We start from the raw sequence: 55,644 nt of genomic DNA, 5'->3' as shown, positions 1-55,644 counted from the left end.
GGTCGAATGGGCCGCGAACATCCATCTCGCCGCCTCGATCCCGAACCTGCTGATGGCCGAGACCATCGAGACGCCGTTCCACGACCGGCTGATCAAGGGAGCGATCCGGGTCGACGAGGGCTTCGTGTCGGCGCCGCAGGCGCCCGGCCTAGGCATCGAGATCGACGAGGATCTGGCGCGGGCGCATCCCTACGAGGGAGAGGGGCTGCACCTGGAGATGAGCGAGGCGCCTTGCGACTACGCCCGCGGCAACATCTTCGAGGGCGGCGCCCCGGCGCCGAAGGCATGACCGCGCTGCCGCCCGGCCCGGGCGAGGGCGGCGGCCCCTCGGCCGCCGCGATCCGCGCCGAGCGGCCGGGCGACGCGGCGGCGATCGGCGAGGTGACGCGCGCGGCCTTCTCGGAGGTGCCCTACGCCTCGGGCACCGAGGCCGCGATCGTCGCGGCGCTGCGCGAGGCCGGGGCGCTGACGCTGTCGCTGGTGGCCGAGGAGGCGGGCCGGGTGGTCGGCCATGTCGCGGTCTCGCCGGTCGAGGGGATCGGGCCGGGCTGGTTCGGCCTCGGGCCGGTCTCGGTGCGGCCGGGGCGGCAGAAGGCCGGGATCGGCGCGCGGCTGGTGCGCGCCGCGCTCGAGCGGCTGCGCGCCGCGGGCGCGAGCGGCTGCGTGGTGCTGGGCGATCCGGGCTATTACGGGCGCTTCGGCTTCGCGGCGCGGCCCGGGGTCGGCTTCGAGGGCGCGCCGCCGGAATACTTCCAGCAGATCCGTTTCGCGGGGCCCGCGCCCGAAGGCCGGGTGCGCTACCACCCGGCCTTCGGCGGCTGAGCGGCGCGCTCAGGCGGCGGTTTCGGCCGACCGCGCCTCGGCCGCGTCGCGCCGGGCGCGGTCGAGCCAGCCCGCATCCATCTGCGGCACCGAGGCCAGCAGCCGCCTCGTGTAGGCCTGCTGCGGCGCCTCGAAGATCTGCCCGCGCGGGCCGGCCTCGACGATCCGGCCTTCCTTCATCACCACCACCTCGTCGGCGATCGCCTCGACCGTGGCGAGGTCGTGGGTGATGAACATGTAGGTGAGCCCCAGCTCCTTCTGCAGCCGGATCAGCAGCTTGAGGATGCCCTCGGCGACCAGCTGGTCGAGCGCCGAGGTGATCTCGTCGCAGATGATGAAGCGCGGCTTGGCGGCCAGCGCCCGGGCGATGCCGACGCGCTGCTTCTGGCCGCCCGACAGTTCGGGGATGCGGCGGTCGAGGAAGGTGTCGGGGTCGAGCTCGATCAGCTCCATCAGCTCGCGCACCCGCGCGCGGCGCGCCTTGCCCCTCAGCCCGGTGAAGAAGGCCACCGGCCGGTCGAGCGTCTCGCGCACGGTGTGGCGCGGGTTCAGCGCGGTGTCGGCCATTTGGTAGATCATCTGGATCTCGCGCAGCTGCGCGCGCGAACGCTTGGCGTGATCCCCGGCCAGCGGCGCGCCGTCCCACAGCACGCGGCCCTCGCTTGGCGCCATCAGCCCGGCGATCACCTTGGCGAGCGTCGACTTGCCCGATCCGCTCTCGCCCACCACGGCGGTGGTGCGGCCGCGCGCGAGGGCGAAGTCGATCCCGTCGAGCGCCTTGAAGCTGCGGTAATGCGCGCCCACCCCGTCGAGCGTCAGCAGCGGCTCGGCCGGGCCGGTCTCGGCCGGTTTCCGGATCGAGCGCACCGCCCAGAGCGAGCGGGTGTAGTCCTGCTCGGGGCTTTCCAGCATCCGCTGCGTGGCCGCGGTCTCGACCTCGCGGCCGTGGCGCATCACGGTGATGCGGTCGGCCATCTGGCTGACCACGGCGAGGTCGTGGGTGATGTAGATCGCCGCGGTGCCGTAGCGCTCGGTGATGTCGCGCATCGCGCCCAGCACCTCGATCTGGGTGGTCACGTCGAGCGCGGTGGTCGGCTCGTCGAAGATGATGAGATCGGGGCGGCAGGCCATGGCCATCGCCGTCATCGCCCGCTGCAACTGCCCGCCCGAGACCTCGTGCGGGTAGCGGAAGCCGATCTCGTCGGGGTTCGGCAGCCGCATCTGGCGGTAGAGCGCGCGGGCGTCGTCATGCGCGGCCGCGGCATCGGCCGTGCCGTGCAGCAGCGGCCCTTCGGCGAACTGGTCGATCAGCCGGTGCGCGGGGTTGAAGCTCGCCGCCGCGGATTGCGCGACATAGGCGATGCGGCGGCCATGCAGCCGGCGCAGCGTGGCATGCGAGGCGCGCGCGAGGTCGGTGCCGTCGAAGTCGATCCGCCCGCCGGCGATGCGCACGCCGTCGCGCACGAAGCCCATGGCGGCGAGCCCGGCCGAGCTCTTGCCGGCGCCGCTCTCGCCGACGAGGCCCAGCACCTCGCCGCGGTCGAGATCGAGGTCGAGCCCCTCGAGGATCACCGTGGGGTCGGTCTTCGACCCGGCCTCGAGCCGCAGGTCGCGAATGGTCAGCAGGTTGCCCATGTTCTCCTCCTCAGCTCTTCAGCCCGCTGGCGCGGTGCAGCATCCAGTCGACGATGAAGTTGATCGAGACGGTCAGCAGCGCGATGGCGCCGGCGGGGATCAGCGGCGTGACGTCGCCGAAGGTGATCAGCGTCGCGTTCTCCTTGACCATCGAGCCCCAGTCGGCGGTCGGCGGCTGGATGCCGATGCCGAGGAAGGACAGCGCCGCGATGAACAGGAACACGAAGCAGAAGCGCAGCCCGGCCTCGGCCACCAGAGTGGACGAGATGTTGGGCAGGATCTCGCGGCGCAGGAGCCAGACCGTGCCCTCGCCGCGCAGCCGCGCCGCGCCGATGAAGTCGAGCGCGACCACGTTCATCGCGGCGGCGCGCGACAGGCGGAACACCGGCGCGAGGTAGATCACCGCGATCACGCCGACCATGTTGGGTATCGACGGGCCGATGATGGCCAGCAGCATCAGCGCGAGGATCAGCGGCGGCACCGCCATCAGCACGTCGACGGCGCGCGACATCAGCTGGTCGACCCAGCCGCCCTTGAGCGCCGCGAACATGCCGAGCGCGGCGCCGACCGAGAAGGCGATGCCGGTGGTCAAGAGCGCGAGGCCCACGGTGTTGCGCGCGCCGAAGATCATCCGCGAGAGCATGTCGCGCCCGAGATTGTCGGTGCCGAGCGGGTGCTCGGCGCTCCAGGGCAGGTATTCGGCGCCGACGATCTCGGTCTCGCCATAGGGCGCGACCAGCGGCGCGAAGAGGCCGATCAGCAGCGTCGCGGCCAGCACCAGCAGGCCGAAGATCGCGGTGGGCGGGGCGGTTCTGAGAAGCGTCATGGTCCTCTCCTCTCAGCGGCCGTGCCGCAGGCGCGGGTTCGACAGGATCGACAGGATGTCGGCGGCGACGTTCAGCAGGATGTAGGTCCCGGCGAAGAACAGCCCGACCGCCTGCACCACCGGGAAGTCGCGGCTCGCGACCGCGTCGACCAGCAGTTGGCCGAGGCCCGGATAGGAGAACACCACCTCGACCACCACCACGCCGACGATCAGGTAGGCGAGGTTGAGCGCGATGACGTTGATGATCGGCGCCAGCGCGTTGGGCAGGGCGTGGCGCAGCACCACCCGCCAGCGCGGCACACCCTTGAGGCGGGCCATCTCAATATAGGGGGCGGCGAGCACGTTGATGATCGCGGCGCGGGTCATCCGCATCATGTGCGCGATCACCACGAGGATCAGCGTCAGCGCCGGCAGGAAGGTGGCGTGCAGCGCGCCGCCCAGCGTGTCGACCGAGTCGATCCGCGCCAGCGTCGGGAACCAGCCCAGCTTGATCGAGAAGACGAGGATCAGCAGGTAGGCCACGAAGAACTCGGGCATCGAGATCGCGCTCAGCGCGCCGATGTTGGCCGAGCGGTCGAACAGAGTGTTGCGCCACAGCGCCGCCAGCAGGCCGAGCACGACGGCGATCGGCACCGCGATCACGGCGGCGTAGGCGGCGAGGAACATGGTGTTGGCGAGCCGGGTCGAGAGCAGCTCGGCCACGTCGCGGCGCGAGGCGAGCGACTGGCCGAAATCGCCCTGCACCACGCCCGAGAGCCAGTCGAGGTAGCGCAGGTGCGGCGGCTGGTCGAGGCCGAGCTCGGCGCGGAAGGCGGCGAGGGTCTCGGCGGTGGCGGACTGGCCGAGGATCTGCTGGGCGAGGTCGCCCGGCAGCAGCTCGATGCCGACGAACATCAGCGCCGAGACGGCGAACAGGGTCACGACCCCCAGCGCCAGGCGGCTGAGGATCAGCTTTTGCAGGCGGGTCATGTGTGGGTCTCCGCGGCCCGGAGGGGCAGGCCGGTCAGGGAAGCGGCGGCCCGGAAACGGGCCGCCGCGGGGAAGGGCACGGGATCGATCAGGCGAGCCACCAGCGTTCGATGAAGCGCTGGCTGTCGAGATCCCACATCTCCGAGACCTTCTCGGGCGTCTGCACCTTCTGGTTCATCGCCGAGACGTACTGGCCGAAGGCCGGGATCAGCGCGCCGCCATCGGTCTGGCACAGCTTCTGCATCTCGCCGTACATCTCGGCGCGGCGGCCCTGGTCGAGCTCGGCGCGGGCCGCGACCAGAAGCTCGTTGAAGCGCTCGTTCTGCCAGTTGGTGTCGTTCCAGTCGGCGCCGGCGGCGTAGCCGGCCGAGAACATCAGGTCCGGGGTCGGGCGGCCGCCCCAGTAGCTGGTGCAGAAGGGCTTCTGCAGCCAGACGTTGGACCAGTAGCCGTCATCGGGCTCGCGCGAGACGCCGACATTGATGCCGGCGGCCTTGGCGGCCTCGGAGAACAGCACCGAGGCGTCGACCGCGCCGTTGAGGGCGGCGTCGGCGGTGTGCAGCGTCACGTCGAGGCTGTCGAGGCCGGCCTTGCCGAGATAGTGCCTGGCCTTCTCGGGGTCGTAGGCGTGCTGCTCGAGATCGGCGTTGTAGAACGGCATCGAGCTGGCGATCGGGTGGTCGTTGCCGACCGTGCCGTAGCCCTTGAGCACCTTCTGCACGATCGCCTCGCGGTCGATCGCGTGCTTGAGCGCCATGCGCACGTTCACGTCGTCGAAGGGCGCGGTGTTCACATGCATCGGCATGGTGTAGTGCAGCGTGCCGTCCTGGGTGTGGATCCGCACGTTGGGGTTGCGCTCGAGCATGTGGATGGTCTTGAGGTCCGGGCGGTCGATCAGGTCGACCTCGCCGGTCATCAGCGCGTTCATCCGGGCCGCCGCGTCGCCGACCTTGAGGATCACCACCTTGTCGAAATGCGCCGCGCCCTGCTTCCAGTAGTCGTCGCGGCGCACCAGCTCGATCCGCACGCCCGGCTCGAAGGCCTCGATCACGTAGCCGCCGGTGCCGATCCGGCTGTCGGGATCGATCGTGCCGTCGCCGCGGTCCTGCCGGATCGTCAGGTGGTAGTCGTTGAAGATGAAGGGGAAGTCGGCATTGCCGGACTTCAGCGTGAAGACCACCACATTGTCGCCGTCGGCCTTGATGTCGGCGATCTGCTCGAGCAGCGGCTTCACGCCGGATTTCGACTGCTCGCCCATGTGGTGGCGGATCGAGGCGACCACGTCCTTGGCCGCGACGGTCTTGCCGTCCGAGAAGGTGGCGTCGTCGCGCAGCCGGAAGGTCCAGGTCGCGGCGTCGGGGGTGGCCTCGTAGCTTTCGGCGAGGTCGGGCTTGGCGCTGCCGTCGGGGGCGATCTCGACCAGGGTCGAGAAGACGGCGTAGCTCGTGGCGAACATGAAGTCGTTCGAATAGGTCGCCGGGTCGAGCGAGTCCGAGGTGCTGCCCTGGGTGAAGCCGACGCGCAGCGTGCCGCCCTTCTGCGGCTCGGCGGCGCGGGCCGGGGTGAGCCCCATGCCGAGCGCGAGGCCGGCGGCGGCGGACCCGGCAAGGAAGCCGCGGCGGCTCGGGGCGGCGAAGCTGGTGAACTGGGTCAAGTGGTATCCTCCTCTGTTTCAGTGCCTGCCCCGGCGGCCCGCGGCTGCCGGGGGATCGTGTCGGGCGCGCGCCTCGTGCGTGTGCACGCTCACGCGCGCCCCGGGCGGCCGCGCCGCCCCGTCATCTCAGCCCGCGAGCGTGATCGCCTTGGCGCGGGTGTAGGCGTCGAGACCCTCGAGACCCTTTTCGCGGCCGAAGCCCGACTTGCGGTTGCCGCCGAAGGGCAGCTCGATGCCGCCGGCCCAGTAGTCGTTGACCGTGACCTGGCCGGCATCGATGGCGCGCGCGACGCGCAATGCGCGGCCGGTATCGCGCGTGTAGATGCCTGCGTTCAAGGCGAATTCCGTGCCGTTGGCCAGCACGATCGCCTGCTCCTCGCTGTCGAAGCCCTGCACCGCGAGCACCGGGCCGAAGATCTCCTGCGTCACCGCCTCGTCGGCCGCGTCGGGCGTGTCGAGGATGGTCGGCTCGAAGAACCAGCCTTCGCCGGTCTCGGGGTCGGTGGCCGGGTTGCCGCCGGCGAGCACCTCGACGCCGCGCTCGCGGGCGCGGGCGACGAAGCCCGCCACCTTGTCGAGATGCGCGGCCGAGTTGATCGCGCCCATGTCGGGGTTGCGCAGCCCGTGGCCGAACTTCAGCGCGCGGGCCTTCTCCACGAGCTTCGGCAGTACCGCGTCGCGCAGCGCGTTGTGGATCAGCAGCCGCGAGCCGGCCGAGCAGATCTGCCCGGAATTCGAGAAGATCGCCCAGAGCGCGCCATCGGCCACGGCCTCGGGGTCGGCATCCTCGAAGGCGACGAGCGGCGACTTGCCGCCCAGCTCCAGCGTCAGGCCGGTGACGTTCGGGGCGACCGCGCGCATCACGTTCACGCCGGTCGCGACCGAGCCGGTGAAGGTGACATGGGCCACGCGGGCATCGGCAACGAGCGGCGCGCCGGCGGCCGTGCCGGTGCCGGTGACGACGTTCACGACGCCCGCGGGCAGGCCGGCCTCGACCAGCAGCTCGGCGATCAGCAGCGCGGTGAAGGGCGTGGTCTCGGCCGGCTTGACCACGGCCGAGCAACCGGCGGCCAGCGCCGGCGCGATGCCGCGCACCAGCGTCGAGGTCGGGTAGTTCCACGGCACGATATGCGCGGTCACGCCGACCGGCTCGCGCAGGGTGAAGGCGGCGGCGTCGGAGCCGAGATTGACCGAGCGGCCGTCGAGCTTGTCGGCGGCGCCGGCGTAGTACTCGAACAGCCGGGCCGAGCCCGCGACGTCGCCGCGCGCCTCGGCCAGGGTCTTGCCGCTGTCGAGCGCCTCGACCACGGCCAGCCGCTCGGCATTGGCGCGCAGGGTGCGGGCGATCTCGTTGAGCACGCGGCAGCGTTCGGCCGGGGCGCGGCGGCGCCAGGTCTCGAAGCCCTTGCGGGCCGAGACCAGCGCCCGGTCCACGTCCTCGGCATCGCCCGCCGCGAAGCGGGCGAAGGCGCGGCCGGTGCCGGGGTCGAGGCTCTCCATCGTGCCGCCCGCGGCGGGGGCCACGAAGGCGCCGTCGATGAAGTGGCCCTGCGGCAGGTCGGGCAGGGTGCCGGTTTCGAAATAGGTGGCGATCAGGGCATCGGCGATCATGCGTCGGCCTCGCTTTTCTGGTAGGTGGATTTCGACAGCCATTCCGGGGCGATCTCGACGCCCCAGCCGGGCGCGTCGGTGACGCGGGCGCGGCCGTCGGTGATGTCGTAGGGGCTCTCGACGAAGAGCTCGTCCTGCCAGGGGTAGTAGTCCGGACCCTCGATCGAGAATTCCAGGTAGCGCCCCGGCAGCGGCAGGGCGCGCATCAGGTGCATGGTGAACAGCGTCACCAGCGACAGGTTGGCGGCGTGGGGCGTGCAGGGCAGACCGGCCTCGGCGCCCATCCGGGCGACCTGCATCGAGCGGGTCATGCCGCCGAGATAGAGGATGTCGGGCTGCACGATGTCGACCGCGCGCATCTCGATCATCCGGCGCCAGTTCTCGAGATCCCAGTCCTGCTCGCCGCCGGCCACGTCTATGTCGAGCGCGCGGGCGACCTCGGCGGTCTCCTCGAGTTTCCAGTAGCGGCAGGGCTCCTCGAAATGCTCGTAGCCCTCGGCCTCGAGCATCCGCCCGACCTCGATCGCGCGGGCGGGCGAGAAGCCGGAATTGCCGTCGACCAGCAGCGCCGCCCCGGCCCCCATCGCGCGGCGCATCGCCGGCACGATCGCCTCGGTGCGGCCGGGCCACTCGTCGACGTCATGGCCGCATTCCGCGCCGACCCGGACCTTGAAGGCGTCGAAGCCATGCGCGTCGCGCAGCCGCAGCATCCGCTCGGCCTCGGCCTCGGGGGTGATGTCGCGCCGCATCGAGGAGGCATAGGCGCGGATCTCGCCGGCCGAGCCGCCCAGCAGCTCGGCCACCGGCTTGCCCAGCGCCTTGCCGCGCCAGTCCCAGGCGGCGGTGTCGAGCCCGGCCAGCGCCCGCATCAGGTAGGTGCCGGGGTACTTGTGCTCGCGCTCGGGGATCTCGGCGACGATCTCCTCGAGCGCGTCGATGCCGCGCCCCAGCGCCCATGGCGCGACCTGGCGGTGGAACACCTGCGCGGTGATGTCGGCGTTGTAGGTCGAGACCTGGCCCCAGCCCTGCGCGCCGTCCTCGGTGGTCAGCCGCACGAAGCCCACCAGCGGCGTGGCGAAGGTCTCGAACGCGGTGATGCGCGGCCCGGTGTCGGCCGCGCCTCGCCCGGCTTTCGGCATCGCGCCGGAGGCGGAGTAGGGGGTGGCGGTCATGCGGACTCCAGGATCAGATCGGCGGCGCGGTGCGCGGCCATCATGGTGGGGGCGTTGGTGTTGCCCGAGGTGATGTTCGGGAAGATCGAGGCGTCGACCACGCGCAGCCCGGCGAAGCCGTGCAGCCTGAGATAGGGATCGACCACAGACTGCGCCGGGTCGTCGCCCATCCGGCAGGTGCCGACCGGGTGGAACACCGTGCCGCAGCGGGCGCGGAAATCCTCGAGGATCGCCTCGCCGTCGAGCTGGCGCAGGTCGGGGTCGAGCGCGCTCTCGACCAGCCCCTGCAGCGCAGGGGTCTGCATGATCCGGCGGCACAGCGCGCCGCCGGCGATCACCGCCTGCCGGTCCTCTTCGGTCGCAAGCGAGTTCGGCCGGATCCGCGGCGCGGCGCCGGGATCGGCCGAGGAGATGTCGATCCGGCCGCGGCTGGTCGGGCGCGCCGGCTGGTAGCCGATGATGAAGCCGGGGAAGGGGTCGGGGTTGACCACGTTGCGGGTGCCCGAGGGCGTCGTGGTGTAGCTTACCGGGTTGAAGTAGATCTGCTGGTCGGGATGCGCCTGATCGGGCCTCGAGCGGAAGAAGCCGCCGCATTGGTTGACCGAAAGCGCCAGCGGCCCGCGCCGCGTCAGCGCGTAGCGGATCGCCGCCATCGCCTTGCCCCAGAGCGGGCGCAGCTGGTTGTTCAGCGTCGGCTCGTTGGCCTTGAAGTAGTAGTTCAGCCCGAGATGGTCCTGCAGGTTGCCGCCGACATGCGGCGCGTCGGCCCGCACCTCGATGCCGTGCGCGCGCAAGAGGTCGGCCGGGCCGATGCCCGAAAGCTGCAGGAGCCGCGGCGAGGTGACGGCCCCGGCCGAGAGGATGATCTCGCGCCCGGCGCGCAGCACCTCGGCGCCGCTTTTCGTGCACAGGTGCACCTCGCTGGCGCGGCGGCCCTCGAAGCCGATCCGCTCGACCGTGACGCCGGTGCGCAGCGTGACGTTGGGCCGCTTCAGCGCGGGGGCGAGATAGGCGCGCGCCGCCGAATGGCGCAGCCCGTCGCGGGTGGTGATGCGATAGGCGGTGGCGCCCTCGGCCTCGGCGCCGTTGCAATCGGCGGTGCGCGGCAGCCCGGCCTCGTCGATGCCGGCGAAGAAGTGGCGGTTCACCTTGTGGATCTGGTCCGAGACGTCCTGCACGTGCAGCGGCCCATGGCCCTCGCGCCGGCCGTCGGCGGCGACGCGGGTCTCCATCGCCTCGTAGGTGCGGCGCGCGACGTCCCAGTTCCAGCCGGTGGCGCCGGCCTCGGCCCAGTCGTCGAAGTCGTGCGGCAGGCCGCGGGCCCAGACCAGCGCGTTGATCGAGCTCGATCCGCCGACCACCTTGCCGCGCGGCCAGTAGTCGCTGCGCCCGCCGAGCCCGGCATCGGGCTCGCTCTGGTAGCGCCAGTTCATCTGCGGATGGAAGAAGGTCTTGCCGTAGCCCAGCGGCAGCCGCACCCAGGGCGAGCGGTCGCGCGAACCGGCCTCGAGCACCAGCACGCTGTGCCGGCCCGAGGCGCTCAGCCGATCGGCCAGAACGCAGCCGGCCGAGCCGGCGCCGATGATGATGTAGTCGTAGCTTGCCAATCCGGGCCTGCCTTGCATTCGATGTCGCGCGCAGCCTGTCAGATCGCGCCCGCAACCTCCTAACGAAAAAAAATTCGCAGCAACCTTAAAAAATTTCGTCACAGGCGCTATCCTGCCGGCATGTTCGACGAGCTTCCCCCGCTAAGCTGGCTGCGGGCCTTCGAGGCGACCGCCCGGCTCGGCAACTTCACCCGCGCCGCCGAGGAGCTGAACCTGACGCCCTCGGCGGTCAGCTACCAGATCCGGGCCTTGGAGGCGCGGCTCGGCCACAAGCTGTTCGAGCGCCGCCGCCGGACGCTGGTGATGACCCGGCTGGCGCAGTCCTACCTGCCGGTGGTCAGCAAGGCCTTCGCCGACATCGATGCCAGCACGGCGGGGGTGTTCGGGCGCATGGGCGGCGAGCGGGTGACGCTGCGCTGCATGAACTCGCTCAACATGCTGTGGCTGGTGCCGCGGATCGAGGCGTTCCGCGCCCGCCATCCCGACATCGCGCTCAGCCTGCTCTCGGCCTCATGGGCCGAGGGCGGCGACAGCGCGCTGATCGATCTCGACATCCGCTACGGCGAGGGGCTGTGGTCCGACGGCGAGGTGATCCCGCTGATGCGCCACGGCGTGCAGCCGGTCTGCGCGCCGGATCTGGCGGGCGGGATGCCGGCGCTCGAGCGCGGGCCGCTGATCGAGATGGCCGGTGTCGTGGACACCTGGCGCCATTTCTTCCGGCTGCACCTGCCCGAGACCCGGCCGCCATCGCCCGACTACGTCGTCGACACCTCGCTGATGGCGCTGGAGCTGGCGGAGCGCGGCCTCGGCCATGCGCTGGTCGCCGACATCTTCGCCGCGCCCTATCTCGAGTCGGGGCGGCTGGTGCGGTCCTGCGACCGCAACCTCGAGGCGCGGCACGGGCATTTCATCGTCGTGCCGGCGCATTCCGACCGCAACCGGCACGGCGTGCGCGCGATGATCGACTGGCTCGGCGAGATCGCCACCGACGCGTGACGGCGGCCGTCCGGACCCGGCGGGCCTGAGGCGGCGCAGGGGGTCAGGCCGGGGTCGCGGGTTCGCGTTGCGGCGCCGCCAGCCCGCCCATGCGCCGCAGCTGGCCCAGCACCTCGGCCACGCCCTCGCCATGGCGCAGGGCGCAGAACGCGACGGGACGCTCGCCCCGCATCCGCGCCGCGTCGCGCGCCATCACCTCGAGCGAAGCGCCGACATGCGGCGCGAGGTCGGTCTTGTTGATCACCAGCAGGTCCGAGCGGGTGATCGCCGGGCCGCCCTTGCGCGGGATCTCCTCGCCGGCCGCGACGTCGATGACGTAGACGGTGAGGTCGGCGAGCTCCGGGCTGAAGGTGGCGGAGAGGTTGTCGCCGCCGCTCTCGATCAGCACCACCTCGATGCCGGGATGACGGCGCTCAAGCTCGGCGACGGCGGCGAGGTTGAGGCTGGCATCCTCGCGGATCGCGGTGTGCGGGCAGCCGCCCGTCTCGACACCGATCACCCGGTCGCCGGGCAGGATCTGCATCCGCATCAGCGCCTCGGCGTCCTCCTGCGTGTAGATGTCGTTGGTGATGACGCCGATGGAATGGTCGGGGGCGAGCGCGCGGGCCAGCGCGGCGGTGAGCGTGGTCTTGCCGGCGCCGACCGGGCCGCCGATGCCGATGCGCAGGGGTCCGTTCATGGAGGTCATGTCGCGAAGATCCTCGGTTGCTGGGTTTCGTGGCGCATCGCGGTGACGTCGCCGAGAAAGGATGTGGAGGAGAGGTCGTCGAGCGTGCCGGTCTTGGCCTCGGCGGCGAGGCGTTCGCAGAGGGGCGCGAGCGCGATCTGCACGCGCTGGCCGCCGGTCTGGCCCAAGGGCATCAGCCGCAGCGCCGCCGAGACGAGGTTGGCCATGAAGCCGTGCAGGTAGAGCGCGACGGTGGGCCGGAGCGGCAGGCCGTGGCGCGCGGCGCGGGCGCCGATGGCGACGGGGTGCAGCAGCGGCGTGTCGGGGCCGCCCGAGACGGCGGCCTCTGTGCGGACGAAGGCCGCGCCCTGCCGCTCGGCCTCGATGACGCGTTCGCGGGCGGCGGCGAAGGCGCGGGCGGTGGCGTCTATCCGGGCAAGCTCGGCGTCGTCCGTGGCGCGGAAGGCGGCGGCGAGGAACAGCGCGTCGTTGCGGCCCGCGCCGTGCTCCAGCAGGTCGGAGAGCCAATCCTGCAGACTGGCCTCGTCCGTCACGTGGCCGTCGGCGATGGCGGTCTCCAGCCCGTGCGAATAGGCGAAGCCCCCGACCGGGTAGGCGGGCGAGAGCCAGCGCGCGAGGGTGAGCGCCTGCGTCTCAGTGAGCATGGGCGGAGTGACCGTGCTCATGGGCGTGGGTGCGACCATGGCCGTAGGCGCCGCCCTCGGGGGAAAACGGCCCGGTGACGTCGCGCAGCTCGGCGCCGAGATGGTCGAGCATGTGGGCGATCACCTTGTCGCGGCGGATCACCAGCCGGTCGGCGTGAATCTCGCAAGGCGTGTGGCGATTGCCGACATGCCAGGCGAGGCGGGCGAGATCGCCGCGCACCTCGGTCAGCGCCTCGGGCGCGGCGAGGATGGCGACGCGGCGGCCGTCGCCCAGCTCCAGCGCGTCGCCCGCCTCGAGCGAGACGGTCTGCGGCAGGTCGACGAGCACCGACAGGCCCGAGGTCGTGACCAGCACGCGGCGGCGCAGGAAGCGGCCCTCGTAGTCGAGCGCGCAGGTCTCGGCCTGGCCGGTCCAGTGGCCCTTGCGGTGCAGGGTGCGGGCGGTGGGGAGGTCGGTCATCGGGTCACCTCAGAACAGGAAGTAGCGCTGCGCCATCGGCAGCGTCTCGGCGGGTTCGCAGGTCAGCAGCTCGCCATCGGCGCGGACCTCGTAGGTCTCTGGGTCGACCTCGATCGCGGGCAGCGCGTCGTTGAGGCGCATGTCGCGTTTCGTGAGCCCGCGCGTGTCGCCGATGGCGACGGTCTCCTTGGCAAGGCCGAGCCGCTCGCGCAGCCCGTCCTGCTGCGCCGCCGCGCTGACGAAGGTGACGCTGGCATGCTCGACCGCGCGGCCATAGGCGCCGAACATCGGCCGCAGATGCACCGGCTGCGGGGTGGGGATCGAGGCGTTCGGGTCGCCCATCTGCGCCATGACGATCTGGCCGCCCAAGAGCACCATTTCGGGCTTCACGCCGAAGAAGGCCGGGTGCCAGAGCACGAGGTCGGCGCGCTTGCCGGGCTCGATCGAGCCGATCTCGGCGGCCAGCCCATGCGCGATGGCGGGGTTGATGGTGTATTTCGCGACGTAGCGCCGGGCGCGGAGGTTGTCGTTCTCGCCGGTCTCTTCCGAAAGCCGCCCGCGCTGGCGCTTCATCTTGTCGGCGGTCTGCCAGGTGCGGATCAGCACCTCGCCCACGCGCCCCATCGCCTGGCTGTCCGACGCGATGATCGAGAAGGCGCCGATGTCGTGCAGGATGTCCTCGGCGGCGATGGTCTCGCGCCGGATCCGGCTCTCGGCGAAGGCGATGTCCTCTGGCACGCGCTTGTCGAGGTGATGGCAGACCATCAGCATGTCGAGATGCTCCTCGACCGTGTTGACGGTGTAGGGCCGGGTCGGGTTGGTCGAGGCCGGGAGCACGTTCATCTCGCCGCAGATCTTGATGATGTCGGGCGCGTGGCCGCCGCCCGCGCCCTCGGTGTGGAAGGCGTGGATGGTGCGGCCGGCGATGGCGGCGACGGTGCGCTCGACGAAGCCGCTCTCGTTGAGCGTGTCGGTGTGGATCATCACCTGCACGCCGGTCTCGTCGGCGACGCGCAGGCAGCAGTCGATGGAGGCCGGGGTGGTGCCCCAGTCCTCGTGCAGCTTCAGCGCGCAGGCCCCGGCGCGCACCTGCTCGTGCAGCGCGCCCGGGAGCGAGGCGTTGCCCTTGCCGGCGAAGGCGAGGTTCATCGGGAAGGCATCGGCCGATTGCAGCATCCGCGAAAGGTGCCACGGCCCGGGCGTGCAGGTGGTGGCGAGCGTGCCATGCGCCGGGCCGGTGCCGCCGCCGAGCATGGTGGTGACGCCGGAGGCCAGCGCCTCCTCGATCTGTTGGGGGCAGATGTAGTGGATGTGGCTATCCATGCCGCCGGCGGTGAGGATGCGGCCCTCGCCGGCGATCACCTCCGTGCCGGGGCCGATCACGATGTCGACGCCGGGCTGGGTGTCGGGGTTGCCGGCCTTGCCGATGGCATGGATGCGGCCGTCCTTCAGGCCGACATCGGCCTTGAAGATGCCGGTGTGGTCGAGGATCAGCGCGTTGGTGACCAGCGTGTCGACCGCGCCCTCGGCGCGGGTGCGCTGGCTCTGGCCCATGCCGTCGCGGATGGTCTTGCCGCCGCCGAACTTCACCTCCTCGCCGTAGCGGGTGAGGTCGCGCTCGACCTCGATCACCAGCTCGGTGTCGGCGAGGCGGACGCGGTCGCCGGTGGTCGGGCCGTACATCGCGGCGTAGTCGGCGCGGGGGATGTTCACCGGCATCGGGTGGCCTCCATGAAAACGGTCGGTCGGGGTTTCATGGAGGGCCGGGGCGTCAGCGCATCGCGCGCAGCTCCGCGTTGCGGCGCAGGGTCAGCTCTTCCATGCAGTTCCAGTAGAACATCGGCGCGGCGCTGCCGCCCGATCTCTGCTCGGGTTCGCAGGTCGCATCGCGCCGCGCGAGCCAGGCGCGCTGCTCGTTCAGCAGCGCCTGTCCGGATCCCCGCGCATCCGCGCGCGGCTTCACCACGCGCCACAGGCGGTTCAGCTCGGCGTCGGCGGCCATCCATTCCTCGTAGGCGCAGAAGTTGATGCCCATCTGGTGCGAGGGGTCGCAGCGGGGCCCGTCCTCCTGCGCCGAGGCGGGCAGGGGTGGCAGGAGAAGGAGCGGGAACAGGAAAACGTAACGCATGGCAAACCTCCGGGGGTGTCTCGCGGAAGGTTAGCATGGCTCGTCGATTCTCCCGATGCGGGCGCATCACAGATCCCCCATCACGTCGCCCTGGAAGCCGAAGACCTTTCGGTCTCCGTGTATCTCGATCAGCCGCACCTCGCGGCGCTGGCCGGGTTCGAAGCGCACGGCGGTGCCGGACGCGATGTCGAGCCGGCGGCCGCGCGCGGCGGCGCGGTCGAAGTCGAGCGCGGCGTTGGCCTCGGCGAAGTGGTAGTGGCTGCCGACCTGAACGGGGCGGTCGCCGGTGTTGGCGACCATCAGGGTGATCGCGGCGCGGCCCGGGTTCAACTCGATCTCGCCCGGGGCGGGGAAGGTCTCGCCGGGGATCACGACCGCGCCCTCCGCCATGCCGCGAGACCGGCGAGGCCGATCAGCGCGAAGGCCGCGAGCGGGCCGGTCCAGCCGGGCTGGCCGTGCGGGTGGCCGGCATGGGCCAGCGCCGGGGCGGGCAGCAGGGCCGGGGCGGCGAGCAGGATGCGGGTCATCATGGCGGGCTCCTTTCAGCGGATCGGGTCGTGGACGGTGACGAGCTTGGTGCCGTCGGGGAAGGTGGCCTCGACCTGCACCTCCGCGATCATCTCGGGCACGCCCTCCATGCACTGGTCGCGGGTGACGACCTCGGCCCCGGCCTGCATCATCTCGGCCACCGAGCGGCCGTCGCGCGCGCCCTCGACCACGGCGTCGGTGATCAGCGCGATCGCCTCGGGGTGGTTGAGCTTGACGCCGCGCGCCAGCCGGCGGCGCGCCACCTCGGCGGCCATGGCGACGAGAAGCTTGTCCTTCTCTCGGGGGGTGAGGTTCATCTCAGAGTCTCCATGAGGCGGGGAGCGTGTCGCCGGTGAGCCGGTCGAGCACGGGCAGAAGCGTGGCGCGCAGCGCATGGCCGTCGCGGGCCAGCAGGCGCAGCACCAGAAGGTCGGGGGCCATCAGCGAGGCCCCGGCACTGGCGGGCAGCAGAGCGCGGATCGGCGCGAGATGCGCTTCGGCCGAGGGGTCGGCGAGGATCACGCTGGCCATGGCTCCGGCGCCGTTCGCCACGGCGGGGCGGGCGAGATGGGCGGCGATGTCGCCCTCGAGGCGCAGCGCGTCGAGATAGAGCGGCGCGCCGTCGCGGCGGATCTCGATCCGGTCGCGGAAGCGCGCGGCGCGGAGCCGCTCGCCCATGGCGGTACGGCCGAAAATGATCGGCTCGACCACCAGCGCGCGGGCGCCGGGGTCGAGGTCGAGCGTCAGGCGGCGGTCGAGATCGCAGCCCTCGTAGAGGATGGTCTCCTGCGGCAGCCAGTCGATCCGGGCGCCGTGCCGCGCCACCAGCCGGTTGCGGATGCGCGCGGGCGCGGGGCCGGTGGCGCGGTAGGCGCGCTCGGCGGCCTGGGTGGTGAGGCGCAGATGCGCGCCCTCGCGGGCCTCGGCCGCGATCGAGAAGGCGTCGCCGCCGGTCGCGCCGCCGGCGGTGTTGAGCACGATCGCCTCGACCCGGCCGGGGCGGCGGGCGAAGAGCGCGCGCAACGACCCCTCGGCGCGCAAGAGCGCCACGCGGCTGTCGCCCGCGGCGTGATGCGCGGCGATGCGCAGGCTGCCCCTGGCGCGTTGCGGCGCGTGCGGGGTCGCGGCGGCGGTCGATGCGGTCTCGTGCAGGATGGTGCGTCCTCCCTTGTCGACACCGGGCTACAGGCGGCGGGGCGCGAAACGCCACGAGTCGCGCCGGGCGGCCGCCCGTTCCGGCGGCGACTGGCGCGAAATTCGGCAGGGGCGGGGCGAAGCGCCCAAAGATCGGGCAATGCGCGACGGGGCGCCCCGCGCTGCGGCGTGGCGGTTGCCGTCGGGTGCGGCATTCCGGATGCAGGAGGCGTCCCCGGCGAACGCGGCGCAGACCCGGTGCGGGGGAGAGGGTGGTGACGGCCGCGAAAGTTGGCGCTGACGACGGCCGCCACCGGGTGCAACAGAAGTTGCGGGACATGAGTTAGTTGCGGCGGCCCTGCGTGGCAATGCCGACGGCGCGTCCCGCGGGAGACAGTGACATGAAGACGCGCATTTCCAGCCTCGCCCTCGCGGCGGGCCTCGGCCTTTCGGCCGCCCCGGCCCTGGCGCAGGACGCCGCTTGCCCGATCAAGGTCGGCGTGCTGCATTCGCTCTCGGGCACGATGGCGATCTCGGAGACCACGCTGAAGGACACGGTGCTGATGCTGGTCGAGGACCAGAACGCCGCCGGCGGCCTTCTGGGCTGCGAGCTCGAGGCGGTGGTGGTCGACCCGGCCTCGGACTGGCCGCTCTTCGCCGAGAAGGCGCGCGAGCTGCTGACCGTGCACGAGGTCGACGTGATCTTCGGCAACTGGACCAGCGTCAGCCGCAAGTCGGTGCTGCCGGTGATCGAGGAGCTGAACGGTCTGCTGTTCTACCCCGTCCAGTACGAGGGCGAGGAAAGCTCGCGCAACGTGTTCTACACCGGCGCCGCGCCGAACCAGCAGGCGATCCCGGCGACCGACTACTTCCTCGAGGAGCTGGGCGTCGAGAAGTTCGCGCTTCTGGGCACCGACTACGTCTACCCGCGCACCACCAACAACATCCTCGAGAGCTACCTCAAGGATCAGGGCGTGGCCGAGGGCGACATCTTCGTCAACTACACCCCCTTCGGCCATTCCGACTGGTCGAAGATCGTCGCCGACGTGAAGGCGCTCGGCGCCGACGGCAAGAAGGTCGGCGTGATCTCGACCATCAACGGCGACGCCAATATCGGCTTCTACAAGGAACTCGCCGCGCAGGGCATCTCGGCCGAGGACATCCCCGTCGTCGCCTTCTCGGTCGGCGAGGAGGAGCTGTCGGGCCTCGACACCTCGAACCTCGAAGGCCACCTCGCGGCCTGGAACTACTTCCAGTCGGCCGAGGGCGAGGCCAATGCCGAGTTCGTCGCCAAGTGGAAGGCGAAGATGGGCGAGGAGCGGGTGACCAACGACCCGATGGAGGCGCATTACATCGGCTTCAACATGTGGGCGCAGGCGGTCGAACAGGCCGGCACCACCGAAGTGGATGCCGTGCGCGCCGCGATGTACGGCCAGACCTTCCCGAACCTGACCGGCGGCACCGCCGAGATGCTGCCGAACCACCACCTGACCAAGCCGGTGCTGATCGGCGAGATCACCGGCGAGGGGCAGTTCGACATCCTGAGCCAGACCGACCCGGTGCCGGGCGACGCCTGGACCGACTACCTGCCCGAAAGCGCCGTGCTCGAGGCCGATTGGCAGGCGCTGGAATGCGGGATGTACAACACCCAAACCGAGACCTGCGTGCAGATCAAGTCGAACTACTGACGCGCGACCGGCCGGGGGCGCGTCGCGTCCCCGGCCCCAGAACGGGCGGGACATGCCATGAGACGGATGACGAGGCGCGCGCTCGGCGTGCTGGCGCTGGCGCTCTGCGCCGGAACGGCGGCGGCCGGGCCGATGCAGGACCTGCTGCAGCGGAACCGGGCGCTGATCGAGGAAAGCTCGCGCCGCACCATCGCCCCGGCGATCGAGGCGGTGGCGACGAGCGGGCTGCCGCAGGCGCAGCAGGTGCTGCGGGCCTGGCAGGACAAGGCGCTGGCGATCGACGCGGCCGGGCGGTTCTGGATCGCGGGCGAAGGCGCGCCGCTCGACCCCGAGGGCGAGCTAGCCGCGCCCGAGGGCGATCTCGACCGCATCAAGCCCAACAGCGGCATCCGGGCGCTTCTGGGCACGGCGCTGGTCAGCTTCCAGCTCACCGACCCGGACCCGGCCAGGCGGATGGCCGGGCTCGACTCGATCCTGCGCGATCCCGAACCTGAATTGCTGGCGCCGCTGCGCGCCTCGATGGCGGGCGAGACCGACCCGGCCATCGCCGCCCGCAAGGAACGGCTGGAGCGGCTGCTGACCATGCGCTTCGGCGAAGACGAGGCGGCGCGGGTCGCGGCGATCGAGGCGCTCTCGGGCGACATCTCGGTCGAGGCGCGCGGCGCGCTGAACCCGCTTCTGGCAACGCGGCGCGTGGCGGGCCCGGCGGGCGAGACGCCCGAGGGCAATCTCGCCGCAAGGCTGGTGCCCGGCGCGGACGGCTTCGGCCATGCCGCGGCCTACGCGATGCTGGTCGATGCCGGGCTGGCGCCGCCGCGCCCGACCGACGCGCAGATCCGCGACGCGCTTGCCGCGAATATCGAGGCGGGCAGGGTGGCGGGCGTGCCGGTGGCGCAGCTCGGCGATCCGGGCAGGCGGGCCGCGGCCTATGACGCGCTGGCCGGGCAGGGCCTCGTGCCGCCGCGGGTGGACGAGGCGCAGGTCGAGGCAGCGCTCGCCGCGCACGGCTTCCACGAGATCTACCTCGAGCCCTCCGCCGCCGTCACCGACGCGGCGCGCCGGGCGCTGGCGGCGATCGACACCAAGGTGACGGCGATGAAGGGCGTCGATCTCGGGCTCGACGCGCTGTCGCTCGCATCGATCTACTTTCTTGCCGCGATCGGGCTGGCCGTCACCTTCGGGGTGATGGGCGTGATCAACATGGCGCATGGCGAGTTCATCATGATGGGCGCCTACACCGCCTATCTGGTGCAGCAGCTCGTGCCCGACCGGACGCTGTCGCTGATCGCGGCGCTGCCGGCGGCCTTCGTGGTGACATTCGCCGCCGGCGTTGCGATGGAGCGGCTGGTGATCCGGCATCTCTACCACCGGCCGCTGGAGACGCTGCTCGCCACCTTCGGCATCTCGATCGCGCTGCAGCAGCTCGCCAAGATCGCCTTCGGCACGCAGGCCCGGCCGCTGACTGCGCCGGACTGGCTCGGCGGCGCGTGGATCATGAACGACGTGGTCGGCATCAGCCATATCCGCATCGCGATCTTCGTGCTGGCGCTGATGTTCCTCGGCTTCTTCCTGTTCCTGATGAAGCGCACCCGGCTCGGGCTCGAGACCCGCGCGGTGACGCAGAACCCGGGCATGGCGGCCTCGGCCGGGATCGATCCGGGCCGGGTCAACATGCTGACCTTCGGGCTCGGCTCGGGCATCGCCGGGATCGCCGGCGTCGCCATCGGGCTCTACGCCAAGGTCACCTCCGAGATGGGCGCCGACTACATCGTGCAGAGCTTCATGACCGTGGTCGTGGGCGGCGTCGGCAACATCTGGGGCACGCTGGCTGGCGCGGCGATGATCGGCGGGCTGCAGAAGGCGATCGAGACCGCCAACCCGTCGAACACGCTGGCGGCGCAGACCTACATGATCCTCGTCGTGATCCTCTTCATCCAGTTCCGGCCGCGCGGCATCGTCGCGCTCAGGGGCCGGGCGGCGGGGGACTGAGCATGTCCCCCCTCAACCAAGCGGAGGCCGCATGACCGGCTCGTTCCTCTCCCGCAACCCCTCCGTCCCGGTGATGCTGGGCGCGATCCTCGCGCTGGTCTTCGCCGTCACGGTCTTCTCCGAGGCGATGGGCGGCGGGCTCTCGACCAGCTTCGTCAAGACGCTGGGCATGACGCTCTGCCTCGCGCTGGCCGCGCTCGCCATGGACCTCGTCTGGGGCTACGCGGGCATCCTGTCGCTCGGCAACATCGCCTTCTTCGGCCTGGGCGGCTACATGATCGGCATGTGGCTGATGGCGGCGCGGACCCGCGACGTGGTGACCGCGAACCTCGCCGCGCAGCCGATCCCGCCGACGCCTTCGGAGATCGACGCCGCCGTGGCCGGGCAGATCTTCGGCGTGGTGGGCTCTGACAGCTTCCCGCTGGTCTGGGCCTTCTCGGGCAGCCTGGCCGCGCAGCTCGCGCTGGTGGTGCTGGTGCCGGCGGCGTTGGCGGCGGTCTTCGGCTGGCTCGCCTTCCGGGCGCGCGTGACCGGGGTCTACCTGTCGATCCTGACGCAGGCGATGACGCTGGCGCTGGCGCTGTGGCTGTTTCAGAACGACAGCGGGCTCAGGGGCAACAACGGGCTCTCGGGGCTGCAGAACATCCCCGGCGCGGAGGGCGTGCCGCAGGCCGAGGTGGCGCTGTGGTTCCTCTGGGGTTCGGCCGCGGCGCTGGCGCTCGGCTATCTGCTGTCCGCGTGGCTGGTCTCGGGCAAGTTCGGCGCGGTGCTGCGCGGCATCCGCGACAACGAGAGCCGGGTGCGCTTCCTCGGCTACCCGGTCGAGGGCTACAAGCTCGCGATCTTCACGCTCTCGGCCGCGATCACCGGCGTGGCGGGCGCGCTCTACTACCCGCAGGCCGGGATCGTGAACCCGGCCGAGATGATGCCGATCGCGTCGATCTACCTCGCGGTCTGGGTGGCGATCGGCGGGCGCGGGCGGCTCTACGGCGCGGTGATCGGCGCGGTGGCGGTGAGCCTCGTGTCGTCCTTCTTCACCTCCGGGCGGCTGCCCGACCTCGATCTCGGCCCCGTCCGGCTGGTCTGGGTCGACTGGTGGCTGGTGATGCTCGGCGCGGGCTTCGTCGCGGTGACGCTCCTGGCGCCGAAGGGGCTGGGCGGTCTGGTGGACTTGTGGTCGCGCCGCCGCGGCGCCGACCGGCACGGCGCGGATCTGGGCCCCGATGCGGGCGCGCTGCGCGAACAGGAGGCCGAGGCATGACGTCGCTTCTGGAAGTGTCCGGCGTGTCGGTGAGCTTCGACGGCTTCCGCGCCATCAACAACCTCTCCTTCCGCATCGGCCCGGCCGAGCTGCGCGCGGTGATCGGGCCGAACGGCGCGGGCAAGACCACCTTCATGGACATCGTCACCGGCAAGACCCGGGCCGACAGCGGCACGGTGCGCTGGGGCGAGAAGGGGCTGTCGCTCACGGGGCTCTCCGAGGCGCGGATCGCCCGCGAGGGGGTGGGGCGCAAGTTCCAGAAGCCCACCGTGTTCGAGGACCAGAGCGTCGAGACCAACCTGCTGATGGCGCTGAAGAACCGGCGCGGGCCCTTCGCGGCGCTGATCTGGCGGCCGAAGCCTGCCGAGATGGAGCGGATGCGCGAGCTGGCGGGCACGATCGGGCTGTCGGCGCATCTGGCGCGCAAGGCCGGCGAGCTGAGCCACGGCCAGAAGCAGTGGCTGGAGATCGGCATGCTCTTGGCGCAGGAGCCGAAGCTCCTGCTGGTCGACGAGCCTGCGGCCGGCATGACGCCCGCCGAGCGCGAGAAGACCACCGAGATCCTTGTCGAGGCGGCGAAGACCCGCGCGGTGGTGGTGGTCGAGCACGACATGGAGTTCGTGCGGCGGCTGAACTGCCGCGTGACGGTGCTGCACGAGGGCTCGGTGCTGGCCGAGGGCAGCCTCGATCACGTGACGTCGAACAAGGACGTCATCGACGTCTATCTGGGGAGGTGAGCATGCTGGACGTGGACGGGCTCGACCTGCATTACGGGCACAGCCGGATCCTGCACGGGGTCGGCCTTTCGGCGCGGCCGGGCGAGGTGACCTGCGTGATGGGCACCAACGGCGTCGGCAAGACCAGCCTGCTGCGGGCGCTGTCGGGCCGGCACCGGCCCAGCGCCGGGACGATCCGGCTGGGCGGCGAGGACATCACCGCGCTTTCGGCGCATGGCAAGGCGCGGCGCGGCCTGGGCTACGTGCCGCAGGGGCGCGAGATCTTCCCGCTGCTGACGGTGCGCGAGAACCTCGAGACCGCCTATGCCGGCCTGCCGCGGGCCGAGCGCAGCGTGCCCGACGAGATCTACGAGCTGTTCCCGGTGCTGCACGAGATGCGCCACCGGCGCGGCGGCGACCTCTCGGGCGGGCAGCAGCAGCAGCTCGCCATCGGCCGGGCGCTGGTGCTGCGCCCGAAGCTCCTGCTGCTCGACGAGCCGACCGAGGGCATCCAGCCCAACATCATCCAGCAGATCGGCCGGGTGATCGGCCGCCTGCGCGAGCGCGGCGACATGGCGATCGTGCTGGTCGAGCAGTATTTCGACTTCGCGGTCGAGCTGGCGGACCGGGTGGTGGTGATGCGGCGCGGCGCGGTGACGCTGTCGGGGGCGCGCGCGGCACTTCCGCGCGAGCGGCTGCTGGCCGAGGTCTCGGTCTGAACAGGGGGCGGGCCGGCGTCAGCCGGCCGTCCGCAGGCCCGCGACCAGCAGCCGGAACTTCTCGCCCTGGATCGCCACGTGGTCGCGTAGCAGCGATGCCGCGCGCTCGGCATCGCCCTCGCGCAGCGCCGCCATGATCGCCTCGTGCTCGTTCATCGATTGCGGGATCCGGCCGCGCAGCTGCAGCTGCATCCGGCGGAACGGCCGGAGCCGGCGATGCAGGCGCCGCGCCTCGCCGCACAGGAAGGCATTGCCCGACTCCGCATAGAGCCGGTGATGGAAGCGCTCGTTCTCGAGGTAATAGCCGTCGATGTCGCCCGCTTCCATCGCCGCGCGGCAACCGGCATTGGCGGCCTCCAGCTCGTCCAGCGCCGCGTCCGCGATGCGCCGCGCGGCAAGGCGGCCGCAGGCGGCCTCGAGCTCCGCCATGACCTCGAACATCTCGAGCAGTTCGACCGTGCCGATCTCGCGCACGAAGACGCCGCGGCGCGGCACCTGCTCGACCAGCCCGGCGGCCGACAGCCTCTGGAACGCCTCGCGGATCGGCGTGCGCGACACGCCGTGCTCCTTGGCCAGCCGGGTCTCGTCGAGACGGGTGCCGGGCGCGAAGCGGCCGCGCAGGATGTCCTGCTCGAGCGTTTCGGCGATCAGGTCGCTGCGGCTGCCGCTCATCGCGCCCCCTCGCATATGCAGTTGATGCCAAATTGTATACGAAAACTTGACACTGCATGCAATCCCGCGCAGCGTGGCGGCGCGCGAGGAGGAGGATCGAGAATGGCCAACCCGCTCTACGACACGATCTTCGGACGCCATGCCGGGCAGGGCAGGACGTTCCTGCACCTGCAGGACGGGCGCGAGATCGGCTATGACGGCTTTCTCGCCATGGCGGCGAAGATCGCGCATGCCCTCTCCGCCGCCGGGCTGCGACCGGGCGACCGGCTGGCCGCGCAGGTTGCCAAGTCGCCCGAGGCGCTGGCGCTCTATGCCGCCTGCGTGCAGGGCGGTTTCGTCTTCCTGCCGCTCAACACCGCCTACACCACCGAAGAGCTGAGCTATTTCGTCGAGGACAGCGGCGCGCGGATCCTCGTTTGCGACCCCGGCGCGCAGGGCGCGCTGGCCCCGCTCTGCGACCGGCTCGGCGCGGCGCTGCTGACGCTCGGCCCCGACGGGTCGGGCACGCTGATGCAGCGCGCGGGCGCGATGCCCGAGAACTACGACACCGCCGCGCGGAGCGCCGACGATCTTGCCGCCTTTCTCTACACCTCGGGTACGACGGGGCGCTCCAAGGGAGCGATGCTGACGCAGGACAACCTGCTGTCCAACGCCGGGGTTCTGGTCGATCACTGGCGCTTCACCGAGGACGACGTGCTGCTGCACGCGCTGCCGATCTTCCACACCCACGGGCTCTTCGTGGCGACCAACACGCTGGCGCTGGCGGGCGGGTCGATGATCTTCCTGCCGAAGTTCGACCTCGACCGGGTGATCGAGCTGATGCCGCGGGCCACGACGATGATGGGCGTGCCGACCTTCTACACGCGGCTTCTGGGCGACGAGCGCTTCACCGCCGAGACCGCGCGCAACATGCGGCTCTTCATCTCCGGCTCGGCGCCGCTCCTGGCCGAGACGCATCTCGAGTTCGAGGCGCGCACCGGCCACCGAATCCTCGAGCGCTACGGCATGACCGAGACCAACATGTCGACCTCGAACCCGCATGACGGCGAGCGCCGCGCCGGCACGGTCGGCTTCCCGCTGCCCGGGGTCGAGCTGAAGATCACCGGCCGCGAGACCGGCGAGCCGCTGCCGCAGGGCGAGGTCGGGATCATCGAGGTGCGCGGGCGCAACGTCTTCAAGGGCTACTGGCAGATGCCCGAGAAGACCGCGGCCGAGCTGCGCGCGGACGGCTTCTTCATCACCGGCGATCTCGGCCGGATCGACGCGGACGGCTACGTCACCATCGTCGGTCGCGACAAGGACCTGATCATCTCGGGCGGCTACAACATCTACCCCAAGGAGATCGAGCTGCTGCTCGACGCGCAGCCCGGCGTGCTGGAAAGCGCGGTGATCGGTGTGAAGGACGCTGATTTCGGCGAGGCGGTGCTGGGCGTGCTGGTGCCGAAGCCGGGCGCGCGCATCGACACGGACGCGGTGATGGCGGCGATGCAAGGCAGCCTCGCGCGCTTCAAGCAGCCCAGGCGGCTGGAGATCGTAGGCGAGCTGCCGCGCAACGCCATGGGCAAGGTGCAGAAGAACCAGCTGCGCGACCGCTTCGGCGGCTGAGCGCGGCTCAGCCCGCCGCGCCGCTGCGCCGCGCCTCGAGGATCGCGGTGAGCTTGGCCATCATGTGGTCGTGAAGCAGCGTCCCCAGCGCCGCGCCGTCGCGCGCCGCCAGCGCCTCGGCGATGCGCTCGTGCTCGGCCAGCGCCTTTTCCCAGCGGCTGCGGGTCAGGTTGGCCTGGTAGCGGGCGCGGTGGATCTGCCCGGCGACGGTGGCGTGGGTCCGGGCCAGCATCTCGTTGCGGCTGGCGGCGAGGATGGCGGCGTGGATCTTCTGGTTGATCTCGAAGTAGAGCGGCCGGTCGCCGGCGCCGACCGCGTCGCGCAGCGCCCCGGTCAGCCGCGCGATCTCGGCGATCTCGGCGTCGCTCGCGCGCTCGGCCGCCTGCCGCCCGGCGATGCCCTCAAGCGCTGCGAGCACCGGGAAGGCGTCGGCCAGCTCGGCGTCGCTGCGCCGCGCCACCACCGCGCCGCGGTTCGGGATCAGGTCGATCAGACCCTCCGAGGCGAGGATCTTCATCGCCTCGCGCAGCGGCGTGCGCGAGACGCCGAAGCGCTCGGTCAGCTCGCGCTCGCGGATCTTCTCGCCGCCCTTCAGCTCGCCCTCGAGGATCAGCCCGCGCAGCACGTCGGCCACCTGCACCGCGAGGGCAGGGCGGGCCAGCAGCCCGGCCGGGTCAGGGATCTGCGGATTGGCCGTCATGCCGGTCTCCTTTCGCGTCCGAGGTCATGCGGTCGAAGACCTCGGCGATGTGCAGCGCCCGCCGCCTCGTGCCGTCGGCGATCTGATGCCTGCAGGACGTGCCGTTGGCAATGATCAGCGCATCGGGCGCGGCGCGGCGCACCGCGGGCAGCAGCTCGGCCTCGCCCATGGCGAGCGACACGTCGATCGTGTCGGCGCCGTAGCCGAAGGCGCCGGCCATGCCGCAGCAGGACGATTGTATCACGCTGGCGTCGAGCCCGGGAATCGCCGCCAGCGCGCGTTCCATATCGCCCATCGCGCCGGCGGCCTTCTGGTGACAATGGCCGTGCACATGCGCCGTCGCGGCCCCGGAGGAGAAGGGCAGTTGCATCCGCCCGGCCGCCGTCTCGCGGGCGACGAACTCCTCGAAGAGCAGGGCATGCCTGGCCAGCCGCTCGGCTTCCTCGCCCGGCAGCAGCGCCTTGAACTCGTCGCGCAGGGTGAGCAGGCAGGACGGCTCCAGCCCGATCACCGGGCGGCCCGCCTCGACATGCGGCAAGAGCGCCTCGAGCGTGCGCCGCGCCTCGGCGCGCGCGCGGCCGAGCATCCCGGCGGCGAGGTAGGTGCGCCCGCAGCAGAGCGGCCGCTCGCCACCGGGCATCGCCGAATGCACGGTGTAGCCGGCGCGGGTCAGCACCCTGAGCGCGGCGCGGGGAATTTCCGGCTCCATCCAGCGGTTGAAGCTGTCGGCGAAGAGCACGACCTCGCCCGCACTACCCGCCGGCGCGGCGGTGATCTCGGCCTCGCGGAAGGCGTCGCGGCGGAAGCGGGGCAGGGTCCGGCGGGCCGATATGCCGGTGATCCGCTCGGCCAGCTTCGCCACCGCCGGCACGCGCTCGCGCAGCGCGAAGAGCGGGCCGGCCCGCGCGGCGAGGCGGGCGTAGCGCGGCATCTCGGCGATCAGCCGGTCCTTCAGCGAGAAGCCCAGCTTCTTGCCGCGCTGGTGCAGCACTTCGGTCTTCATCTTCGCCATGTCGACGCCGGTCGGGCATTCGCGCTGGCAGGCCTTGCAGCCGACGCAGAGCTTCAAGGTCTCGGCCATCTCGTCGGAGAAGAGCGCGTCGCGCCCGAGCCTGCCCGACAGCGCCAGCCGCAGCGCGTTGGCGCGGCCGCGGGTGACGTCCCGTTCGTTGCGGGTCACCCGGTAGCTCGGGCACATCACCCCGCCCGAGAGCTTGCGGCAGGCGCCGTTGTTGTTGCACATCTCGATCGCGCCCTGGAAGCCGCCCGAGGCGCCGGACCAGGCCGACCAGTCGAGACCGGTCTGCAGATCGTCGAAGCGGTAGCCCTCGGGGTAGCGCAGGAGCGACCGGTCATCCATGCGCGGCGGCTCGACGATCTTGTTGGGGTTGAAGCGCCGCTCCGGGTCGAAGGCGTCCTTCACCTCCTCGAAGGCGCGCACGAGGCGCGGCCCGAACATCTTCACGTGAAACTCCGAGCGCACGATGCCGTCGCCATGCTCGCCCGAATGCGAGCCCTTGTAGTCGCGCACCATGTCGAAGGCTTCCTCGGCGATGGCGCGCATCGCCTTCACGTCCTTCTCGAGCCGCAGGTTCAGGACCGGGCGGACATGCAGGCAGCCTTCGGAGGCATGGGCGTACCACGTGCCCTCGGTGCCGTGTTTGCGGAACACGTCCGTCAGCCGGTCGGTGTAGTCGGCGAGGTGCTCGAGCGGCACCGCCGCGTCCTCGACGAATGAGACGGGCTTCCCGGCCTCCTTCATCGACATCATGATGTTGAGGCCCGACTTCCTGAGCTCGCCGATATCGGCCATGAGCTTCGCGTCCCAGACCTCGACCACGCCGCCCTCCTGCGCGCCGCCCCGGCCGAAGCCGTAGCCGAGATCGGACATGGTGTCGTGCAGCTCGGCGATCCGCTCGGCATTGGTGTCGGGGTCGTCGAACTCGACGAACAGCAGCGCCGCAGGGTCGCCTTTCACAAAGGCATCGAGGGTCGGCACGAAGACCGGGATCTCGCGGGCGAGGTTCAGCATGGTGCGGTCGACCAGCTCGACCTGCGTGGGGTCGAGCTTCACGAGGTGCTGCGCCGCCTCCATCGCCGCGCGGAAGGTCGGGAAGTGGCACACCCCTTGCGCCTTCTGCTGCGCGGGCAGGGGGGAGAGTTTGATCTCGATCGCGGTCGAGACGGCGAGCGTGCCCTCGGAGCCCACCAGCAGATGCGCGAGGTTGACCGGCTGGCCGTTCGGCACCAGCGCGTCGATGTTGTAGCCGCCGACCCGGCGCTGCACCTGCGGGAAGCGGCGGGCGATCTCGCGAGCCTCGCGTTCGCCGATGCCGAGCAGCCGGTGCAGCAGCGGCTCGGGCACGCTATTGCCCGAGCCGGGACCGAAGTCGAACTCGCTGCCGTCGGCGAGCAGCCCCTGGATCGAGATCACGTTGTCGCGCGTGGTGCCGTAGCGCAGCGAGCGCGCGCCGCAGGAATTGTTGCCGACCATGCCGCCGATGGTGGCGCGCGAGGCGGTCGAGACATCAACCGGAAACCACAGCCCGTGCGGCCTGAGCTGGCGGTTCAGCTCGTCGAGCACGATGCCCGGCTGCACCAGCGCGCGGCGCCCCGCCACGTCGAGGTCGAGGATCCGGTTGAGATGGCGCGAGCCGTCGAGGATCAGCCCGGTGTTGATGGTCTGGCCGCATTGCGAGGTGCCGCCGCCGCGCATGGTGACGGGCACGCCGTCCTCGCGGGCCGCGGCCAGCGCGCGGGCCACGTCGGCCGCGCTTTTCGGCACCGCCACCCCGGCGGGCATGATCTGGTAATGCGACGCATCCGTCGCGTAGCGCCCGCGGGAGAAGGCATCGAACAGCACCTCGCCCTCGAACTCGTCGGCCAGCCGACGCCTCAGCCCCTCGCGCAGCATCCTGTCGCTCTCCCCGCCCCGTCCGACATATTGTTCCTTGACAGGAATTATGAATTCAGAATTCAATTCAGGTCAACCGAAAGGCCCGAGGCCCCCGCCGGAAGGGGGCGCCCGACGCGGCGGCCAATGATCAAGGGAGCGTCCCAGATGCCTGCTGGCCGTCATTTTCTGCAGATCCCCGGCCCGTCCAACGTGCCAGACCGCATCCTGCGGGCGATGGACTACCCGACCATGGATCATCGCGGCCCGGCCTTCGCCGAGGTCGGCCGCGCCGCGCTGGAGGGCGCGAAATGGGTGTTCGGCACCGAGAACCGGGTGATCATCTACCCGTCCTCCGGCACCGGCGCCTGGGAGGCGGCGTTGGTCAACACGCTGTCGCCCGGCGACACCGTGCTGATGTACGAGACCGGCCATTTCGCGACGCTGTGGAAGAAGCTGGCCGAGCGGCTGGGGCTGAAGCCGGTCTTCATCGAGGGCGACTGGCGCCGCGGCGCCGACCCCGACGCGATCGCGGCCCGGCTGAAGGAGGACGAGGCCCACGAGATCAAGGCGGTCTGCGTGGTCCACAACGAGACCTCGACCGGCGCCGTCTCGCCCATCGCCGCGATCCGCCGCGCCATCGACGCCGCCGGCCACCCGGCGCTGTTCATGGTCGACACGATCTCGGGGCTGGCCTCGATCGACTACCGCCATGACGAATGGGGCGTCGACGTCACGGTCTCGGGCTCGCAGAAGGGGCTGATGCTGCCGCCGGGCCTGTCCTTCAACGCGGTCAGCGAGAAGGCCGTGGCCGCATCGAAGACCGCAGGCCTGCCGAAGGCCTACTGGGCCTGGGACGACATGATGGGGCCGAACGACACCGGCTACTTCCCCTACACGCCCGCGACCAACCTGCTCTACGGGCTGAACGAGGCGATCGCGATGCTGCGCGAGGAGGGGCTCGAGAACGTCTTCGCCCGCCACACCCGGCATGGCGAGGCCGCCCGCGCGGCGGTCGAGGCCTGGGGGCTCGAGGTGCTCTGCGCCCGGCCCGAGGACCGCTCGGGCGTGCTGACCGCGGTGATGATGCCCGAGGGGCATTCGGCCGACCGGTTCCGGGCGATCGCGCTCGAGAATTACGACATCTCCTTCGGCAACGGGCTGAGCAAGGTGGCCGACCGGGTGTTCCGGATCGGGCATCTGGGCGATTTCAACGACCTCATGCTCTGCGGCACGCTGGCGGGGGTGGAGATGGCGCTCTCGGATGCGGGCGTGCCGCATCGCAAGGGCGGCGTGCAGGCGGCGATGCAGGTGCTCGGGGGCGGCCAGTCCGCGCTCAGGGCCGCCGCCGAGTGAGTCGGCGCGCCCGCCGCGCGCCCCCGAGGGGCAGGGCGGCGGCGGGTGCGCGACGCGGGCGAGGGGAGCGGCGGACAGAGCCGGAACGGCCGGCCGCCGCCCCCCTCCGGGACGACGGGTCCATAGGGAGGAGGAACCCATGAACACCAAGATTCTCGCCGGTGCGGCGCTGTCCGCGCTGATCGCCGGCCAGGCCATGGCCGCCGACATGACGCTGCGCTTCGGCCATGTCGGAAATCCCGGCTCGCTGTTCGAGGCGACCGCGAACCACTTCGCCGAATGCGCCAATGCCGAGCTGGGCGACGCGGCCGAGGTCCAGGCCTTCGGCTCGTCGCAGCTCGGCAAGGACCAGGAGCTGCTGCAGAAGCTGAAGCTCGGGCAGGTGCATTTCGCGCTGCCCTCGTCGGTGATGTCCTCGGTCGACGACCGCTTCGGGGTGTTCGAGATGCCCTACATCATCCAGGACCGCGACCACATGCGCCGGGTCCAGGGCGAGATGATGGATGTGTTCGAGGGCGCGGCCAACGAGAACGGCTACACCATCGTCGGCCTGGCCGAGAACGGCTTTCGCCACATCACCAACAACGTCCGGCCGGTCAACGTGCCCGCCGATCTCGACGGGGTGAAGCTGCGCACGCCGAACGGCGCCTGGCGGGTGAAGATGTTCCAGCATTACGGCGCCAACCCGACGCCGATGTCCTTCTCGGATGTGTTCACCGCGCTGCAGACCGGGGTGATCGACGGCCAGGAGAACCCCTACGCCCAGATCGCCTCGGCCAAGTTCCAGGAGGTGCAGGACTACCTGTCGATCACCGGCCACGTCTACACGCCGGCCTACATCCTCGCCTCGAAGAAGCATTTCGACGACCTGCCCGAGGAGGTGCGCGCGGTGCTGAGCGACTGCGCGGCGCAGACGCAGGACTTCACCTACGAGACCGCCGCGCAGATGGAGGTGGACCTGCTCGAGGAGATCAAGGCCGCCGGGGTCGAGGTCAACGAGGCCGACAAGGCCGCCTTCATAGAGGCGTCGCGGCCGATCTACGACGCCTTCGCCGCCGAGGTCGAGGGCGGCGGCGATCTGATCGACAAGGTGCTCGCGCTCGGCGGCGGGTCGAGCTGAACGGGGCCGGGGCGTCGTCCAAAAGGGCGGCGCCCCGGTCGCATCCGATCCCCCCCTTGCCCCGCGCCCGCGGGGCGCGGGGCCAGCCCTCCAGCGAGTGAACGATGACACAGCCAGCCGCGATCGGCGCCGGGCGCGCGGCCCGCCGCCCCACACAGGCCGCAGGGACCAAGGGGCCCATGGACATCTTGAACCGAATATCCGCCGTGATGGCGCTGCTGCTCGAATGGATCACCGTGGCGCTGATGGTGGCGCTGACCGGGGTGGTCATCGTCGCCGTGCTGGCCCGGCTCCTGGGCGAGAGCTTCTCGTGGTACGACGAGGTCGCCGCGATCATGCTGGCCTGGATCACCTATTACGGCTCGGCGCTGGCGGCGCTGAAGCGGCGGCATATCGGCTTCGACACGGTGCTGCTGGCGCTGCCGCCGCGCTGGCGCATGGCGGCGCTCGCCTTCGGCGAGGCGGTGGTGCTGACCTTCTTCGTGCTGATGGCGCAGGCCGGCTTCCAGGTGCTGGCGATCCTCGAGGGCTCCTACCTCGTCTCGCTCACATGGGTGCCGGTGCAGCTGACCCAGTCGGTGATCCCGGTCGGCGCGATCCTGTTCATCGCGGGGCAGCTTCTGAGCCTGCCGGACTACTGGTCGAAGACCGCGCGCGGCATCTCGCTCGAACATGCCGAGATTGAGGAGGAGGTCGACACCGAGATGCACAAGAACGCCGGCCACGTGGTCGGGGAGGTCCGCTGATGCTGATGCTGTTCATCTTCGTGGCGCTGGTGGCGCTGATCTGCATCAACGTGCCGATCGCCGTGGCGCTGGCCATGGCCGGCGTGATCGGCCTCTTGGCGACGGAAGGGGTCAACTCGCTCGCGACCATCGCGCTCGACATGTATGGCGGCGCGACCAAGTTCTCGCTGATCGCGATCCCGATGTTCGTGCTGGCCGGCGCGATCATGAACGCCGGCGGCATCACCGACCGGCTGATCAACTTCGTCTCGGCGCTGATCGGCTTCATCCGCGGCGGCCTCGCCATGGTGAACATCGGCGTGTCGCTGTTCTTCGCCGAGATCTCCGGCTCGGCGGTGGCCGACGTCGCGGCGATGGGCTCGATCTTGATCCCGCAGATGAAGAAGCGCGGCTATTCCGGCGCGCTCTCGGCGGCGGTGACCTCGTCCTCGGCCTCGCTCGCGATCATCATCCCGCCCTCGATCCCGATGATCCTCTACGCCGCCTCGGCCAACACCTCGGTGGAGCAGCTCTTCGTCGCGGGCCTCGTGCCCGGCCTGCTCGGTGCGGGCGGTTTGATGGGCGTCGCCTACTGGTTCGCGCGGCGCTACAACCTGCCGACCGAGGAGGCGTTCAACGTGCCGCGCCTCAAGGCCACCTTCATCGAGGCGCTGCCGGCCTTCGTGCTGCCGGTGATCATCCTCGGCGGCATCTTCGGCGGCTTCGTCACCGCCACCGAGGCCGCGGGCCTCGCGGTGATCGCGGCGCTCGTCGTCTCGGCCTGGTATCGCAACGTCGATCTCAAGCACCTGCGCCGGGCGATGCTCGACGGCGGCATGCAGACGGCGGTGGTGATGCTGCTGGTCGCGGCCTCTGTGCTGATGGGCGGCTTCCTGACCCGGGCGCAGATCCCGCAGCAGCTGGCCCAGGGCATCCTCGCCATCACCTCCGAGCAATGGGCGATCCTGCTGATCCTCAACGTCTTCTTCCTGGTGATCGGCTTCTTCCTGCACTCGGCGGCGGCGATCATCCTTGTGGTGCCGATCGTCATCCCGCTGATCCAGCAGGCCGGCATCGACCCGGTGCATTTCGGCCTCGTGGTGACGCTGAACCTTGCGATCGGGCAGCAGACCCCGCCGGTGGCCTCGGTGCTGATCACCAGCTGCGCGGTGGCGCGGGCCAATATCTGGGAGGTATCGAAGGTCAATGTCGGCTTCGTCGGCGTGCTGCTCGCGGTGCTGATGCTGTGCACCTACGTGCCGGCCGTGCCGCTCTTCCTGGTGGAGTACTTCTACAGATGACATCGACCGATGAGCTGATCGTGGAGCGTCGCGGTGCGACGCTCCACCTCGTCTTCAACCGCCCCGAGGCGCGCAACGCGCTGAGCTTTTCCATGTACGAGGCGCTGGCCGAGGCCTGCCGCACGGTGCCGACCGACGGCTCGGTCCGCGCGGTGGTGATCTCTGGCGCCGGCGGCCGGGCCTTCGCGGCCGGCACCGACATGACCCAGTTCCGCGGCTTCGAGACGGCGCGCGACGCGCATGACTACGAGGCGCGGATCGCCTCGGTGCTGCGCGACCTCGAGACCTGCCCGCTGCCGACGCTGGCGGCGATCCACGGCGCCTGCACCGGCGGCGGCGCGGCGATCGCCGCGGCCTGCGACATCCGCATCGCCTCCGAGACCCTGCGCTTCGGCTTCCCGATCGCGCGGACGCTGGGCAACTGCCTCGCCGCCGGCAACCTCGCGCGGCTGACCGAGCTGGTCGGCGCCGGGCGGCTGCGCGAGATCATCTTCACCGCCCGGCTGATCGAGGCCGGCGAGGCGCACGCCATCGGCCTCGTCTCGGAGGTGCTGCCCGACGAGGCGGCGCTGATGGCGCGGGCGGACGGGATCGCCGAGACGCTCGCGGGCATGGCGCCGTTGACGCTGCGCGCCACCAAGGAGGCGATGCGCCGTAACCGCGAGGCGCGCGCGGTCGAAGACGCGGACCTGATCGAGTTGTGCTACATGAGCGAGGATTTCCGCCACGGGATGGAGGCCTTCCTCGCCAAGCGAAAGCCGGAATGGAGGGGCAGATGAGCGGACCGCTGGCGGGCATGAAGGTGGTGGAGCTCGCGCATATCATGGCCGGGCCCGCCTGCGGGCTGATGCTGGCGGACATGGGCGCCGACGTGATCAAGGTCGAGAAGCCCGCGGGCGACGACAGCCGCCGCTTCGTGCCGCCCGAGATCGAGGGCGAGAGCGCCGCCTACCTGATGATGAACCGCAACAAGCGCGGCATCGCGCTCGACCTCAAGCGGCCCGAGGCGGTGCAGGCGCTGCGCGACCTGCTGGCCGGGGCCGACTTGGTGATCGAGAACTACCGCATGGGCACGATGGAGAAGCTCGGCCTCAGCTACGAGAGCCTGCGCGAGATCAACCCGCGGCTGGTCTATTGCGAGATCTCCGGCTTCGGCCGCACCGGGCCCTATGCCAGCCGCGGCGGCTTCGACCTGATCGCGCAGGGCATGTCGGGGCTGATGTCGATCACCGGCGAGGGGCCGGGCCGGCCGCCGGTCAAGCCCGGCGCGCCGATCACCGACATCACCGCCGGCATCCTCGCCGCGATGGGCTGCGTCGCGGCCTATGCCCGCGCCCGCGAGACCGGGCAGGGGCAGAAGGTCGACACCTCGCTGTTCGAGGCCGGGATCACGCTCACCTACTGGCAGAGCGCCATCGCCTTCGCCACCGGCGAGACGCCGGGGCCGGTCGGCTCGGCGCATCCGCTCAACGCGCCCTACCAGGCCTTCGAGACCCGCGACGGCTGGATCAATGTCGGCGCCGCCAACCAGCAGAACTGGCTGCGGCTGCTGCAGGTGATCGGCGCGCCCGAGCTCGACGCCGACCCGCGCTTCGGCTCGAACCGCGACCGGATGCTGAACCTGCCGGCGCTGGTCGAGATCCTGAACGGCCACCTGCGGGCGCGCGACACCGCCGACTGGCTCACGCGCATGGAGGCGGCCGGCCTGCCGGCCGGGCCGGTGCTGAGCATCCCCGAGATGCAGGCCGACCCGCAGGCGCGGGCGCGCGGCATGATCGTCGAGACCGATCACCCGCAGGCCGGGCCGGTGCAGGGGATCGGCCACCCGGTCAAGTACTCGGCCGGCATGGCGCCGAACGCGCGCCCCGCGCCGCTTCTGGGCCAGCACGGGCGGGAGGTGCTCGAAGAGATCGGCTACCCGTCCGAGCGGATCGCGGCGCTCCTCGCATCCGGCGCGCTGGTCGACCCAAACGGCGCAAGGCAACCCGAGGCGGCTCTCGGGGCGCGATAGGGCACCGCTCCCTTCCGAGGCGCGCGACGGCCCGCGACTTGCGTTGGCGCGGGGCGTTGCCTGTGCCGGCCCGTGCGGCTAGCGTCGGGCGGCCTATCGGAGGGAAGAGGACATCATGACCGACCAGCGCACGCTCGGCTTCGACACGTTGCAGATTCATGCCGGGGCGTCGCCCGATCCGGCGACCGGCGCGCGACAGGTGCCGATCTACCAGTCGACCTCCTACGTCTTCAAGGATGCCGACCACGCCGCGCGGCTGTTCGGGCTGCAGGAGGTGGGCTACATCTATTCGCGCCTGACCAACCCGACCGTCACCGCGCTGGCCGACCGCGTCGCCGCGCTCGAGGGCGGGGCGGGGGCGGTCTGCTGCTCTTCGGGCCACGCGGCGCAGATCATGGCGCTGTTCCCGCTGATGGGGCCGGGCTGCAACGTGGTGGTCTCGACCCGGCTCTATGGCGGCTCCGTCACCCAGTTCAGCCAGACCATCAAGCGCTTCGGCTGGTCGGCGCGCTTCGTCGACTTCGACGATCTCGCCGCGATCGAGGCGGCGGTGGACGACGACACCCGCGCCATCTTCTGCGAGTCGATCTCGAACCCGGGCGGCTACATCACCGACCTGCCCGAGGTGGCCGCGCTCGCCGACCGGGTCGGGCTGCCGCTGATCGTCGACAACACGCTGGCCACGCCATATCTCTGCAACCCGATCGCGCAGGGCGCGACGCTGGTCGTGCATTCGGCCACGAAATACCTGACCGGCAATGGCACGATCACCGCGGGCGTGGTGGTTGACAGCGGCAAGTTCGACTGGTCCGCCTCGGGCAAGTTCCCCTCGCTCGCCGCACCGGAGCCCGCCTATCACGGGCTCAACTTCCACGAGGCGCTGGGGCCGATGGCCTTCACCTTCCACTCGATCGCGGTGGGGCTGCGCGACCTCGGCATGACGCTGAACCCGCAGGCCGCGCATTACGCGCTGATGGGGATCGAGACGCTGAGCCTGCGCATGGCGCGGCACGTCGCCAACACCGAGCGCGTGGCGAACTGGCTCGAGAAGGATCCGCGCATCGACCGCGTGACCTGGGCCGGCCTGCCGTCCTCGCCCTGGCACGGACGCGTGGCGAAGGTCACGCCGAAGGGGGCGGGCGCGCTGTTCACGGTCGGCGTGAAGGGCGGCTACGAGGCCTGCGTGAAGCTCGTCGACAGCCTGAAGCTCTTCAGCCACGTCGCCAATCTCGGCGACACCCGGTCGCTGATCATCCACCCCGCCTCGACCACGCACCGGCAGCTGACCGTCGACCAGCAGATGGCGGCGGGCGCCGAGCCGGACCTGGTGCGGCTGTCGATCGGGATCGAGGACCCCGAAGACCTGATCGCCGATCTCGACCAGGCGCTGGACATCGCGACCGCGAGCTGACGCTCAGGATGATCCCGCCCCGGAGACCGGGGCGGGCCGGCCGCCGGGGCGCGGGCGGCGGCGATCGCTCGGAAAGCCCGGTGGCCCGGCCCTCATCGCGGCGGGCCGGCCGGGCGGCTCGGGGCGTCGCGCGCATCGCCCGGCCCGGCCGCTGCCGCCTCCTGCGGGTCGCGCCCGGCGCGCCGGGCCAGCTTGGCCGCGAGGTTCGGCCCCACGCCCGGACGCGACCACGGGCAGACCGCGATGCAGATGGCGCAGCCGTGATGCTCGTTGAAGAAGGGCAGGCAGCGGTCGAAATCCACGTACCATTTCCGCACCCCGCGCACGCGCCGCTTCTCGGGCTGGATCGCCAGTGGCGGGCAGGCATCCTCGCAGATCCGGCAGCTGGCGCAGAAGGCGTCGATGCCATGCGCGCGCGGCGGCGTCGGCGCGAAGGGCGCGTCGGTCAGCACCGCCGAGAGGCGGAAATTGGCGCCGAGGTCGCGGTCGATGATCGAGCCGTGCTTGCCCAGCTCGCCGAAGCCGCAAGCCAGCGCCGGCGGGATCAGCGTGAAGGCGCCGGTCATCGGCCCGGTGACCGGCTCGGCCGCCCAGCCGGCTCGGCGCAGCCAGCCCGCGACCTGCTTGGCGGCATGCGCGGCGCGGCCGTATTGCCGCACCACCTCGGCGCCGGCCTCGACCTCGGGGGCCTGCCGCAGCCGGTCGTAGTCGTGGCGGACGCCGAGCAGGATCACCCGCGACTGCGGCACGCTGTGGCCCTCGTAGCACCATTCGGACCGCATCTCGGCCACGCCCGCCTTCTCGCAGAGCCCGCTTGCGACGAAGCCGTCCAGCTCGGCGGTCCATTCCTCCGGCGCGGCCTCGCGGCGCTCGGGCGCGACATCGGGCAGGGGGGCTTCGAGGATCGCCTGCCGGGCGGCACGCTCGGCCACCAGCGCCGGCGCGTCGGGGCGCACGGTGTAGAACCAGCGCTGCATCCCGCCATGCGGGATCTCGTCGGGGTCGGGCGCCCAGTAGACCATCCGCGGCGGCCGCGGCGCGTCGAGGTCCATGCCGTTGATCTCGTTGCCCGAGACGGCGGGGGCCAGGGCCATCTGGGCGGGGTCCGGCGTGAAGGGGCGGTGCGGGTTCGGCTTCGGCATGTCGCGACGTTACCCGATCACCGCCCGCCATCAAGCCGGGCGCGGCCGCGACGGGCCGCGCCCGGGCGCAAGGCTCAGGGCCGGGCGGGGGCGGCGCGCCGCTCCTCGGCGATCTCCTCGATGCGCTCGCGCAGGCCCGCGGCCTCGGCCTCGAGATCGGCGAGCAACCGGTAGGAGACGTAGTACTTGAAGATGTTGCGCACGTAGATCGCCGGTTCGCGGCTCACCGCCTCCTGGATCGCGATCTCGACATTCTCGAACCAGACATCGGGGTCGAGCCCCATCGCCTCGGCGCGGCGGCGCGCCTTCGCGACGCCGCCGGGCCCGGCATTGTAGGCCGCGAAGGCCAGCAGCGTCTGGTCGAGCGGCGCGATCTCGGGCGCGTCGAAGAAGCTGTCGCGCAGCCAGCGCAGGTAGCGCAGCCCGGCATGGACGTTGGCGTCGAGCGACGAGACGTCGGGGATCCCCACCACCGGGTCGGCGGCGGTGGTCGGCATGACCTGCATCACGCCCACCGCGCCGACATGGCTGCGCGCGTCCTGATCGAGCCGGGATTCCTGGTAGGCCTGCGCCAGCACGAGATCGGGGTCGAAATCGTACTGCTCGGAGTATTTCTCGATCACGGGCTCGACCTCGTCGATCCGAAGCTGCGCCGCGTCGGTGCCGAGATTCTCGATCCAGTCGGCCGAGTTGGCGTAGCGCTCCAGCACGACGTTGCCCAGAAGCGTGCCCTCGCGGGCGACCTCGGCGAAGCCCTCGAGCGCGCGGCGCAGCTCGGGATTGGCCTGCCGCATCGCCCATGCGATGCGCCCGTCCTCGGTCAGCTCCACCGCCTCGTGGATGACGACCGAAGGATAGGCGGAGGACCAGAACCGCGCCTTGAAGTCGGTGACGACCGTGGCCGGGATCACGCCGATCTCGACCAGTTCGATCAGGTCGTAATCGTCGAGCCGCCCGTCGACCAGCCGCACATCCAGCGCCGGCCGGCCCTCCGCCTCGCGCGCCGCGTTCAGCCGTTCGAGATTGGCGGCGTAGCGGCTGCCCTCGGCGACGTAGAGCGGCAGGCCCACGAGGTTGTCGACGCTCTCCACCCCGTCGAGGCCGGGCGCGAGCACCGGCACGTCGTTGACGTCCTCGATCAGCGGCCGGGTGTAGGCCAGCCCGTCGGTCTCCTCGGCGCGGGTCGCGGTGAGCGTGGTGAAGTCGCTGCGCCCGCCCAGCACGGCCGGCAGGATCTCGGCCCGCGGCATCGGCGTCGGCACGACCACGGTGGGCGTGTTCGACGCGTCCTCGAGGCTGGCGAGGTAGAGCTCGAACTCGCGCGCGATCTCCATCGCCACGCCGACGGCGTTTTCGCCGTCGAAGGCGATCATCAGCGGGTCGGGCGGCACCGCCATGCGCAGGTAGCCGCGCTCGCGCATCTGCGGCAGGCCGCCGGTCTCGGGCGCCAGTATCGCGTCGACCAGCACCTCGCCGTCGCCGCGCGCGGCCGCGTCCTCCTCCGCGATCCGCTCGGCCAGCGCCCCGAGATTGCCCGCCGGCTCGACCTCCCGGGCCTGGGCTTGGGGGGCCGTGACGAGCAGTCCGGCGGCGATCAGGCAAAGGCTGCGTTGAAGCGGCATGTCGGTCCTCCGCGAATGGCTTCGGTGTGCTGCACGGGCCCAACGTCGCGATGCCGCTTGGGCTCCGAAGATCGGCGGGCTTTCGCGCGCCGCGGCGCGGCATCGGCATGGCGGCGCCCCGGCGCCGCGCCGGCCGGGTTCCCTTTCGTTAAGGCGCGGTGCGGCCCTTTCGGCCGCCCGGCCGAGCCCCCAGATTGCAGCGCGAACGACATGACGGAGCGAAGACAATGTTTGGCAAGGTTCTCACCAGCCTCGGCATCGGCGGCGCCACCGTGGACGCGGTGCTCGAGGACGACCGCGTCGAGGTGGGCGGCACCCTGAAGGCCGAGATCCGGGTCAAAGGCGGCACCACCGCCCAGGAGATCCGGAGCGCGCGGCTCGAGCTGGTGACTCACTGCCTGGTGGAAGGTCCGGGCGGCGCGAAGGCGCATGGCGACATCGTCCTCGTCTCGGGCGAGGTCGCGATCGGGCAGGTCGCGCCGGGCGAGGAACTGGCGATCCCGGTCGAGATGGACGTGCCGGCCTCCGCGCCGATCAGCATCGGCTCGACCCGGACCCATCTGCGCACGAGGCTCGACGTGCCCGGCGCGATCGACCCGAAGGATAGCGACCTCGTCGAGATCGTGCCGAACCCGACCATGACGGCGGTGCTCGACGGCATCGCGCAGGCCGGCTTCCGGCTGGTCGAGACCGAGGTCGAATACGACCCGCGGCGGCGCGCGCCCTTCGTGCAGGAGTTCGACTTCCGGCCCTCGGGCTTCGGCGATCTCGGCATCGAGGAGGTCGAGATCTCCTTCGCGCCCGCGCCCGGCGGGGTCGAGGTGCTGCTCACCGTGGACAACCGCGGCGGCCTGTTCTTCGGCGGCGGCGAGCGCGCGGCGCGCATCCGCATCGCGCACGCCGAGGCGAGCCGCATCGACATGGCGAGCGAACTGCGCCGCGCGATCGACCGCCTGCGCTGACGGCGCCGGCGACGGGGCAGGGGCCAACTTCGTAGCCGGGAAATTTCCGGCGCGGCCTTGACCGGGCCCGGGCAGGGACCCACCTGCCCGGGCAAGCGGCCATTCCTGCGCCGCGGCCCGCCGGCATACCGCATGCCGACCGAAACCACGCGATGGGGAGACCCGGACATGCTGCAGGTTTTGGGAGGCGTCTGGGCGCTGCTGCTGGGCATGGTCCTGATCATGATCGGCAACGGCATGCAGTCCACGCTGATGGGCGTGCGCGGCGGCCCCGAGGGGTTCTCCACCCTTTCGCTGTCGATCATCACCTCGGGCTATTTCGTGGGCTTCCTCGCCGGCTCGCGCATCGCGCCGCTGATGATCCGCCATGTCGGGCATGTCCGCGTCTTCGCGGCGCTCGGCTCCTTCATGTCGGCCGGTCTGATCCTGTTTCCGCTGATCGTCGAGCCGTGGCTCTGGACCCTGCTGCGGGTCGGGCTCGGCTTCTGCCTGTCGGGGGTCTACGTCACCGCCGAGAGCTGGCTGAACAACGCGGCCAGCAACCGCACGCGCGGCACGGTGCTCTCGGCCTACATGGTGGCGCAGATGCTGGGCATGATCGCGGCGCAGGGCGCGCTCAACCTCGCGGATGCGGGCGGCTTCGCGCTGTTCATCCTCTCCTCCGTGCTGGTCTCGCTGTCCTTCGCGCCGATCCTGCTCTCGGCGCAGCCCGGCCCGCCGACGCAGGTCGCCAAGCCGATGTCGCTCAGGCAGCTCTACGACCGCTCGCCGCTGGGCACGGTCGGCACCTTCCTGTTGGGCGGCGTCTTCTCGGCCCAGCTCGGCATGGCCTCGGTCTACGGCACCGCCGCGGGCTTCGGCCTGCGCGAGGTTTCGCTCTTCGTGGCGGCGATCTTCGCGGGCGCGCTGGTGCTGCAGTTCCCGATCGGCTGGCTGTCGGACCGGCTCGACCGGCGGGGGCTGATCCTCGGCGTCAGCGCGCTGGGCGCGGCCGCCTGCCTGGGCGGGCTCCTGCTGGGCGGCGGCTTCGGGCCGCTGCTCGTGGCCGCCTTCCTGATGGGCGGCATGGCGAGCCCGCTCTATTCGCTGCTGATCGCCTACACCAACGACTATCTCGAGGTCGAGGACATGCCGGCCGCCTCGGGCGGGCTGGTCTTCATCTACGGTCTCGGCGCGATCGTCGGGCCGCTGGCAACGGGCCAGATCATGGAGCTGGTCGGGCCGGACGGGTTCTGGGCCTTCCTCGGCGCGGTCTTCGCCGCGATCACCCTTTACGCCGCGTGGCGGATGACCCGGCGCCCGGTCACCGCCGAGGAGAGCCGCGCCTATCTCGGCGTGGTGCCGACCGCCTCGCCCGTCGCGGTCGAGGCGGCGCAGGAATGGTATGCCGAGGAGGCCGAGCGCGCCGACGAGGCCGAGGCCGCCGAGGCGGCCGAAACCGGCGAGGAAGCGACGTCGCGCTGAGGCCGGCGGGCGGTCTTGACCCGCCCGGTTCGGAAATTCTTGCCTGAAGACGCCGCTTCGTGGACAATCGTTAATGTTCTTGGTGATTGTCCGGCGGTGTCGGACATCGGATAACTCGCCGGCTCGGGTTGGGTTTCTGATGCGGTATGAGTGGTTTGCGATGATCGGCCTGGTCTGCGCCCTTGGCGCCCAGGCTTCGCCCGTTCCGGCTGAATCCGTGGCGGAAGAGGCGGACATGATCGCGGGGCCGGGCCTCGGCCGCGCCGCCGCCGAAGCCGAGCTTGCCCGCCTGCGCGAACAGATCGCCCTCGAGACAGCCCGTCTCGCGCTGCTGCGCAAGGATCCCGGCACATTCGCGACCGATGCGCAGACGGCGACCGACGCCGCACCTCCCGCCGTGGCGCTGCTGCGCGACGAACGGGCCGCGCTGGGCCGGCGCCTCGCCGCGGAGCGGGTCGCGGGCGCGCAGAGCGCGGCCCGGCTCGAGGCGGAGATCGCCGAGCTGCGCGGCCGCCGCGACCGGGACCTCGTGCATCAGGCCGCGCTGGCCGGCCGGCTCAAGCTGCATGCGGAGGCCGAGGCGAAACACCGGGCCGAGATCGCGCGGCTGGCGCAGGCCGAGGACGCGGCCCGTCAGGCCCGGCAGGTCGCGGCGGCCGAGCTGCAGCGCATGGAGGCGGCGCTGGTCACGCTGCGGCGCGAGCATGACGGGCTCGACACCGAGGTGGCCGCGCAGGCCGCCCGGCTCGAGACGCTGAGTGCGGCGCTCGACACCGGCGAACGGATGCGGAGCGAGCTGCAATCCGAACTCGCCTCGCTCGCGCCGGCGGTGGAGCGGGCGCGGCGCGACCTCGCCACCACCGGGCGGCAGGCGGCGCTGGTCGCCTCGGGCCGCGACCGTGTGGTCCAGGAGGTGGACCGCCAGGCCGCGACGCTGCGCCGACTGCAACAGGAGATCGAGACGGCGAACGCCCGCAGATCGACGCTCGACGCCGAGATCGCGCTGTTGGGCGACCGGCTCGGCGAAGCCGAGCGGACGGTGGCCGACGGCGCCGCCCGGCGCCGCGCGGCCGAGGCCGAGCTGGCGACGCTCACGGCGCGGATGCAGGCCGACATCCGCGCGGCGCGGGTTGAGCGCGCCGCGCTGGGCGACGATACGCAGGCCGTCGCCATGCGCCTGCGCGCGCTCGAGGCCGAGGCGGGGCGGGCGGTGTCGCGGCTCGAACGGCTGGCGGCCGGCGCGGCGCAGGCCGAGGCCGAGGCCGAGGAGGCCCGCGCCGCGCGCGACCGCGCCACCCTCAAGCGTGACGAGGCCGAGACCGCGCTCGCCGTCATCCGCAAGCGGATGCAGGAGGAGGTGGCCGAGACGCTGCGGCGCAACGCAGTCGTCACGGCCCAGCTGATGGCCAATGCCGACAGGCTGGTCGCGCTGCGCGCCGCGGTCGCGGCCCAGTCGGCCGCTGCGGCCGCGCCCGCACCGTCGGCCGATCCGGCCGCGCCCGACCTGTCACCCGCCGCGCCAGCCGCCGCCCCCGCGAGCCGCGCCGCGGCCCCTGTGCCCGAACCCGAATCCGTGCCGGACCGGATCGACGCCGCGCTCGACGCCGCCCCCGGTCTCGCGGCCGCCGGCTCCGAGGCGCGGGCCGGGCTGGCCGCGCGGCTGCGCGCCGGGGTTTGCCCCGCCGACGCGCTGCGCGAGGCGCTGGGCGCGGTCAACCGGCAGACCCTCGTGTCGCTGATCCGAGATCTCGGCCCCTGCGAGGGCGGGGCCGCCCAATGACGAAGGAGCCCAGACCGTGACCTGTCTTTCGATCTGCCGCGTGCTGGTGGCGGCCGCCGGACTGGCCTGCGCCGCGCTTGCGGTGCAGGCTCAGGAGTTCGAGAAGAACATCCTGACGGGCGGCCCCTCGGGCACCTACATCCAGTTCGGCAACAACATCGCCGGCCTCGCGCAGAATTGCGGGCTGACGCTCAACGTGCGCGAAAGCGCGGGTTCGCTCGAGAACTTCATCGGGGTGCGGCAGCGGCCGCACACCCAGTTCGGCATCGTGCAGAGCGACGTGCTGGAATATCTCAAGACCTATTCCGCCGACGATCCGGCCATCGCCCGCGCCATCCGCGGCGTGCGGATCGCCTTCCCGCTCTACAACGAGGAGATCCACGTCCTCGCCCGGCGCGAGATCGGCGGGCTCGGCGACCTCGACGGCGCCCGCGTCGCGGTCGGCGTCGAGGACAGCGGCACCTTCCTCACCGCGTCGCTGGTGCTCGACATCGTCGGCGTCCAGCCGGCCGAACGCGCGCTGATCGGCCCCGACGCGGCGCTCGAGGCGCTGCTGGCCGGCGAGATCGACGCGCTGTTCTACGTGGCCGGCGCGCCGACGCGGCTGTTTCAGGACGACCGCATCGACGCCGGGCGCTGGCACCTTCTGCCGGTCGAGGACGACGTGCTGGGCGCGGTCTACCAGCCGACGCGGATTGCCGCGGACACCTACCCGTTCCAGTCCGAGGAGGTGCCGGCGATCGCGGTGAAGGCGGTGCTGATGACCTATGAATACGACGCCCGGCGCAACGCCTATCACCGGGCCAGCTGCGACGCGGTGCGCGACATGGCCAACCTGATCTTCACTCGCTTCGCCGATCTCAAGGAGACCGGCCATCCGAAGTGGCAGCAGGTCGACCTGACCGACATCCCGCCGGGCTGGGAGATCGGCGCCTGCGTCAATCTCGGGCTGGCCTCGGATTACAGCCTCGAATGCACGCCGCCGGCCATGGCGGGCCCGGGGCCGGCCAGCGAGGCCAACGCCGTCTACCGCCGCCAGATCTGCGCCGCGATCGGCTGCTGAGCCGGCGCCGCGCTGCTCAGACCGCGAGAAGCTTGCGGTACATCTCGATCAGGAAGGCCTCGGCCTCGGCGAAGCGGTCCTTCGACTTCTCGGGCGCGATCTCCTCGATCTGCACGTCGAAATCGGCGTAGTGCTGGGTCGTCGCCCAGATCGAGTAGAGCAGGTGATGCGGGTCGACCGGCGCGATGCGGCCCTCGGCGATCCAGTTCTCGAGCACCGCGATCTTGGCGTTGTAGAGCTCCTTCAGCGGCTCGAAGATCTCGCTGCGGGACTGCGGCAGGCCGCTCAGGATCTCGTTGGCGAAGAACTTGCTCTCCTTGGGGAAGTTCTTGGAGATGTCGAGCTTGCGCCGGATGTACTGGCAGATCTCCTCGACCGGCTCGCCATTGGGGCTGAGCATGTTGAGCGGCGACATCCACAGCTGCAGCGTGCGCGACAGAAGCTCGCGCCGGATCGCGTCCTTGCTTTCGAAGTAATAGAGCAGGTTCGGCGTGGTCAGCCCGGCGGTCTTGGCGATCATGTTGATCGAGGCGCCGGAGGAGCCGTGCTGGGCGAAGACCTCGAGCGCGGCGCCAAGGATCTGCTCGGTGTTCTTGCGCTGGATCCGGGTCTTGGGTTTGGTCCCCGCCATGCGTGCCATGCGCCGTCCAGCTCCCGCCTATGGGTCAATCCGGGTGCCCTATCGCACAACTGCAAGGGCAAGGCCAGAGCGGCGGCCATGACGCGTCCGGTGTGCGGATCGGGCGTGCACGGTCCGGGCCGGCGGTCCCGGCGGGCAGGGTGGGCTGCCCGCCGGTCGGCGTTCTGACGCGCGGGGGAGGCCTCAGGAGGCGGCCTTGAGCGGCGTGACGTTGCCGGCCTTCTCGCGGAAGGCGGGGATCACCGTCTGGCCGTAATCGGCGATGATCTTCTCCTCGTCGCCGCTGTCGAGATAGATGTTGAACTGCGTCGTGCCGGCCTCCTCGAGCTCGCGGATCTTGGCGACGTGCTCTTCAGGCGTGCCCAGCACGCAGAAGCTCTTGATGATGTCCTCGGTGATGAAGTCGAGATACGGGTTATCGCTCTGGCCGTGCTTGGAGTAGTCGTAGCCCTTGCGGTTCTCGATGTAGGAGGTGAGCGAGGAGGGCACCTGGTCGCTGTCGGCGCCGTATTTCTCGACGATGTCGGCGACGTGGTTGCCGACCATGGCGGGGAACCACTTCACCTTCTCGATCGCCTCGTCGATCGGCCCGGTATGGGCGGGGGCCGCGGCCATCACCTTGTAGCCCGACATGTCGAGCCCGGCCTCGGTCCCGGCGGTCTTGGCCTGGTCGGCCAACCATTTGACGATCTTGGGCTCGGCGATCTGCAGCACCACGCCGTCGCCGACCCGGCCCGCGGAGGCCAGCGCCTTCGGGCCGTAGGCGCCGATCCAGACGGGCAGCTCGTAGCCGTCGGCCCAGGGGAACTTCACCGGCTCGGGGCATTCGCCGTACTGCACCTCCTCGCCGCGAATGAGCGCCTTCACCACATGGGTGAACTCCTCGAGGCGCTTCAGCGTGGACGGCTTCTTGCCCATGACGCGCACCGCGCTGTCGCCGCGGCCGAGGCCGATGTCGAAGCGGCCATTCGACTGCTTGGCGAGCGAGCCGAACAGCGAGGCCGCGACCGACCATTCGCGCGAGTTGGGGTTGGTCACCAGCGGGCCGAAGCGCATGCGGGTGGTGTGCTCCATGCACATCGCCATGGCGACGAAGCTCTCGCGCCACAGGATGTGGCTGTCGTAGAACCAGCAATAGTCGAAGCCGGCGTTCTCGGCCTGGCGGACCAGCGCGCGGGCGCGCTCGGGCTCGACGAAGCCCTTGAAGCAGATGCCGAATTCCATGTGATTTCTCCTCCCTAGAGAATTGATGTTGTTGTTGTGGATCAGTGGTCGGGCGGGCAGATGCGGATGCCCGCATGGCTGAAAGGCACGGCCTTCGAGATGTTCAGCCGGATCAGGATCGGGGTGATCGCCTCGATGCAGCGCGCCGATTGCGCGTCGCCGGCGTTGTAGGCCTCGACGCCGAGCTTGCGCACCAGATCGATCACCTTCTTGCGGGCATCCAAGCTGTTGCCGCAGACGAGGATGTCGCAGTTGATCGTCTGGTCGAGCGCCTTCAGCGTCACCGCCGAGACGTTGTGCAGCGCGCCGATCACCGGGATCTCGGGGCCCAGAAGCGCCTGCGCCGCCTCGGTGGCCGAGCCCTCGGGCGGCATGGCGACCTTCTTGGGGTCGCCTTCGGCCAGCGGCACCACGATGTCGACGAGGATCTTGCCGGCCAGCGCGGGCTTGAGCGCTTGAAGCGTCGCGTTGTGGGCCGAGAAGGGGACGGCGAGGATCACCATTTCCTCGGCGGCGGCGGTGGCGCCTTCGTTGTCGAGGCCGCGGATCTTCGCGGCGTCTGCGGGCAGCTGCGCCTGCAGCTCCTCGGCGATGGCGGCGGCGCGCACGCCGTCGCGGCCGCCCAGCACCACCTCGACGCCGGCGCGCGCGAAGCGCAGCGCGAGACCCTGGCCCTGCGGCCCGGTGCCGCCAATGATCGCGATTGTCATCTGAACATGTCCTCTTGTTTCTGGCGTAGGATGTCGGCGCCGCGGCTCTCGGCCGGCGTCCAGTCGAGCCCGCGCAGCAGCACCGCCGGGGTCTTGCCGTCCTTGCGCACCACCAGCCCCGAGGCGGCGGCGATCTCGTCGGCGAGCGCGGGCTCGGTCACCTGCAGCGGCCGGCCCCAGGCGTCGGTCTTGCCCTGCTCGCGGATCGTGGCGGGCACCTGGGACAGCCCGATCGCGACGTTGACCTGGCCCAGCCGCCAGGGCCGGCCGAAGGTGTCGGTCATCACCACGCCGATCTGCGCGCCGAAGCGCTCGGCCAGCGCCACGCGCAGCGCCGCGCAGCTGGCATCCGGGTCGGGCGGCAGCACCATCACGGCGCTCTCCTCGCCGAAATTCGACTCGTCCACCGCGGCATTGGCCGAGATGAAGCCGAGCCGGTGCTCGCAGATCATCGTGCCCTCGTTCTGGTCGGGGCGGCGGAAGGCGCGCACCACGCGGCTGCTTTCGCGCAGCACCACCTCGACCTTGCGGGCGTCCTTGTTGAGCTCTTCGGCGTAGCGCAGCGCCTCGTCCGAGGGCGTGACCGTATCGAGCGGGATGATGCAGCCCTCGGCCTTGGAGAACACTTTCTGCGCGACGCAGAGGATGTCGCCGTGGCAGAGCCCGAGGCCCGCCGCCTCGAGCCGGTCGCCGATGATCGCGGCGAGGTCGTCGCCCTCGCTTATGTCGGGGATGCCGGGGATGGCGGTCAGCGAGACGGAAAGGCTCATTGCGCGCCCTCCAGCCGCCGCCGGCCCAGATGGCCCGCGGGCAGGTGGTGCAGGTCGGCGGCCGTGTCGATGTCGACGCGCAGGCTCGCCAGCGGCATCACCACCGGCCGCAGCCCCGCCGCCTCGGCCGCGCGACGATGCGCGACGGTGGATTTCGGCCCGTAGGCGAAGCCGAAGGGGCAGGGCAGCGGCACCATCAGCGCGTTGGTCCCGAGATCCTTGGCCGGGCAGATCACCGCCGCATCGCCCCCGATCGGGAAGGCCAGCAGCCGCGCCAGCTCGGCCGGATCGGGGTCGGCCAGGTCTCCCGGCAGGACGCAGAGCGCCTCGTAGCCGCGCCGCTCGGCCCAGCGGGCGGCGGTCTCGACCGCGCCCGACAGCGCGCCCGCGCCGTCATCGTCGATCACCCGAAGCCCGAGCGCGGCGGCGACGTCGCGGATGACCGGGCTGCCGGTGACGACGGCGAGGTCCACCTGCGCCTCCAGCCCGTCGGCCGCCTCGCGCAGCCGCGCCGCGGTGGCCCGGAACAACCCGAGCGCCAGCCGCGCGCGCTGCCCGTCCGACAGGGCGAAGCTCAGCCGGGTCTTGGCGTGGCGCGGATCCTTCATGGGGATCACCGCGAGGCGCTTGCCCGCGCCGCTCATGCCGCCGCCTCCGCCGGGGCGAAGGCCAGATCGATGATCTCGCGCGCCAGCCGGGCCTTGTCGGCCTGGGTCTGCATCATGATGTCGCTGCAATGCGGGGTAGGGCCCTCGGCGGCGATCTCGGCGCTCAGCGCCGCGTCGGCATGGTCGATGACCAGCCGGTCGACCAGCGTGCGGTAGCGCCGCGCCACGCCGAGCGCATCGGCCCGCAGCCCGAGCGCGGCCATCATCCGGTCGGCCGGGCCCTTGACCACCCGGCCATCGATGAAGGGGCTGACCGCGACCTTGCGCGCGGTGGCGGCGCGCAGCGCGTCGCCTATCCCCGGCACGCCGAGGATCGGCGCGATGCTGACCAGCGGGTTCGACGGCGCGATGACGATCAGATCGGCCGCGGCGATGGCGGCCAGCGCCTCTGGCGTGGGCCGCGCCATGTCGAGGCCGGTGAAGGCGATCTCGCGGATCTCGGGGGCGCAGCGCTCGCGCACGAAGTATTCCTGGAACCGCAGCCAGCGGCCGTCGGTGGTGCGCATCCTGGTTTGCACCACGTCGTCGGTCGGCAGCAGGATCGCGGGCCTCACGCCGAAGGCGCGCGCCACGTCGCGGGCGATGTCGGAGGGCCGGTCGCCGCGCGCGCGCCGCATGGTGCGGTGGATGTGCAGCCCGAAATCGCGGTCGCCCAGCGACATCCAGGTGTCGGCGCCAAAGAGCTTCAGCGTTTCCAGTGCCCGGTGCCCCTCGTCGGCCACGCCCCAGCCCTGCGCGCGGTCGATCCGCCCGGCGAGGCTGTAGGTCAGCGTGTCGATGTCGGGCGAGACCCAGAGCCCGTGGAAGCTGTCGTCGTCGGCGACGTTGCCGATCACCGACAGCGCCACGTCGTCATGGGCCGCGAGCCCCTCGGCCATCTTGGCGCCGCCGACCCCGCCGGCGATCAGGCAGACCTTGCGCGGGCTCATCGGGCCGCCTCCGCCGGGGCAGGTTCGGGGAACATCTCGAGGAAGGCCAGCGGGTCGCGGCCCTTGCGGTCCACCAGCGGCGCCAGCTCCTCGGGGTCGTGATGCTCGAACACCTCGCGCGTCTCGTAGACCGTGTTGCGGCGCACAGGCACACGGCCGGCGGCGCGGATCATCCGCACCAGCTCGCGCGCCGTGATCTCCTGCCCGTGGTCGGATCCGGCCGCGCGCGAGATGCTCTCGTTCATCAGCGTGCCGCCGAGGTCGTTGACCCCGCGCGTCAGCATCTCCTGCGCTCGCGCGGCGCCGAGCTTGGTCCAGCTCACCTGGATGTTGTCGATCCAGCCATGCAGCATGATCCGCGACACCGCGTGCATCAGGTCGACCTCGCGCGCGGTCGGGCCGGGGCGGACCTTGTCGGGGATCTGGGCGTAGAGCGGTGAGTCGGTATGCACGAACGACAGCGGCACCAGCTCGGTGAAGCCGCCGGTGTCCTTCTGGATGTCGCGCAGGAGCGCGATATGCGCGGCCCAGTGCTCGGGCGCGTCGACATGGCCGTACATGATGGTGGCGGTGGTCGGGATGCCGACCTCGTGCGCGGTGCGGATGATCTCGACCCAGCGCTCGGCCGAGAGCTTGTTGGTGGTGAGCTGCATCCGGACCTCGGTGTCGAGGATCTCGGCCGCGGTGCCGGGCATGGAATCGAGCCCCGCCTCCTTCAGGTCGGTCAGGAAGTCGCGGTAGGACATCTTGGTCTTGGACGCGCCGTACCAGATCTCGAAGGGCGAGAAGGCGTGGATGTGCATGCCCGGCAGCGCCGTCTTGATGGCGCGGATGATCTCCCGGTAGTAGGTGCCTTCCATCTTCGGATGCAGCCCGCCCTGAATGCAGACCTCGGTGGCGCCGCGATCCCAGGCCTGCTGCGCGCGCGCGACGATCTGTTCGGGCTCGAGCCACTCGGCGGCCTTGTCCTCGGCCCGCTTGGCGAAGCCGCAGAACCGGCAGCCCATGTAGCAGATGTTGGTGAAGTTGATGTTGCGGTTGACGACGAAGCTCACGCGGTCGCCATTGGCGCGGCGGCGCAGTTCATCGGCGGTGCGGTAGATCGCGTCGATGTCGCCTGCCTCGGCGCGGAACAGCGCGACGCCTTCCTCAACGCTCACCTCGCCGCCCGCAAGCGCCTTGTCGAGGATGGCGCGGATGGCGGGCGAGGCCCCGGCCGGGGCGGCGGGGTCACGGGCGAACTGCCGGGTCTTCGACTGGTAGGTCATGCTGTCTCTCCGATGTGCCGCTGCTCGCGCGCCAGCCCCTCGCCCCCGGCCATGCCGAGCGCCCGGGCCCGCACGGCCGGGTTGATGAAGCCCTCGTCGCCGGCGAGGTATCTGGGGTAGACGGTGAGCCGCTCGCGCAGCGCGAAGCCGGCCGTCTCGCAGGATTCGGCCAGCGCCCGGATCTCGGGCCATTCGTGCTGCGGGTTGATGAAGTCGATGGTGACGGGCGAGATGCCGCCCCAGTCGTTGATGCCGGCATCGAGATAGGCGATGTGGCGCGCGCTCAGGTTCGGCGGTGCCTGCAGGCTAATCTCGGGCGACAGGATCACCCGCGCCGCCGCGATGGTGCGCAGCATGTCCTCGAGTTCGGGCTCGGGGTGATGCGCCATGGCGATGTCGGGCTTGCGCTGGAAATTCTGGATGATGACCTCCTGCACGTGGCCGTGCCGGGCGTGCGCGGCCTCGATCGCCCGCAGCGCCTCGATCCGCTCCTCCCATGTCTCGCCGATGCCGATCAGCAGCCCGGTGGTGAATGGCACGCGCTTCTGGCCCGCGCGCTCCAGCGTGCGCAGCCGCTGCACCGGCGTCTTGTCGGGGCAGGCGAAATGCGCCTGTCCCTTGCGGGTCAGGCGGCGGCTCACGGTCTCGAGCATCATGCCCATCGAGGCCGAAACCGGCTTGAGCAGGTCGATCTCGTCGTCGGTCAGCGTGCCGGCATTGACATGCGGCAAGAGGCTGGTCTCGCGCAGCACCAGCGCGCACATGTCGCGCAGGTAGTCGGTGAGCCTGGAGTATCCCAGCCGTTCCAGCCCCTTGCGGGCGGCCTCGTAGCGCAGCTCGGGCTTCTCGCCGAGGCTGAACAGCAGCTCCTTGCAGCCCTCGCGCTCGCCGCGCCGCGCCTCGGCCAGAACCTGTTCGGGGGTCATGATCCGCGCCTCGGGCGATGAGGGGTGCTTGACGAAGGTGCAGTAGCCGCAGGTGTCGCGGCACATGTTGGTCAGCGGCACGAAGGCCTTGCGCGAATAGGTGACCCGGCGGCCCCAGGCCGCGTCGCGGATCTGTCGGGCGCTGGCCATCAGGGCGTCGAGATCCCCGGAAGCGGCAAGCATCCCGCCGGTGCTGGGCAAGTGGCTGGTCATGATCTCCTCCTGCCTCAAGGCTGAGCGATCCCGGCGCGTCTTGTCAAAACTATTTTTAGCATCAGGTCAAAAAAACCTAATGATCAACTTTTTATACAGCAATAACATGCACATAAGAGGAGCATGAATTCCTTCATCATCAAAATAATTGACTACTAGATAAAACAACGCGGATAGTCCTGGGAAGCTTCACGCGGCGCTTGGGAGGGCGCCGCTGGGCATCGGGAGGACATGGACGATGATCATTGGAGCGCCACGCGAAGTGGCGGCCGGCGAGTCGCGCGTGGCGATGACGCCGGCCTCGGCACGGGACTTGCAGAAGCTGGGGCATGACTGCCTGGTCGAGGCGGGGGCGGGCCTGGCGGCGGGGTTCACCGACGCGGCCTACGAGGCGGCCGGTGTCACCGTCGTGGCGGATGCCGCGACGCTCTGGGCCGAGGCGGAGATCGTCACCAAGGTGCGGCCGCCGCTGGAGGACGAGCTGGGCCGCCTGCGCGAGGGCCAGACGCTCATTTCCTTCTTCTACCCGGGCCAGAACGCCGAAGCGCTGGGCCGCGCCAGGGACGCCGGCGCCACGGTGATCGCGATGGACATGGTGCCGCGCATCTCCCGGGCGCAGAAGATGGACGCGCTGTCGTCGATGGCCAACATCGCCGGCTACCGCGCGGTGATCGAGGCGGGCAACAATTTCGGCCGCTTCTTCACCGGGCAGGTGACGGCCGCGGGCAAGGTGCCGCCCGCCCGCGTGCTGGTGATCGGCGCGGGCGTGGCGGGCCTCGCCGCGATCGGTACCGCGACCTCGCTCGGCGCGCAGGTGCAGGCCTTCGACGTGCGCCCCGAGGTGGCCGAGCAGATCGAGAGCATGGGCGCCGAGTTCGTCTTCCTCGACTTCGAGGACACGCAGGACAGCTCGGCGACGGGCGGCTACGCCGCGCCGTCTTCGCCTGAGTTCCGCGAAAAGCAGCTCGCCAAGTTCCGCGAGCTCGCGCCCGAGACCGACATCGTCATCACCACCGCGCTGATCCCGGGCCGCGACGCGCCGGTGCTGTGGACGAAGGACATGGTCGAGGCGATGAAGCCCGGCTCGGTGATCGTCGATCTCGCCGCCGAGCGCGGCGGCAATTGCGAGCTGACCGTGCCGGACGACAAGTTCGTCACCGAGGGCGGCGTCACCATCGTCGGCTACACCGACTTCCCCTCGCGCATGGCGGCGCAGTCCTCGACGCTCTACGCCACCAACATCCGCCACATGCTGGCTGATCTCACGCCGGGCAAGGACGGCGTCGTCGACCACGACATGGACGACGACGTGATCCGCGGCGCCACTGCCACCCATGCGGGCGAGATCACCTACCCGCCGCCCAAGCCCAGGACCGCGGCCATCGCCGCGGCGCCGAAGAAGGAGAAGCCGCGCGAGCTGACGGCCGAGGAAAAGCGCGGCCAGGAGGTCGCGGCCTTCCGCGCCCAGACCCGCAGCCAGGTGACGCTCTTGGCCGCCGGCGGCGCGGTGATGCTGCTTTTGGGCGCGGTGGCGCCGGCGAGCTTCATGAGCCACTTCATCGTCTTCGCGCTGGCCTGCTTCGTCGGCTTCCAGGTGATCTGGAACGTCAGCCACTCGCTGCACACGCCCTTGATGGCGGTCACCAACGCGATCTCGGGCATCGTCATCCTCGGCGCGCTCCTGCAGATCGGCTCGGGCAGTTTCCTCGTGGTGCTGCTTTCGTTCATCGCGGTGCTGATCGCCTCGATCAACATCGTCGGCGGCTTCCTGGTCACGCGCCGGATGCTCGCCATGTTCCGCAAGTCGTAAGGGGGCCGGATCGTGAGCATCGGCATCGTCTCGGCCGCCTATATCGTCGCGGCCATTCTCTTCATCCTGTCGCTGGGCGGCTTGTCGAACCAGGAAAGCGCCAAGCGCGCGGTCTGGTACGGCATCGCGGGCATGGCGGTGGCGGTCGCCGCCACCGTGTTCGGCCCCGGCGTGCACAACCTCTTCCTGATCCTGATCGCGGTGATCGCCGGCGGCTTCGCCGGCTGGGTCGTCGCCGGCCGGGTGCAGATGACCGAGATGCCGCAGCTGGTGGCGGCGCTGCACAGCTTCGTCGGTTTGGCCGCGGTGTTCATCGGGCTCAACGCCGACATCATGCTCGCCGACATCGAGGCGACGCTGGCCGGGCTCGGGCTCGACCGCGCGGCGCTGGCGCTCCTGGACCCCGACGAGCTTCAGGCCGCGGGCGGCGGCTTCTTCGGCGAGCTCACCGGCTTCGGCAAGAAGCTGGCGCTGAAGGACGCGGCCGAGATCGCGATCCTGAAGGCCGAGGTGGCCCTGGGCATCTTCATCGGCGCGGTCACCTTCACCGGCTCCGTGGTGGCCTTCGGCAAACTCGCCGGCCGGGTCGACGGCAAGCCGAAGAAGCTGCCCGGCGGCCACATGCTCAACGCCGCGGCACTGGCGCTCTGCGTGGCGCTGGGGCTTCTCTACCTCACCGGGGCCGGCATCTGGACCATGGTGCTGGTCACTGTCATCGCCGGCTTCATCGGCTGGCACCTGATCATGGGCATCGGCGGCGCCGACATGCCGGTGGTCGTCTCGATGCTGAACTCCTACTCGGGCTGGGCCGCCGCCGCGATCGGCTTCACGCTGGGCAACGACCTGCTGATCGTCACCGGCGCGCTGGTGGGCGCCTCGGGCGCGATCCTGTCCTACATCATGTGCAAGGCGATGAACCGCAAGTTCGTCTCGGTCATCCTCGGCGGCTTCGGCGGCAGCACGGGACCCGCGATGGAGGTCGAGGGCGAGCAGGTGGCGATCGACGCCGAGGGCGTGGCGCAGGCGCTCGACGAGGCCGAGAGCGTGGTGATCGTGCCGGGCTACGGCATGGCCGTGGCGCAGGCGCAGCAGTCGGTCTCCGAGCTGACCCGCCGGCTCAGGGCGCAGGGCAAGACCGTGCGCTTCGCGATCCACCCGGTGGCGGGGCGGCTGCCCGGCCACATGAACGTGCTGCTCGCGGAGGCGCGGGTGCCCTACGACATCGTGCTCGAGATGGACGAGATCAACGACGACTTCCCCACCACGGACGTCGCCATCGTCATCGGCTCGAACGACATCGTGAACCCCGCCGCGCAGGACGACCCGAACTCGCCCATCGCCGGCATGCCGGTGCTCGAGGTCTGGAAGGCCAAGCAGGTCTTCGTCTCCAAGCGCGGCCAGGGCACCGGCTA

General features: G+C 71.0%; 51 protein-coding genes (1 of these 51 only partly in view). 22 read left to right on the top strand and 29 right to left on the bottom strand.

Annotation, left to right across the window (positions count from 1 at the left end):
* A protein-coding gene (locus BLT43_RS17815; protein ID WP_090115094.1) for a mandelate racemase/muconate lactonizing enzyme family protein crosses the window boundary here: on the top strand, positions 1 to 289 show its end. The gene continues 944 nt to the left of window position 1, outside the view; 289 of the gene's 1,233 nt are visible here — the last part of the coding sequence; its start codon lies off the left edge, out of view; the stop codon is at positions 287 to 289.
* Complete coding sequence (locus BLT43_RS17810; protein WP_090115092.1) at positions 286 to 822, top strand: GNAT family N-acetyltransferase; 537 nt, start codon at positions 286 to 288, stop codon at positions 820 to 822. The genes BLT43_RS17815 and BLT43_RS17810 overlap by 4 nt, the downstream gene beginning before the upstream one ends.
* Before the next feature lie 9 nt (positions 823 to 831).
* On the opposite strand, the gene BLT43_RS17805 is transcribed toward BLT43_RS17810, so the two are convergent.
* The 7 genes from BLT43_RS17805 to BLT43_RS17775 all read right to left on the bottom strand — a co-directional run bounded on the left by BLT43_RS17805 (position 832) and on the right by BLT43_RS17775 (position 10,296).
* Positions 832 to 2,457, bottom strand: coding sequence for an ABC transporter ATP-binding protein (locus BLT43_RS17805; protein ID WP_090115090.1), 1,626 nt, complete (start codon positions 2,455 to 2,457; stop codon positions 832 to 834).
* Positions 2,458 to 2,467: 10 nt separating this feature from the next.
* Entirely contained in the window at positions 2,468 to 3,283 is an 816-nt protein-coding gene (locus BLT43_RS17800; protein WP_090115088.1) for an ABC transporter permease, read from the bottom strand.
* A 12-nt stretch (positions 3,284 to 3,295) separates the two neighbouring features.
* Positions 3,296 to 4,252, bottom strand: a complete 957-nt coding sequence (locus tag BLT43_RS17795) for an ABC transporter permease (RefSeq protein WP_090115086.1) — start codon at positions 4,250 to 4,252, stop codon at positions 3,296 to 3,298.
* Between the two features lie 88 nt (positions 4,253 to 4,340).
* A complete protein-coding gene (locus BLT43_RS17790; RefSeq protein ID WP_242652353.1) occupies positions 4,341 to 5,906 on the bottom strand; it encodes an ABC transporter substrate-binding protein in 1,566 nt (521 codons plus the stop codon).
* Between the two features lie 126 nt (positions 5,907 to 6,032).
* A complete protein-coding gene (locus tag BLT43_RS17785; RefSeq protein WP_090115084.1) occupies positions 6,033 to 7,517 on the bottom strand; it encodes an aldehyde dehydrogenase family protein in 1,485 nt (494 codons plus the stop codon).
* Positions 7,514 to 8,689 (bottom strand): mandelate racemase/muconate lactonizing enzyme family protein, encoded by a 1,176-nt coding sequence (locus BLT43_RS17780; RefSeq protein WP_090115082.1) that lies wholly within the window; start codon positions 8,687 to 8,689, stop codon positions 7,514 to 7,516. The genes BLT43_RS17785 and BLT43_RS17780 overlap by 4 nt, the downstream gene beginning before the upstream one ends.
* A complete protein-coding gene (locus BLT43_RS17775) occupies positions 8,686 to 10,296 on the bottom strand; it encodes a GMC family oxidoreductase (protein WP_090115080.1) in 1,611 nt (536 codons plus the stop codon). Before BLT43_RS17775 ends, BLT43_RS17780 begins: the two co-directional genes overlap by 4 nt.
* 120 nt (positions 10,297 to 10,416) lie before the next feature.
* Here BLT43_RS17775 and BLT43_RS17770 point away from each other — a divergent pair, with 120 nt between their 5' ends.
* On the top strand, positions 10,417 to 11,292 hold the full coding sequence (locus BLT43_RS17770; RefSeq protein ID WP_090115078.1) for a LysR substrate-binding domain-containing protein: 876 nt from the start codon (positions 10,417 to 10,419) through the stop codon (positions 11,290 to 11,292).
* Between the two features lie 43 nt (positions 11,293 to 11,335).
* Here the strand turns inward: BLT43_RS17770 and ureG are convergent, their stop codons facing one another.
* The 9 genes from ureG to BLT43_RS17730 form a co-directional block, all read right to left on the bottom strand.
* Entirely contained in the window at positions 11,336 to 11,980 is a 645-nt protein-coding gene (ureG, locus tag BLT43_RS17765; protein ID WP_090115076.1) for an urease accessory protein UreG, read from the bottom strand.
* The gene (locus tag BLT43_RS17760) at positions 11,977 to 12,624 is read right to left on the bottom strand and encodes an urease accessory protein UreF (protein ID WP_090115074.1); all 648 of its coding nucleotides are present in this window, start codon (positions 12,622 to 12,624) and stop codon (positions 11,977 to 11,979) included. The genes ureG and BLT43_RS17760 overlap by 4 nt, the downstream gene beginning before the upstream one ends.
* Complete coding sequence (locus BLT43_RS17755; protein WP_090115072.1) at positions 12,614 to 13,084, bottom strand: urease accessory protein UreE; 471 nt, start codon at positions 13,082 to 13,084, stop codon at positions 12,614 to 12,616. The genes BLT43_RS17760 and BLT43_RS17755 overlap by 11 nt, the downstream gene beginning before the upstream one ends.
* 9 nt (positions 13,085 to 13,093) lie before the next feature.
* Complete coding sequence (ureC, locus tag BLT43_RS17750; protein ID WP_090115070.1) at positions 13,094 to 14,803, bottom strand: urease subunit alpha; 1,710 nt, start codon at positions 14,801 to 14,803, stop codon at positions 13,094 to 13,096.
* 52 nt (positions 14,804 to 14,855) lie between these two features.
* Positions 14,856 to 15,212: a lysozyme inhibitor LprI family protein gene (locus BLT43_RS17745; RefSeq protein ID WP_090115068.1), complete on the bottom strand. Its 357-nt coding sequence runs from the start codon at positions 15,210 to 15,212 to the stop codon at positions 14,856 to 14,858.
* 66 nt (positions 15,213 to 15,278) lie between these two features.
* Positions 15,279 to 15,584 (bottom strand): urease subunit beta, encoded by a 306-nt coding sequence (locus tag BLT43_RS17740; protein WP_090115109.1) that lies wholly within the window; start codon positions 15,582 to 15,584, stop codon positions 15,279 to 15,281.
* On the bottom strand, positions 15,581 to 15,742 hold the full coding sequence (locus BLT43_RS19200; protein ID WP_165612665.1) for a hypothetical protein: 162 nt from the start codon (positions 15,740 to 15,742) through the stop codon (positions 15,581 to 15,583). Before BLT43_RS19200 ends, BLT43_RS17740 begins: the two co-directional genes overlap by 4 nt.
* Positions 15,743 to 15,754: 12 nt before the next feature.
* Entirely contained in the window at positions 15,755 to 16,057 is a 303-nt protein-coding gene (locus tag BLT43_RS17735) for an urease subunit gamma (RefSeq protein ID WP_090115066.1), read from the bottom strand.
* A gap of 1 nt (position 16,058) precedes the next feature.
* The gene (locus BLT43_RS17730; RefSeq protein ID WP_242652352.1) at positions 16,059 to 16,790 is read right to left on the bottom strand and encodes an urease accessory protein UreD; all 732 of its coding nucleotides are present in this window, start codon (positions 16,788 to 16,790) and stop codon (positions 16,059 to 16,061) included.
* 485 nt (positions 16,791 to 17,275) lie between these two features.
* Here BLT43_RS17730 and urtA point away from each other — a divergent pair, with 485 nt between their 5' ends.
* The 5 genes from urtA to urtE all read left to right on the top strand — a co-directional run bounded on the left by urtA (position 17,276) and on the right by urtE (position 23,247).
* Positions 17,276 to 18,562 carry an urea ABC transporter substrate-binding protein gene (urtA, locus tag BLT43_RS17725; RefSeq protein WP_090115064.1) on the top strand — a complete coding sequence of 429 codons (1,287 nt, stop codon included), beginning with the start codon at positions 17,276 to 17,278 and terminating at the stop codon, positions 18,560 to 18,562.
* A gap of 66 nt (positions 18,563 to 18,628) precedes the next feature.
* A complete protein-coding gene (gene urtB / locus BLT43_RS17720) occupies positions 18,629 to 20,551 on the top strand; it encodes an urea ABC transporter permease subunit UrtB (RefSeq protein WP_090115063.1) in 1,923 nt (640 codons plus the stop codon).
* Positions 20,552 to 20,582: 31 nt separating this feature from the next.
* Positions 20,583 to 21,812, top strand: a complete 1,230-nt coding sequence (locus BLT43_RS17715) for an ABC transporter permease subunit (RefSeq protein WP_090115062.1) — start codon at positions 20,583 to 20,585, stop codon at positions 21,810 to 21,812.
* Positions 21,809 to 22,549 carry an urea ABC transporter ATP-binding protein UrtD gene (urtD, locus tag BLT43_RS17710; RefSeq protein ID WP_090115061.1) on the top strand — a complete coding sequence of 247 codons (741 nt, stop codon included), beginning with the start codon at positions 21,809 to 21,811 and terminating at the stop codon, positions 22,547 to 22,549. Before BLT43_RS17715 ends, urtD begins: the two co-directional genes overlap by 4 nt.
* 2 nt (positions 22,550 to 22,551) lie before the next feature.
* Entirely contained in the window at positions 22,552 to 23,247 is a 696-nt protein-coding gene (gene urtE, locus BLT43_RS17705) for an urea ABC transporter ATP-binding subunit UrtE (RefSeq protein ID WP_090115060.1), read from the top strand.
* An 18-nt stretch (positions 23,248 to 23,265) separates the two neighbouring features.
* On the opposite strand, the gene BLT43_RS17700 is transcribed toward urtE, so the two are convergent.
* The gene (locus BLT43_RS17700) at positions 23,266 to 23,919 is read right to left on the bottom strand and encodes a GntR family transcriptional regulator (protein WP_090115059.1); all 654 of its coding nucleotides are present in this window, start codon (positions 23,917 to 23,919) and stop codon (positions 23,266 to 23,268) included.
* A 102-nt stretch (positions 23,920 to 24,021) separates the two neighbouring features.
* Here BLT43_RS17700 and BLT43_RS17695 point away from each other — a divergent pair, with 102 nt between their 5' ends.
* Positions 24,022 to 25,524, top strand: coding sequence for a malonate--CoA ligase (locus BLT43_RS17695; RefSeq protein ID WP_090115058.1), 1,503 nt, complete (start codon positions 24,022 to 24,024; stop codon positions 25,522 to 25,524).
* A gap of 7 nt (positions 25,525 to 25,531) precedes the next feature.
* Here BLT43_RS17695 and BLT43_RS17690 read toward each other — a convergent pair whose 3' ends face one another.
* Both BLT43_RS17690 and BLT43_RS17685 read right to left on the bottom strand, forming a co-directional pair.
* Positions 25,532 to 26,224, bottom strand: a complete 693-nt coding sequence (locus BLT43_RS17690) for a GntR family transcriptional regulator (RefSeq protein WP_090115057.1) — start codon at positions 26,222 to 26,224, stop codon at positions 25,532 to 25,534.
* Positions 26,199 to 29,138: an FAD-binding and (Fe-S)-binding domain-containing protein gene (locus BLT43_RS17685; RefSeq protein ID WP_090115056.1), complete on the bottom strand. Its 2,940-nt coding sequence runs from the start codon at positions 29,136 to 29,138 to the stop codon at positions 26,199 to 26,201. The genes BLT43_RS17690 and BLT43_RS17685 overlap by 26 nt, the downstream gene beginning before the upstream one ends.
* Positions 29,139 to 29,285: 147 nt before the next feature.
* On the opposite strand from BLT43_RS17685, the gene BLT43_RS17680 reads away from it, so the two are divergent.
* The 7 genes from BLT43_RS17680 (at position 29,286) to BLT43_RS17650 (ending at position 37,041) form a co-directional block, all read left to right on the top strand.
* A complete protein-coding gene (locus BLT43_RS17680; RefSeq protein ID WP_090115055.1) occupies positions 29,286 to 30,473 on the top strand; it encodes a pyridoxal-phosphate-dependent aminotransferase family protein in 1,188 nt (395 codons plus the stop codon).
* 139 nt (positions 30,474 to 30,612) lie between these two features.
* Positions 30,613 to 31,593 carry a TRAP transporter substrate-binding protein gene (locus BLT43_RS17675; RefSeq protein ID WP_242652351.1) on the top strand — a complete coding sequence of 327 codons (981 nt, stop codon included), beginning with the start codon at positions 30,613 to 30,615 and terminating at the stop codon, positions 31,591 to 31,593.
* A gap of 179 nt (positions 31,594 to 31,772) precedes the next feature.
* Positions 31,773 to 32,339 (top strand): TRAP transporter small permease, encoded by a 567-nt coding sequence (locus tag BLT43_RS17670; RefSeq protein ID WP_090115054.1) that lies wholly within the window; start codon positions 31,773 to 31,775, stop codon positions 32,337 to 32,339.
* The gene (locus tag BLT43_RS17665; protein WP_090115053.1) at positions 32,339 to 33,619 is read left to right on the top strand and encodes a TRAP transporter large permease; all 1,281 of its coding nucleotides are present in this window, start codon (positions 32,339 to 32,341) and stop codon (positions 33,617 to 33,619) included. The genes BLT43_RS17670 and BLT43_RS17665 overlap by 1 nt, the downstream gene beginning before the upstream one ends.
* Positions 33,616 to 34,398 (top strand): enoyl-CoA hydratase, encoded by a 783-nt coding sequence (locus tag BLT43_RS17660; RefSeq protein WP_090115051.1) that lies wholly within the window; start codon positions 33,616 to 33,618, stop codon positions 34,396 to 34,398. The genes BLT43_RS17665 and BLT43_RS17660 overlap by 4 nt, the downstream gene beginning before the upstream one ends.
* The gene (locus BLT43_RS17655; RefSeq protein ID WP_242652350.1) at positions 34,395 to 35,630 is read left to right on the top strand and encodes a CaiB/BaiF CoA transferase family protein; all 1,236 of its coding nucleotides are present in this window, start codon (positions 34,395 to 34,397) and stop codon (positions 35,628 to 35,630) included. The genes BLT43_RS17660 and BLT43_RS17655 overlap by 4 nt, the downstream gene beginning before the upstream one ends.
* A 115-nt stretch (positions 35,631 to 35,745) precedes the next feature.
* Entirely contained in the window at positions 35,746 to 37,041 is a 1,296-nt protein-coding gene (locus tag BLT43_RS17650) for an O-acetylhomoserine aminocarboxypropyltransferase/cysteine synthase family protein (protein WP_090115047.1), read from the top strand.
* Between the two features lie 92 nt (positions 37,042 to 37,133).
* On the opposite strand, the gene BLT43_RS17645 is transcribed toward BLT43_RS17650, so the two are convergent.
* Positions 37,134 to 38,135, bottom strand: a complete 1,002-nt coding sequence (locus BLT43_RS17645) for a 4Fe-4S dicluster domain-containing protein (protein ID WP_242652349.1) — start codon at positions 38,133 to 38,135, stop codon at positions 37,134 to 37,136.
* Between the two features lie 122 nt (positions 38,136 to 38,257).
* Positions 38,258 to 39,805 (bottom strand): MltF family protein, encoded by a 1,548-nt coding sequence (locus tag BLT43_RS17640; RefSeq protein ID WP_090115043.1) that lies wholly within the window; start codon positions 39,803 to 39,805, stop codon positions 38,258 to 38,260.
* A 227-nt stretch (positions 39,806 to 40,032) separates the two neighbouring features.
* Between BLT43_RS17640 and BLT43_RS17635 the strand changes: the two genes are divergently transcribed.
* The 4 genes from BLT43_RS17635 to BLT43_RS17620 all read left to right on the top strand — a co-directional run bounded on the left by BLT43_RS17635 (position 40,033) and on the right by BLT43_RS17620 (position 45,074).
* A complete protein-coding gene (locus BLT43_RS17635) occupies positions 40,033 to 40,767 on the top strand; it encodes a sporulation protein (RefSeq protein WP_090115041.1) in 735 nt (244 codons plus the stop codon).
* A 168-nt stretch (positions 40,768 to 40,935) separates the two neighbouring features.
* Entirely contained in the window at positions 40,936 to 42,231 is a 1,296-nt protein-coding gene (locus BLT43_RS17630; RefSeq protein ID WP_090115040.1) for an MFS transporter, read from the top strand.
* 235 nt (positions 42,232 to 42,466) lie between these two features.
* On the top strand, positions 42,467 to 44,011 hold the full coding sequence (locus BLT43_RS17625; RefSeq protein WP_090115039.1) for a coiled-coil domain-containing protein: 1,545 nt from the start codon (positions 42,467 to 42,469) through the stop codon (positions 44,009 to 44,011).
* 16 nt (positions 44,012 to 44,027) lie between these two features.
* Positions 44,028 to 45,074 (top strand): TAXI family TRAP transporter solute-binding subunit, encoded by a 1,047-nt coding sequence (locus tag BLT43_RS17620; protein ID WP_242652348.1) that lies wholly within the window; start codon positions 44,028 to 44,030, stop codon positions 45,072 to 45,074.
* A gap of 16 nt (positions 45,075 to 45,090) precedes the next feature.
* On the opposite strand, the gene BLT43_RS17615 is transcribed toward BLT43_RS17620, so the two are convergent.
* From BLT43_RS17615 to cofG, 8 genes are all read right to left on the bottom strand, one after another.
* Positions 45,091 to 45,714, bottom strand: coding sequence for a TetR family transcriptional regulator C-terminal domain-containing protein (locus tag BLT43_RS17615; RefSeq protein WP_090115038.1), 624 nt, complete (start codon positions 45,712 to 45,714; stop codon positions 45,091 to 45,093).
* A 183-nt stretch (positions 45,715 to 45,897) separates the two neighbouring features.
* Complete coding sequence (locus tag BLT43_RS17610; RefSeq protein WP_090115037.1) at positions 45,898 to 46,938, bottom strand: TIGR03842 family LLM class F420-dependent oxidoreductase; 1,041 nt, start codon at positions 46,936 to 46,938, stop codon at positions 45,898 to 45,900.
* Positions 46,939 to 46,979: 41 nt separating this feature from the next.
* Entirely contained in the window at positions 46,980 to 47,648 is a 669-nt protein-coding gene (gene npdG, locus BLT43_RS17605; protein ID WP_090115036.1) for an NADPH-dependent F420 reductase, read from the bottom strand.
* Positions 47,645 to 48,418 carry a coenzyme F420-0:L-glutamate ligase gene (gene cofE / locus BLT43_RS17600; RefSeq protein WP_090115035.1) on the bottom strand — a complete coding sequence of 258 codons (774 nt, stop codon included), beginning with the start codon at positions 48,416 to 48,418 and terminating at the stop codon, positions 47,645 to 47,647. Before cofE ends, npdG begins: the two co-directional genes overlap by 4 nt.
* Positions 48,415 to 49,062, bottom strand: coding sequence for a 2-phospho-L-lactate guanylyltransferase (cofC, locus tag BLT43_RS17595; RefSeq protein WP_090115034.1), 648 nt, complete (start codon positions 49,060 to 49,062; stop codon positions 48,415 to 48,417). The genes cofE and cofC overlap by 4 nt, the downstream gene beginning before the upstream one ends.
* A complete protein-coding gene (gene cofD, locus BLT43_RS17590; protein ID WP_090115033.1) occupies positions 49,059 to 50,015 on the bottom strand; it encodes a 2-phospho-L-lactate transferase in 957 nt (318 codons plus the stop codon). The genes cofC and cofD overlap by 4 nt, the downstream gene beginning before the upstream one ends.
* Positions 50,012 to 51,283: a 5-amino-6-(D-ribitylamino)uracil--L-tyrosine 4-hydroxyphenyl transferase CofH gene (cofH, locus tag BLT43_RS17585; protein WP_090115032.1), complete on the bottom strand. Its 1,272-nt coding sequence runs from the start codon at positions 51,281 to 51,283 to the stop codon at positions 50,012 to 50,014. Before cofH ends, cofD begins: the two co-directional genes overlap by 4 nt.
* Positions 51,280 to 52,422: a 7,8-didemethyl-8-hydroxy-5-deazariboflavin synthase CofG gene (cofG, locus tag BLT43_RS17580; protein WP_207497652.1), complete on the bottom strand. Its 1,143-nt coding sequence runs from the start codon at positions 52,420 to 52,422 to the stop codon at positions 51,280 to 51,282. Before cofG ends, cofH begins: the two co-directional genes overlap by 4 nt.
* A 238-nt stretch (positions 52,423 to 52,660) precedes the next feature.
* Here cofG and BLT43_RS17575 point away from each other — a divergent pair, with 238 nt between their 5' ends.
* Complete coding sequence (locus BLT43_RS17575; RefSeq protein ID WP_090115031.1) at positions 52,661 to 54,232, top strand: Re/Si-specific NAD(P)(+) transhydrogenase subunit alpha; 1,572 nt, start codon at positions 52,661 to 52,663, stop codon at positions 54,230 to 54,232.
* A 12-nt stretch (positions 54,233 to 54,244) separates the two neighbouring features.
* Positions 54,245 to 55,644 (top strand): NAD(P)(+) transhydrogenase (Re/Si-specific) subunit beta (locus tag BLT43_RS17570; RefSeq protein WP_090111472.1); only part of this gene is annotated, 1,400 nt, incomplete at its 3' end.

This window comes from Limimaricola pyoseonensis (genome assembly GCF_900102015.1).
In the GTDB taxonomy this organism is placed as follows: Bacteria; Pseudomonadota; Alphaproteobacteria; order Rhodobacterales; family Rhodobacteraceae; genus Limimaricola; species Limimaricola pyoseonensis.
This window is presented reverse-complemented; position numbering and strand designations above follow the sequence as displayed.

What these genes read in the sequence shown, in the direction of transcription:
- BLT43_RS17745 (WP_090115068.1), bottom strand. Translation starts at nt 15,212, where the DNA reads ATGCGTTACGTTTTCCTGTTCCCGCTCCTTCTCCTGCCACCCCTGCCC.
- BLT43_RS19200 (WP_165612665.1), bottom strand. Translation starts at nt 15,742, where the DNA reads ATGATGACCCGCATCCTGCTCGCCGCCCCGGCCCTGCTGCCCGCCCCG.
- urtB (WP_090115063.1), top strand. Translation starts at nt 18,629, where the DNA reads ATGACGAGGCGCGCGCTCGGCGTGCTGGCGCTGGCGCTCTGCGCCGGA.
- BLT43_RS17795 (WP_090115086.1), bottom strand. Translation starts at nt 4,252, where the DNA reads ATGACCCGCCTGCAAAAGCTGATCCTCAGCCGCCTGGCGCTGGGGGTC.
- BLT43_RS17700 (WP_090115059.1), bottom strand. Translation starts at nt 23,919, where the DNA reads ATGAGCGGCAGCCGCAGCGACCTGATCGCCGAAACGCTCGAGCAGGAC.
- BLT43_RS17695 (WP_090115058.1), top strand. Translation starts at nt 24,022, where the DNA reads ATGGCCAACCCGCTCTACGACACGATCTTCGGACGCCATGCCGGGCAG.
- BLT43_RS17685 (WP_090115056.1), bottom strand. Translation starts at nt 29,138, where the DNA reads ATGCTGCGCGAGGGGCTGAGGCGTCGGCTGGCCGACGAGTTCGAGGGC.
- BLT43_RS17760 (WP_090115074.1), bottom strand. Translation starts at nt 12,624, where the DNA reads ATGCTCACTGAGACGCAGGCGCTCACCCTCGCGCGCTGGCTCTCGCCC.
- BLT43_RS17805 (WP_090115090.1), bottom strand. Translation starts at nt 2,457, where the DNA reads ATGGGCAACCTGCTGACCATTCGCGACCTGCGGCTCGAGGCCGGGTCG.
- urtD (WP_090115061.1), top strand. Translation starts at nt 21,809, where the DNA reads ATGACGTCGCTTCTGGAAGTGTCCGGCGTGTCGGTGAGCTTCGACGGC.
- ureG (WP_090115076.1), bottom strand. Translation starts at nt 11,980, where the DNA reads ATGACCTCCATGAACGGACCCCTGCGCATCGGCATCGGCGGCCCGGTC.
- BLT43_RS17800 (WP_090115088.1), bottom strand. Translation starts at nt 3,283, where the DNA reads ATGACGCTTCTCAGAACCGCCCCGCCCACCGCGATCTTCGGCCTGCTG.
- BLT43_RS17670 (WP_090115054.1), top strand. Translation starts at nt 31,773, where the DNA reads ATGGACATCTTGAACCGAATATCCGCCGTGATGGCGCTGCTGCTCGAA.
- BLT43_RS17615 (WP_090115038.1), bottom strand. Translation starts at nt 45,714, where the DNA reads ATGGCACGCATGGCGGGGACCAAACCCAAGACCCGGATCCAGCGCAAG.
- BLT43_RS17715 (WP_090115062.1), top strand. Translation starts at nt 20,583, where the DNA reads ATGACCGGCTCGTTCCTCTCCCGCAACCCCTCCGTCCCGGTGATGCTG.
- BLT43_RS17785 (WP_090115084.1), bottom strand. Translation starts at nt 7,517, where the DNA reads ATGATCGCCGATGCCCTGATCGCCACCTATTTCGAAACCGGCACCCTG.
- urtE (WP_090115060.1), top strand. Translation starts at nt 22,552, where the DNA reads ATGCTGGACGTGGACGGGCTCGACCTGCATTACGGGCACAGCCGGATC.
- BLT43_RS17630 (WP_090115040.1), top strand. Translation starts at nt 40,936, where the DNA reads ATGCTGCAGGTTTTGGGAGGCGTCTGGGCGCTGCTGCTGGGCATGGTC.
- BLT43_RS17625 (WP_090115039.1), top strand. Translation starts at nt 42,467, where the DNA reads ATGATCGCGGGGCCGGGCCTCGGCCGCGCCGCCGCCGAAGCCGAGCTT.
- BLT43_RS17610 (WP_090115037.1), bottom strand. Translation starts at nt 46,938, where the DNA reads ATGGAATTCGGCATCTGCTTCAAGGGCTTCGTCGAGCCCGAGCGCGCC.
- BLT43_RS17770 (WP_090115078.1), top strand. Translation starts at nt 10,417, where the DNA reads ATGTTCGACGAGCTTCCCCCGCTAAGCTGGCTGCGGGCCTTCGAGGCG.
- BLT43_RS17635 (WP_090115041.1), top strand. Translation starts at nt 40,033, where the DNA reads ATGTTTGGCAAGGTTCTCACCAGCCTCGGCATCGGCGGCGCCACCGTG.
- BLT43_RS17690 (WP_090115057.1), bottom strand. Translation starts at nt 26,224, where the DNA reads ATGACGGCCAATCCGCAGATCCCTGACCCGGCCGGGCTGCTGGCCCGC.
- BLT43_RS17810 (WP_090115092.1), top strand. Translation starts at nt 286, where the DNA reads ATGACCGCGCTGCCGCCCGGCCCGGGCGAGGGCGGCGGCCCCTCGGCC.
- npdG (WP_090115036.1), bottom strand. Translation starts at nt 47,648, where the DNA reads ATGACAATCGCGATCATTGGCGGCACCGGGCCGCAGGGCCAGGGTCTC.
- BLT43_RS17735 (WP_090115066.1), bottom strand. Translation starts at nt 16,057, where the DNA reads ATGAACCTCACCCCCCGAGAGAAGGACAAGCTTCTCGTCGCCATGGCC.
- BLT43_RS17650 (WP_090115047.1), top strand. Translation starts at nt 35,746, where the DNA reads ATGACCGACCAGCGCACGCTCGGCTTCGACACGTTGCAGATTCATGCC.
- BLT43_RS17755 (WP_090115072.1), bottom strand. Translation starts at nt 13,084, where the DNA reads ATGACCGACCTCCCCACCGCCCGCACCCTGCACCGCAAGGGCCACTGG.
- BLT43_RS17655 (WP_242652350.1), top strand. Translation starts at nt 34,395, where the DNA reads ATGAGCGGACCGCTGGCGGGCATGAAGGTGGTGGAGCTCGCGCATATC.
- BLT43_RS17680 (WP_090115055.1), top strand. Translation starts at nt 29,286, where the DNA reads ATGCCTGCTGGCCGTCATTTTCTGCAGATCCCCGGCCCGTCCAACGTG.
- BLT43_RS17780 (WP_090115082.1), bottom strand. Translation starts at nt 8,689, where the DNA reads ATGACCGCCACCCCCTACTCCGCCTCCGGCGCGATGCCGAAAGCCGGG.
- BLT43_RS17645 (WP_242652349.1), bottom strand. Translation starts at nt 38,135, where the DNA reads ATGGCCCTGGCCCCCGCCGTCTCGGGCAACGAGATCAACGGCATGGAC.
- cofC (WP_090115034.1), bottom strand. Translation starts at nt 49,062, where the DNA reads ATGAGCGGCGCGGGCAAGCGCCTCGCGGTGATCCCCATGAAGGATCCG.
- cofH (WP_090115032.1), bottom strand. Translation starts at nt 51,283, where the DNA reads ATGACCTACCAGTCGAAGACCCGGCAGTTCGCCCGTGACCCCGCCGCC.
- BLT43_RS17675 (WP_242652351.1), top strand. Translation starts at nt 30,613, where the DNA reads ATGAACACCAAGATTCTCGCCGGTGCGGCGCTGTCCGCGCTGATCGCC.
- urtA (WP_090115064.1), top strand. Translation starts at nt 17,276, where the DNA reads ATGAAGACGCGCATTTCCAGCCTCGCCCTCGCGGCGGGCCTCGGCCTT.
- BLT43_RS17640 (WP_090115043.1), bottom strand. Translation starts at nt 39,805, where the DNA reads ATGCCGCTTCAACGCAGCCTTTGCCTGATCGCCGCCGGACTGCTCGTC.
- BLT43_RS17665 (WP_090115053.1), top strand. Translation starts at nt 32,339, where the DNA reads ATGCTGATGCTGTTCATCTTCGTGGCGCTGGTGGCGCTGATCTGCATC.
- cofG (WP_207497652.1), bottom strand. Translation starts at nt 52,422, where the DNA reads ATGACCAGCCACTTGCCCAGCACCGGCGGGATGCTTGCCGCTTCCGGG.
- cofE (WP_090115035.1), bottom strand. Translation starts at nt 48,418, where the DNA reads ATGAGCCTTTCCGTCTCGCTGACCGCCATCCCCGGCATCCCCGACATA.
- BLT43_RS17575 (WP_090115031.1), top strand. Translation starts at nt 52,661, where the DNA reads ATGATCATTGGAGCGCCACGCGAAGTGGCGGCCGGCGAGTCGCGCGTG.
- ureC (WP_090115070.1), bottom strand. Translation starts at nt 14,803, where the DNA reads ATGCCGGTGAACATCCCCCGCGCCGACTACGCCGCGATGTACGGCCCG.
- BLT43_RS17660 (WP_090115051.1), top strand. Translation starts at nt 33,616, where the DNA reads ATGACATCGACCGATGAGCTGATCGTGGAGCGTCGCGGTGCGACGCTC.
- cofD (WP_090115033.1), bottom strand. Translation starts at nt 50,015, where the DNA reads ATGAGCCCGCGCAAGGTCTGCCTGATCGCCGGCGGGGTCGGCGGCGCC.